Here is a 57671-nt window from a genome sequence, read left to right on the forward strand (position 1 = left end):
CGCGTCGCTCTCGCGCTCGGCTGACAACGTTGCAGCAAGTTCGACACCGCGGACATAGTGCACCGGTGCCGGCCGTTCCAACGGCAAGGCCGACACGTGCTCCGGCGCTTCGTACAGCAAACAGCCCTGCGCCCAGTCACGTAGGACATGGTGCGCCGGCTCAGCGCGCACTGCGCTCAGCGCCCGGAGCGAGCTGCTTTCAATAAGTGCAGTGACAGCGTCGGCCGGCGCGTGCTCGTGTCCATCGGCGCCGACGAGGCGAGCGCATGCTCCGCGAGCGAGAGGAGCACGCGACGCCGCTGCATGCGACCTGTCGAGCTCGCCGAGTCGCCCGACTCCCACCACTGCCATGCCATCTGCGCCTCGCTGAAGGCGGCCGCCGCCTCACTCGCCGTGCCTCGGGCCAGCCTGTCAAGGCGGTACAAGTTCCGCACCACCTTGTGGGCGGATGATCAGGCCGCAGCAAGGCGGCGAGCGCGGGACTACCCGAACGCCGGTTCGGGATTTGGCCTCCGCGGAAGTCTTCGGATCGGTCCGGTTGCGGTCTTCAAACGCGATTCCCTGCTGAGACAGCCACTCTTTCAGCGCCCGGCAGTCCGGGCACGTCGGAGTGCTGTAGATCAGGATATGCGGCGTGCTGGCTTGAGCCATGGTCGTGTCTTTACTTGCCCCGAGCGGCCAGCCAGCTTTTCATCATGGCGATTTCACCTTCCTGCGCGGAGATGACCTCCTCGGCCAGCTTGCGGACTTCCGGGTCCCAGCCATATTGCAGCGCCACCTTGGCCATGTCGATCGCACCCTGATGGTGGGGGATCATGCCCCGCATGAAATCCACATCGGCGTCACCGCTGAAGTCGATCATCATGTCTGCATGCATGCGTTCATTGCCGGCTCGGTAGGCGGCCGCCGAGGCATCGTCCGGGACGCCGGCCGCCGCCTGCTGGCCGTGTTCGCCGAGCCACCTGTTCATCATCGCGATTTCTCCTTCCTGCGCCAGGACGACCTCCTGTGCGACCTTGCGGACCTCCGCGTCCTTGCCGTACTGCAGCGCGACCCTGGCCATGTCGATCGCGCCCCGGTGGTGCGCGACCATGCCGCGCATGAAATCGAGGTCGGCGTTGCCAGTGAGCTGAGCCCCCATGCCGGCGTGCATCTGCTCGTTCACGGCGCGATACGCAATCGTCGACAGACTGTCATTGGCCGAGGCGCTGGAGGACGTCCCGTGCCCGTGATGCTTGCCGCTGGCAGCACCCTGCGCGCCAGTGCCCAAATGCGCCCTATTCTTCTGGACGGTCATCAAGCTGAGTTTATCGTTCTTCATGAAAAGAAGCTCCTTGATTTAGGTTGAGGACTTGACGGTATTGCTTGCGATTCCTGCTTCTCGGAGGCGTGCTGTAAGCGCGCGAGAGTTCAACCTGCAACCTGGGCGGCTGCTGTGCGGTGGCGCCCGACTGCATGGTGCGTTCAGTCCAGCCGCCGCCCAGCGCCTTGTACAGGTGGATGAGGTTGTTCAGCCGCGTCAGGCGTGTGCGCACCAGCGTTTGCTGCGTGCCGTACAGCGTGCGCTGCGCGTCGAGCAGCGTGAGATTGTCGTCCACGCCTTCCTGGAAGCGCTGCTCGGCCAGCTCGTAGGCTTTCTGGCTGGCTGCCACCAAAAGTTCCTCGGATCGGATCTGATCATCGAGCGTGCGCTTGCCTGCCAGCCCATCGGCCACCTCGGCGAACGCCGCCTGAATGGCCTTCTCGTAGTTGGCGATCTCAATGCGCTTTTGCACCTGCGACACGTCCAGGTTGGCAAGCAACGCACCGCCGCGGAAGATGGGCAACGTGATCTGCGGCAGGAAGCTCCAGGCCCGCGAGCCCGGATCGAACAGGCCGTCGAGCGAGGCACTGGCCGTGCCGGCGGAACCCGTGAGGGTGATCGTAGGGAAGAACGCAGCCCGCGCCGCGCCAATGTTGGCGTTGGCGCCGATCAGCATCTGCTCGGCCGCGCGGATGTCCGGCCGGCGCGTGAGCAGCTCCGACGGCAGGCCGCTCGGCAGGTCGGCCGGCACAAGGTCGGCGGGCAGGGACACCGCCTCGTCAAGCTGCCGCGACAGCTCCGGCGTCAGCGGCTTGCCCAGCAGCAGCACGAGTGCATTGCCGTCTTTTGCTGCCTGCCGCGTGTAGGCGGCGTGATTGGCCTCGGCGGTGCGCAGCGCGGTCTCCGCGCGGCGAAGGTCGAGCTGCGTGGAGTTGCCCGCTTCGACCAGCTGGTTGGTCAGGTCGTAGGAGCGCTTCTGCGTGGCGAGGGTGTCGTGCGTCAGGCGCAGCAGTTCCTGGTCGGCGCGCAGCGTGAGGTATGCATTGGCCACCTCGGACACGAGGCTCATCTGCGTTGCGATGCGGGTCTCATCGAGGGCCAGGTAGGACGCCAAGGCCCGGTCACTGAGGCTGCGGACACGGCCCCACAGGTCCAGTTCCCAAGCGGCAGTCACCCCGGCCACGTCGTAGCGCCGGAGCACGGCGCCGTTCCCCGTGGTGCTGAGGTCTGCCGGCAGGCGCTCGCTCACGCCGCTGGCGGAAACACCCAGGTTCGGCAGCATCTCGGCGCGCTGAATGCGGTACAGCGCACGCGCCGCCTCGACGTTAAGCGCGGCTTTGCGCATGTCCCGGTTGTTCTCCAGCGAGATGCCGATCAACTGCTGCAGTAGCGGGTCGCGGAAGAACTCACGCCAGCCGATGTCGGCCGTGATCCCGGCGTCGGGCGTCCCGGGCGCCTGCTGAACATAGGCCCCGCCGGAGGGATAGGCCGTGTCGATCGGAGCCGCGGGCCGGTCGTACTTCGGTGCCATGGAGCAGCCGGCCAGCGCCGCCGCGAGGGCGAGCGGCGCGAGCGTCCTGATGGATCGGGAGAGTGCGAAAGGCGTCTTCATATCGTGTGTCCTCCTGGCCATCATGCGCGCTGATCGGTCATGCCGGCGCTGGCCTGCCGCGCTTCGCGGCGTAGTGCGAGTTTGCGCACCACGACGTAGAACACCGGCGTGAGCACTAGGCCGAATGCCGTTACGCCTAGCATGCCGGCAAACACCGCGCTGCCCATGGCGTGGCGCATCTCGGCGCCTGCGCCGCTGGCCAGCACCAGCGGCACCACGCCGGCGATGAAGGCCAACGAAGTCATCAGGATCGGGCGCAGCCGCAATCGCGCGGCTTCAAGCACGGCGGCCAGCGGAGCGAGACCTTCGCTCTCCTTGGCGCGGGCGAACTCCACGATCAGGATGGCGTTCTTTGCGGCAAGGCCGACCAGCACCACGAAGCCGATCTGCGTGAAAATGTTGTTGTCGCCCCCCGAGAGCCAGACGCCGGCGATCGCCGAGAGCAGCGCCATGGGCGCGATCAGCAGCACCGCGAACGGCAGCGACCAGCTGTTGTACTGGGCCGCCAAGAACAGGAAGGCCAACAGCACCGCCAACGCGAAGATGTAGATCGCGGTGTTGCCGACGCGCTTCTCCTGGAAGGTCAGGTCCGTCCATTCATAGGTCATGCCGTCCGGCAGCGACTCGCTCACGATCTTCTCGATCGCGGCAGTGGCCTGGCCGGAAGAGTATCCCGGTGCCGGCCCGCCGCTGATGTCGGCCGAGGCGAAGCCGTTGTAGTGCATCACTCGGTCGGGACCGGAGCTGCGCTCGATGGTCGCGATCGCGCTGAGGGGAATCATCTCGCCCGCCGCGTTGCGCACCTTGAGCATGCCAATGTCCTCGGCCTGCATGCGGAACTGCGCATCGGCCTGGGCCATGACCCGGTAGGTACGCCCGAAGCGGTTGAAGTCGTTGACGTAGAGCGAGCCGAGGTTGACCTGCAGGGTGTCGAACACCTCGGTCAGCGCCACGCCCTGCGACTTGGCCTTTACGCGGTCGATGTCCACACGCAACTGCGGCGCGTTCGTCTGGAAGCTCGCCAGCATGTTCGCCAACTCGGGCGCCTGCATGGCCTTGGCCATGATCTCGCTTTGGGCCTGCGCAAGCGCCTCGGGACCCAGGCCGGCGCGGTCCTCGATCTGCAGCTTGAAGCCGCCCATCGAACCTAGGCCGGGCACCGGTGGGGGCGGGAAGATGGCGACGAAACCGTCCGGGATCTGGCTGAACTTGCCCATGAGCTTGCCCTGGATAGCAAAGGCCGACAGCGAGGGGTCCTTTCGTTCATCGAAGGGCTTGAGCATGGCGAACATCAGGGCGGTGTTCGGCTGGTTCACCGGGCCATTGACGGATAGGCCGGGAAAGGCCACCACGCTTTCGACGCCAGGCTCGGCCAGCGCGATCCTGGTCATCTCCTTGACGACCGCCTCGGTGCGGTCCAGCGAGGCGCCGGTCGGAAGCTGCGCGATGCCGACGAGGTAGTACTTGTCCTGGGCAGGCACGAAGCCCGCCGGCACCTTGTGGAAGCCCAGCCAGGTCAGCCCGAGGAAGCCGACGTAGAGCAGCACCACGATGGCGCTGCCCCTCACCGCGCGGCGCACGCCCCCGACGTAGGCATTCGAGGCGCTGTCGAAGAAGCGGTTGAAGCGGCGAAAGAAACCGCCAAACACGCCGTCGATGATGCGCGTGACGCGATCAGGCCTGGCCGCGCCATGGTGCGGTTTGAGCAGGATGGCGGCCAGCGCGGGCGAGAGCGTGAGCGAGTTGATCGCCGACAGGATTGTCGAGAACGCGATGGTCAGCGCGAACTGGCGATAGAATTCGCCTTGCAGCCCTGACAGGAACGCCGAAGGGACGAAGACCGCTGCCAGTACCGAGGTGATGGCCAGGATGGGGCCGGTCACCTCGTCCATGGCCTTGCGTGCCGCATCACTGGGGGATTCACCCAGCGCCATGTGACGCTCGACGTTTTCCACCACCACGATCGCATCGTCCACCACGATGCCGATGGATAGCACGAGTCCGAACAGCGACAGTGTGTTCAGCGAGAAGCCGAACATGTGCATTACCACGAAAGTGCCAACCAGCGAGACCGGCACGGCGATGAGGGGGATGATTGACGCGCGCCAGGTCTGCAGGAACAGAACCACCACGATCACCACGAGGACGATGGCCTCGAGCAGCGTCACCGCGACGGATTCGAGTGAGGCTCGCACGAAGACCGTGGGGTCATAAGCGATCCGGTATTCGATGTCTTGAGGAAATTCTTTCTGCAGCGCCTTCATCGTCGCCTGGACGGCAGCCGAAACATCCAGCGCGTTGGCGCCTGGGCTCTGGATGATCTGCATTGCCACCGCCGGCTCGCCGTTGAGCAGGCTGCGCAGGGTGTATGAATCGGCGCCCATGGCGATGCGCGCAACATCGCGCAAGCGAGTGACCTGGCCGTCGGTGCCTGCCTTCACGACGATGTCGCCGAATTGCTCCACGCTCGACAGGCGTCCCAGGGCATTGACTGTGACCTGGAATGCAGCCGAGGTATCCGGCTGTTGGCCCACCGAGCCGGCGGCAACCTGTACGTTCTGCTCACGGATGGCCGCGACCACATCGCTCGCAGCCAAGCCGAGCGCGGCGACTCTGGCGGGATCAAGCCAGACCCGCATCGAATACTCCCCTGCCCCCCAGACCCGGACATCGCCGACGCCCGGTATACGCGCGAGAATGTCCTTCACATGCAACGTGGCATAATTCGAGAGATACAGGGGGTCATATCGGCCTTCCGGTGAGGCCAAATGCACCACCATGAGAATGTCCGGCGACGTTTTCTCGGTGACAACACCGACGCGCTGAACCTCTGGGGGCAGGCGCGGCAATGCACGTGAGACCCGGTTCTGTACCTGGATTTGCGCGATGTCAGCGTCGATGTGCTGCTCGAAAGAGATGGTCAGCACCATCGATCCGTCCGTGGACATCTGGGATTGCATGTACATCATGCCTTCCACGCCATTGATCGCTTGCTCCAGCGGCGATGCCACGGTGTCGGCGATGACCTGTGGGTTGGCGCCGGGATAACTGGCGGTGACCTGCACCGTGGGCGGCGTAACCTGGGGGTATTCGCTCAGCGGAAGTTGGAAGTAGCTGATCGCACCCGCGATCAGCATCAGCATCGACAAGACGATGGCGAAGATCGGCCGGTTGATGAAGAAGCGGGGGAAGTTCATGTGCGGGCCTCCACCGAGCCGGCCGTGCCGTCAGCCTTGGCCCTCCTCGCGCCCTCTGCCTTGGCAGGTGCCACAGGCGCAGCGGAGGCACTCGCTGCAGCCTTCGGCGCGTTGGCGGCGCCGGCGTCCAGTGCTGCGGGCGCCTGCATGGGTACCATGCGTGGGCTGACCGCCATGCCGGGGCGTACGAGCCCCTTGAGGACAACCTTCTCGCCGGCCTGCAAGCCGCGGTTGACGACGCGCAGCCCGTCCACCAAAGGGCCCAGCTCGATGGGACGGTACTGGGCGTGGCTGTTCTCGTCTACCACGAGCACATAGTTGCGCCCTTGGTCCGTTCCCACGGCCTGATCGTCGATGAGGACGGCCTGGCGCGGCGCGCCGGTGGACAGCCTGGCCCGGGCGAACAGGCCGGGTGCCATGCGACCATCCGGGTTCGGCACGACGGCTCGAGCGCGAATCGTGCCGGTGGTTCGGTCGATGGTGTTCCCCACGAAATCGAGCACGCCCTTGTGAGGAAAATCCTTGTCCGTGGTCAGTCCAACCTGCACGGGCAACGGGGCCTTGTTGTCGCCATCCGCGCCCGGTCGCGCGCGGCTCAAGATGTTCAGGTAGGTGGCTTCGTCAATGTCGAAGTACACGTGCAGGGGATCGATGGACACGATCCTGGTCAGCAGCGTGGCCCCACCGGCACCGCTGCCGCTGACCAGGTTCCCCTCCGTCACCAGCACGCGGTCAACACGCCCGCCGATCGGCGCCGTGACGCGGGTGAAGGAAAGGTCCAGCCGAGCCGCAGCCACAGCGGCCTTGGCCGCCTGCACCTGCGCCTGGCGCGCGCTGCGCGCGGATACGGCATCGTCGTAGGATTTGCGTGAGACGGCGCCGGTGGCGATCAGGCGCTCGGCGCGATCAAAGTCGGCCTGCGCCTGGCTGGCGAGCACCTCTGCCTGCCGCAGTTGCGCCGTGGCCGTATCGAGCATCACCTGGAACGGCCTGGAATCGATCTGGAACAGCAATTGGCCCTTGCGCACCAGGCTGCCCTCGGGGACGCTCACGGCATCGACCGCACCGCCGACACGCGAGCGTAGCTCGACGGTTTTCGGCGCCGCCAGGAAGCCGGTGTACTCGGCCGATGGCGCGACCGTGCGCGTGACAACCTCAGCCACTGGCACCTGCGGCGGCGCCGGCGTGCTCGCTGGCGGCGCGGCAGCATCGTCCTCGTCCCTGGCGTCGCGGGCTGCGATCGCTATCCCGCCGATTGCTGCGATGGCGCCCGCCATCACAACAATTCTGATTTTCCTTCGCATGGACCTGCCCTCTTTCTGAATGCAGGGCTTCGGCCCTTCCGAAGCGCTCTGCAGAAATTTGTGTGCAGGCTAGGTGTTACAACGACGGCAAGGTCAAGCCCTTCTGGCTGCCTTATCGGCGGACTGCATGGAGAAGGAGATGGGGTACTCGGCGCCCTCGCCGTGGTCGGCCTCGGCCCCGGCGCTTGAGGCGCAGCGCTTCAAGCGCGAACGGGGATGGCGCCGGTGTCGGGCCGCACGGCGATCCATCGGCCCTTGATGCCCGGCACCGTGGGCCGCTGGTCGCACAGCACTGCTGCCGACGCTGGAGGGCTTTTCTGGAACGTCTGGATTTAACCCTCAAGTGGACGGCGAGCCGGCTTGCAAGGCCTCAATGCTTATGGCCGGGGGCGGAATGATCGTGGCCATGGTCGGCACGGTGGTCATGCCCGCCCCCATGCTTGAGACCTCGGTGGTCGTGGCGTTCCACCGTGGGTTGCAGGCTGCAGGCGTTCTCGTCGGCATCCGCGTTCCAGTCGATGCCGACCGTGGCGTGTTCGATGCTGAACCGCTCTTGCAGCACGGCTTCGACGCGCTTGACCACGCCCCGCGCTTCCTCGTCCGAGTGGGGACGTACATGGAGAGTGGCCATCGTGCGGCCGGACGTGAGCTGCCACACGTGAACATGGCTGACGGCCGCCAGGCCCGGCACGGCTCCCATCAGACCCTGGGCTACCTTCTCGGGCGAAGCATCCGCGGGTGCGCCTTCGAGCAAAATGTGAATCGACTTGGCGAGCAGCTTCCACGCGCTGCGCAGGATCAGTGCAGCCACCAGAACCGACAGGATGGGATCGATGGGCGTCCAGCCGGTCAGGTAGATGACAACCGCGGCGACGATGGCCCCCACCGAGCCCAGCAGGTCGCCCATGACGTGCAGGATGGCGCCGTTCACATTGACATGATCGGTCTCGCCACGGGTCATGATCCACAGCACGAGCACGTTTACCAGCAAGCCGAGCACCGCGACAATCATCATCGGGCCGGCCAGAATGCCGGACGGCGCCTGCAACCGCTCCCACGCTTCATAGCCGATCCAGGCGACGATCGCAAACAGCGTCACGGCGTTGAGGAACCCCGCGATGACCTCGAAGCGCAGGTAGCCGAAGGTACGCTTGCTGTCTGCGGCGCGACGGCCGAACCGGAAGGCGGCATAAGCCAGCGCCAGCGCTGCCGCGTCGGTCAGCATGTGGCCAGCGTCGGCCAGCAGGGCCAGCGAGCCCGACATCACGCCGCCAACGGCCTCCAGGACCATGAAGCCGAAAATCAGGAAGAAGGCCAGCAGGAGCTTGCGCTCGTTGGCGCTCGTCACTGTGGGGGTGTGGTCGTGATCATGGTGATGATCGTGTGAATGGGATCGGAGCATGGCGGCCTCGGACAGTTGGTAATGGACTGCAGGCGTCAATATAACAAATGAATATGTATTCATGTGAATGCAGCTACCTGCACCGACCGAGGCTGATGCGTTGCACGCGAAAAGAGAGCGTGGTTCGGAAAGTGCGCCTGCCCGAGGGCTGGACACCTCCCTCCCCCGCCCGTACTGACGTAGTGATGGGCTCGATGCCGGCTGGGCTCGAGCAAGCGCCCCGCCCTGCAACTTCGTTGCTGGACTACTCGTCGCTGTGGTCTTCTCCGATGTGAGTGGTCATGTCCAGCAGCACTTGGCTCACGTGCTTGTCGGCCACCTCGTAGAAGATCTGCTTGGCCTGGCGCACGCCCTTGACGAGGCGCGCTCCACGCAGCAGCCGCAGATGGTGGCTCACCAGGGACTGCGACAGTTCGAGGGTCTCCGCGATGTCGCCTACCGAGGAGGAGCCCTTCATGCAGCACAGCATGATTCTCAGCCGAGACGGGTCCCCCAGAAGGCGGAAGGTCTCGGCGAGGATGGTCACATCGTTGTGCGACAGGGATGCCAGGTCGGCGGTTGGACCGTGCGGTGCGCTGGCCGGTTTGCGTGAAGTCATTTCTTGAGAATTCCTATCCTCGAACGGCTGTTCATACGCTTCAGGATCAACGAGGCTGCGGCAGCTTAATCGCACGCTCAGCGAACGACCAGGGAAAAGCCGGGCAGCCAAGGCCGCCGGTCCGAAGGGAAGTGGGAGTTTCGGAATCCGGCAGCACCAAAAGACGCTTGACCTTCCCATGATCGTAAACCCTAGCCTCCCGATATGTCGAACACGGCCCAAAAGGAGCTCACCATGAGCATGCCAATCACGAATGATGCTGCTAGCTCAGCAGCGATCAGCCTGCCCATCGAGGGCATGACTTGCGCGAGTTGCGTCGGTCGAGTCGAGGCCGCGCTGGCCAAGGTGCCGGGCGTGGGCAGCGTGTCGGTCAACCTGGCAACAGAGCGGGCGGACCTCCGCCTGGCTAGCCCTGTCGATCGGATGGCGCTGATCCAGGCGATCGAGAAGGTCGGCTACGACGTGCCGGCCGGGACCGTCGAGCTGACGGTCGAGGGCATGACCTGCGCGTCCTGCGTGGGCCGGGTCGAGAAGGCGCTCCAGGCCGTGCCCGGTGTCACTGAGGCCACGGTGAACCTGGCGACCGAGCGCGCCACCGTGCGCGGCGTGGCCGCTGTGGCAGACCTGATCGCTGCCATCAAGAAGGTCGGCTACGAAGCCGGTCCCGTCGACACCGGCGCGCAGACCGACGAGGAAGCCGCCGAGAAGAAGGACGCCGAGCGCGCCGAACTCAAGCGCGACCTGACCTCGGCCGCCGTGCTCGCGCTGCCGGTGTTCGTACTCGAAATGGGCGGGCACATGATCCCCGGCATGCACGAATGGGTTGCAGCCACCATCGGCATCCAGCAGAGCTGGTACTTGCAGTTCGTGCTAACCCTGCTGGTGCTGGCCATCCCAGGGCGGCGCTTTTACGCGAAGGGTCTCCCGGCGTTGTTGCGCCTGGGTCCCGACATGAACTCGCTGGTTGCGGTCGGCACGGCCGCCGCCTTCGGCTATTCGATGGTCGCCACATTCGCGCCGGGCCTGCTGCCGGCCGGCACGGTGAACGTGTACTACGAGGCGGCCGCGGTCATCGTGGCGCTGATCCTGCTGGGACGCTACCTGGAAGCGCACGCCAAGGGCCGCAGCTCCGAGGCCATCAAGCGCCTGGTTGGCCTGCAGCCCAAGGAGGCTCGCGTGCTGCGCGACGGCCGTGTCGTGGACATTCCGATCAAGGACTTGGCCCTGGGCGACATCGTGGAAGTACGCCCTGGAGAGCGCGTTCCGGTCGATGGTGATGTGATAGAGGGCCGGAGCTTCGTGGACGAGTCGATGATCACCGGCGAGCCGATTCCCGTCGAGAAGGCGGAAGGCAACACCGTGGTGGGCGGCACCGTCAATCAGAAGGGCGCGCTGACGCTGCGCACCACCGCTGTGGGCGGCCGCACCATGCTTGCGCAGATCGTCCGCCTGGTGGAGCAAGCCCAGGGCTCCAAGCTGCCGATCCAGGCCGTGGTGGACAAGGTGACGTTGTGGTTCGTGCCGGCCGTCATGCTGGCCGCCGTGCTGACCTTCCTGGTTTGGCTGGTGTTCGGCCCGTCGCCCGCGCTGTCCTTCGCGCTGGTCAATGCCGTGGCGGTGCTGATCATTGCCTGCCCGTGCGCCATGGGCCTGGCCACGCCCACCTCCATCATGGTCGGCACGGGCCGGGGCGCCGAGATGGGCGTGCTGTTCCGCAAGGGTGAAGCGCTGCAACTGCTCAGGGACGCCAAGGTCGTGGCCGTCGACAAGACCGGCACGCTGACCGAAGGCCGCCCGGTCCTGACCGACCTCGAGATTGCCGAGGGCTTTGACCGCAACCAGGTGGTCGCGAAGGTTGCCGCTGTCGAATCGCGCTCGGAGCATCCGATTGCGCGCGCCATCGTCGAATCGGCCGTGGAAGGTGGCATCGCGGTGCCGACCATGACGGACTTCGACTCGGTCACGGGCATGGGGGTGCGTGCCACTGTGGGCGATTCCCGCGTCGAGGTCGGTGCCGATCGCTTTATGCGTGAACTGGGTCTGGACGTTGGCGGCTTCGCTCGCACGGCCGAGCGCCTGGGCAACGAGGGCAAATCACCGCTCTATGCCGCCATCGACGGCCGCCTCGCCGCCATCATCGCGGTGGCCGACCCGATCAAGGCCAGCACTCCGGCTGCCATTGCAGCCCTGCACCAGCTTGGCCTGAAGGTGGCCATGATCACCGGCGACAACGCACGTACCGCGCGGGCCATCGCCAAGCAACTGGGCATCGACGAGGTTGTGGCCGAAGTGCTGCCCGAGGGCAAGGTCGAAGCCGTGCGCCGGCTGAAGGCCAGCCACGGCCAGATCGCTTACGTAGGCGACGGTATCAACGACGCGCCTGCGCTGGCCGAGGCCGACGTTGGCCTAGCGATAGGCACCGGCACCGATGTGGCGGTGGAATCAGCCGACGTGGTTCTGATGTCGGGCAGCCTGCAGGGCGTGTCCAACGCAATCGCGCTGTCCAACGCCACCATCGGCAACATCCGCCAGAACCTTTTCTGGGCCTTCGGCTACAACACTGCGCTGATCCCGGTGGCCGCGGGAGTGCTGTACCCCGCGCACGGGGTCTTGCTTTCGCCGGTCTTCGCGGCCGGCGCGATGGCGCTTTCGAGCGTGTTCGTGCTCGCAAACGCGCTGCGCTTGCGCCGCTTCCAGCCGCCGTTGGCGGGGGATACCGCTCGTTGAGAAGGGAGAACGTCATGAACATCGGTGAAGCATCCAAGGCTTCGAAGGTGTCGGCCAAGATGATCCGCTACTACGAGCAGATCGGTCTGATCCCCACGGCCAATCGAACCGATTCCGGCTACCGCGCCTACGCCAAGGAGGACGTACACCGGCTGCACTTTATCCGGCGCGCACGCGACCTCGGATTTTCCGTCGCCGAGATAACGGACCTGCTTGGGCTGTGGAACGACAAATCGCGCCAAAGTGCCGACGTCAAGCGCCTGGCCCAGCAGCACATCGCCGAGTTGGACCGGCGCATCGCCAGCATGCTGGCGATGGCCGAGACGCTCAAGGCGCTGATCCGATGCTGCGTGGGCGATGAACGGCCCGACTGCCCGATCCTGCTCACGCTGGAGCAGCCTGATACCAGCGATGATCCGCCCGAAGCACGCACCGGTGCCGTGCGCCGCCGCACGCGTGCCAACGGATCGTTGAAAAAAAAGCCGCATACGTACTGAGCCGTCAATAGAGATATGCCAAAAATCACCGTCTTGCCCCATCCTGAACTGGCGCCCGAGGGCGCCGAGCTGAACGTGCCGGCCGGCACCTCGATCTGCGAGGCGCTGCTGGACAACGGCATCGAAATCGAGCATGCCTGCGACATGAGCTGCGCATGCACGACCTGCCACTGCATCGTACGGAAGGGGTTCGACTCCCTCAACGAGGTCGAGGAGTGCGAGGACGATTTGCTTGACCGGGCCTGGGGGCTGGAGCCGCGTTCGCGCCTGAGTTGCCAGGCTATCGTGGCGAACGAGGACCTGACCATCGAGATTCCGAAGTACACGGTCAACCACGCCAGGGAGAACTAATAGGGCATGGCGGGCCGCCAGGCTCGCCGTTCTGCGACTGGGTCGTTCTGGCAGGGGGGAGGACTTCGTTGCGGCGACCCAAGTGTCGATTCCCCGGGCACTCTTCATCGGCACCGTCGCGACGCGTCGGTCCTCGAGGTGGTCTATGTCGATGACAGGGAGCCCAGGTGGGCCTGCGTGGGCGGGAACGGCAATATGCCGCCGGCCTTCGTGTTTGGACCGGCAACCATATGATGGGGCGATGGCCCTGTGGAGGTGAATCGGCTACTTGAAATGCACTGAGCGCCGCGCCAGGTACGGCGCAGCGCTGGTGCTCGCATCGCGGGCAACCTAGTGCAGGCCAACCGCGCTTCGGCGTTACTGGGCTCTCGGCGGGAAGCCAGCCGCGCTCAGGGCCGCGGCGATCTGCTTTTCCGAGACCGCAGTCTGCACCTCAACGCGCCGGGTCGGCGGGTCTGTGACTATCGTGGCGGTCGGGTCGATCGACTGGATTGTCTTGGTAACGGTGCGAGCGCAGCCGCCGCAGGTCATGTTCTCGAGATGAAATTGCATGGAAAACTCCGTCCGGGTGGATGCTTGAAGCTTGGTCCTTGCCAGGGTTGGAAGGTCAAGCGCTACCTGCGTCCCCACCACAGCCATTGGCCAAATGCTAGTCGCGGTCGGACGGTGGCGTTTTCACACGGTCCGGAAAACCCGAACTTGCTGGTAGCGCCGTTGACTGCCTGCGGCCAGTCGGAAACGTCTCATTAAGGGCAACACTTCGGGAACCGTATCCCGGCATGGATCGAACTGGTCGGCAATCCGGCGCGGGCAGGCGCGGACCTTACCCGTGCTCACTGAGTCGCCGGACCTCGTCGCCGACAAGTTCGGACAACTCCGGCAGGCGCCATGGCGGGGCGGCAAACACACTATTGTTAGTGTCGGACGAAACGCAGAGCCGGATCTGCCTTACCGTCTCCTGACTGTATTCGACTCTCACAACCCGAGTGGTGCTGGCCGGACGCCAGTCACCTGCTTGAAGAAAGTACGTTGTACCACTGCCATGCTCGAGCGGATCCACCATCAGTTCGAAACTTGAAGTCAGGAAGTTGTGCAGCTCGGACTTTGTCATGACTATCTAGCATCGAGAAAATGCGCTGCTCCTACCTCCGCATGGTGCAAGCCTCCAGTCTCGCCAGAGCTTCGCTGCCCTCCAAGAGGGCTGGCTCGTACTTCCGGCGGGAACGCCGCGCGCGCGGATGCTGAGGCGCCTCGCCATCGCAAAGCGCGCACCCCCACTTCTTTTCATCCTTGCGCTGGCCATTGACGCAAGGAGGTGAATGCATTTATACAGGAAGCGAAAAGTCGGGACCGGCGTCGGCAGCTGCCTGTAACGGTGGGCGGACCCCCGACTTCCTATTCTGCGGGCGCTCGATCGAGCGCCCTTTTCTCGCACGCGTCAGTTCGTCGCCCAGTCAACCATGGCGGTGGGCGAACACGGCTGGCTACCTGGCCTCCTGAGGCTGACCTTCGCACGGCGCAGCTGCGCACGGCCGTAGTGTCAGGGCGTCACGGCGCGAGGTGGCTTCGGCCGCGCCGCCCCGTTGTCCCTGCTTCGCAGACGAGTTCGGATCTCCGCCGGCGTCAAGACAGCGGCGCGGGCCGGAGGCAGACGCGCGTCCCAGATGACGTCTTTTCCGCCCCGATTATCCGGATGGCGGAGGCCCCAGCCCCGTCGACGGGCTGTCCAGTGGCTGTCGCGCGGACGTGACCCGGTCGCGGGCGCCGGCCATGGACGCTTGCGCCAGGGCCACGACGGAGGCGCCCGATGCATAGGCCTCGTCCGCGGCGCCGCGATGGTCGACAGATCGCCGTCGTGGTCGCTCGCGCGGAAGCGGGCCCAGGCACCCGGCACCAGTCGGACCTAGATCTGCGCCCAAGACCGATTCACCGCGTCGGCGAACAGCTGCGTGGTTGGGCGCACAATAGTCTCGACGGCACACAGGGCAATCACGCTGCTACCGCCTCGCGTGGCCTCGTCCGCCAGCGCCGCATGACCCGAAGCGTGGGGACCCCAGTGCGGGTCGACTTTGGGGCGAAGCAAGGGCCCAGTGTCAAGCGAGTCAGCAGCACGGCATCCGCGCCGCGCGCCAGCTCCTGCACGGCGTCACGCGTCTGGCACGCAATGGCAGGCGTCAGTCCGCCGGACCGCTCGGCGGCGAGCAGCAAATCGGCCCGAATTTGGTGGTGCAACGCTGTCAGCGGCAGAGCCAGTTGCTGCGCGCGTGGAAAACCTCGATGTTGCTGTGGGCAGTATGCAAAGCAGGCGAAGCGCATCCGGTCCCTCCCAGTGTGAGGCCGTAGTGTCCCATGACCGCCCGGCGCGGCCGCCCTGCCCGTTCGTTGCCGGCGCGCCAAGGCCATGGGGTCGTCGCGAGATCATCGTCGGTGCACCCGCACTGCCGCAGTGGCCAACACGCGGACTGCACTGACGATGCGAGCGGGATGAGCCCGCACCGTGGCCGGGCAGGGCCCGTCCCGCTCGCCAAGGGATTTGCGACCTCGATGATCGGGCCCCATGCCGATGGTCGCCACCTCGACCAGACCCCTCACCGAGGGACAGCCGGAGCGTTCCTGCACGACGACGCCGCGTCCCTGCGCTGACCGTTCGGCTGCCCAATATGCACGCGGGAGCACCACGATCCGCCGTAACCCGCGTTTTTCCGTACCTTGATAAGGTTTCTTATCAAGGTATGGAAAAATAGTGTACGGGTAGTAAGCAATCTTAAACCCACATCCTTTAGAATGTGCGTTGCACCCCATCTGACTAATCGCCGAAGACCGGCGAACCGTGCACTACCCCGGACCCTCTTATGAACGACCGTGTCAGGAAGGCTTTGTCGCGCCTCACTCGCCAGCACTTCGAGGCCGCCGCTCTCGCGTGGGACCCCATTGAAGGATACCCGCCCTTCTACGTTGCCCCGCGCCAGTGGTACGTCATCATCAACCGCCGGCACTATCCGCCCCGCGCCATCACAGCTCTGGCGATCGAACTGGCAGGTTTTGGCCGGCTCACGCCTGCGGATTTCGCCCGGTCTAACCGGCTCCTCCATAAGACGCTGCAGGCGCTTAAGTTTCGGGTGGTTGAACTTGGGGTCGGGCAACACGCACGGAAACGGGTAAATCTTGAGATCGGGTTGGCAGTAGGCCAGCGAGCTCGGCCTGACGATATCGACGCCACGCACGTGCGCGCTGCGGCTAAGCAGTGGTCAAGGGATAGGAGCTTCCAGAATTTTGGCGATTCCCTTCGGTACGACGTCCTAGTTGATCCGCGAGCCGACGGCAATATCAAACCTTTCCCTCCGAAGGCCATCGTCGCTATTGCGGCAATGAAGGCTGGCTTTGCGCCGTTGCGAACGAACCAGTTCTCCGGGGCGAAGAACGGCGCGTGGCACGGCCGGCTTCAAGAACTCGGGTTCGAGATCGTGGACAAGCGTCCTGGCAGCACACGGACGGTGAAGGTAACGCACCGGCCGGGTACTGCCTCGGCGGCCGCCGACAGGAAGGATCTTCAGAAGGCCTTGCGGGGCCGGCAACCCGTGATTGTGGAGAACGACCCCGAGGACGACATGCTCGATGCGCTGATCCGGGATCCTTCGCTGCCCGATAGCGTCCGTCGGAAGGTGGCGACTCGGCTCGGTCAGGGCAAGTTCCGAGAACGACTGATGGTCGCCTATGGGGGGCGCTGTGTACTCTCCGGCATCGACGTTCCGGAAGTGCTCCGTGCTGCCCATATCAAGGCGTGGGCGAAGTGTGAGGCGGACCCAACCGCCCGCCATGATCTCCACAACGGTCTGCTGTTACATGTGACCTATGACAGCCTATTCGAGGCCGGGCTGATTGCCTTTGACGACACCGGCAGGATCCTGATTGCCACCCTCTTGACGACCGAGCAACGCTCCAAGCTCGGTCTGAACAGTGCGATGCGATTACCGGGGACCGTTTCCCCCCGTCGACTAGGTTTCTTACGGGCGCATCGAAACGCCCACCACGATAAAGGCCGGCGCTATGAGTGAAAGCTGGGCCGGCTCCGCAATGGATGCCGGGAAGAATCCGCCGACCAGAACAGCGCCCCAGCGCCGGCGCTCAATCACGCGTCGTCAGCTGCACCGCGGCCATTTCGGTTTCCTGCGCGCCATCATTCAGGGGCTGCATGCCCGCCCAATGTGGGAACGCTACCTTGCCGAGGAAGGCGAGATCGAGGCCGAAGGACCTGCCCTAAACACGGAAAGCGAGGATGAGGCCGCTTTCGCTGGCTATCCGAAAGTTCGCCGAGTGACCGCTTGGTTGCGAGGCGAGCTTGCGGCCGCTGCGCTGCGAGCGCATCGTCCCGGCATGGCGCGGCTGGTCCAGGTCGATTTTCGCCAGATCGGACGCGCAGGCGTGGGGCTTCCTTCGTTGGAGGAATTCGCGGCTGCTGAAGGCCTCGACGGTTTTAGCGAGCGGGAGCAGCTGGAGGCGTATAGCGCGCGGTTTGGTGCGACCCTTCGTCGTGAGAGAAAGCGAATGGGATTGATGGCCAAGCAACTTGCGGCTATCGATTGGCTCGAAGCGCTTTACTCACGGCCGGTGCTGGTCGAGGACGCCTGCCGTGCGTGGCTGGCCGACACTATTGCTACCCGGCTTGAAGCCGCCGGCGTGGTCACGATCGGCGACCTCGTTGACCGCATTAACAGCCTCGGCCGCGGATGGACGCGGGCTTTGCGTGGAATCGGCGCCGGTAAGGCGACTGCGATTGAGCGGTTTTTGGACGCGCATGCAGACACGCTGGCCCGCCGAGTAGGCCAGCACGTCGCCGTCCCGCGGCGGCAGCGATATGCCCACGAATTGGCCCGTGTGGTTCCTCAGGCTACGGCCCTTGTCCCGCTGGAGAAGTTGATCGTTCCCGCGGACCTCGATGGCAGGGCGGGCTGCTACCGGCGCCCTCAGCAACAATGCCTGCTGTCGGCGCGCAACGACTATGAAGCCGTTCTGGCCTGGCTGCGAGCGAAGCCCGGGCTGCCGCCTGAGGAGGTGGCGAGCTTGCGCGAGAAGCGTCGTGACGTCACCACGGTGCCCGGTCCTCTGGACTGGCTCCACACTCTTTCTCACACTCAGCGCGCCTACCGAAAAGAGGCCGAGCGCTTCCTGCTTTGGGCAGTCCTCGTGCGGGGCAAGCCGCTGTCCTCGATGAGCCACGAGGACTGCGTAAGCTATCGGGAATTCCTCGCTAGTCCGCCGCCGGAATGGTGCGCCCCCCGCTCCCGAGAGCGTTGGAGCCCGGCCTGGCGCCCCTTCGAAGGCCCTTTGTCCCCACGCGCGCAATCCTATGCGATCGGCGTGTTGAACAACCTGTACCGCTTCCTCGTTGACCAGAATTACCTGATGGGCAATCCGTGGCACGGCGTGCATGTACCTCGGCTCGCGGCGCCCAGGATGGATACCGGGCGCAGTTTCACCGCCCAACAATGGGAATTCCTGTGCGGGAGGCTTGCCGCGCTGCCGCCGACCTCTGCCAACGACCGGTTGCGCCTCGCTTTGCCGTTGCTCTATGCGACAGGGCTGCGCCTGTCGGAGGTGGTTGCGGCCACCACCGACCACTTAGATTGGGAAAGCTTGCCTGACCCGGATGGGAAAGGTCGGGTGGAAGGCTGGTGGCTAGAGGTTTTAGGAAAGGGAAACAAGCTGCGCCGGGTGCCAGTGCCGCCCACGGTCATGAGGCAACTGGATGCTTACCTTGGAACTCGTGGATTTACCTCCGACAGCATCAACGGGCGGCTCCCTCGCGGGGTGGCGCTGCTGGGCCACGCGTTGGACGTGGATACCCGCGTCGCTTGGGTCCGTCGAGTTCCAGCAGATCCGGCCGCACCAATCTCTGTTCACACGCTCGCCGATCAACTGAAAGCCTTCTTTCGTGCCGCCGCGGCGGAAGTGCAAGACGAACGTGACGCTCAGCGGCTAGCGGCCGCGAGCACACACTGGCTACGTCACACCCACATCTCGCATGCGCTGGCTGCTGGCGCCCCGCTTGAAGTCGTGCAGCAGAATGCGGGGCATGCCTCTCTCGATACTACGACGCGCTACGTGACGACGGAGAAGGCTCGGCGAATGGCGGCCATGCATGCCGTATGGTCACGGACCGAGCGGCCCGTGACAGAGTAGCGCGGCCGCTCTGACGCAGGGGCGCCCTCCCCTGTTGGCACAAATGCCGGTCTCCAAGGCCTCTCATGCTGCAGCTAGCCGCGCGGCGCAGCCGAAGCGTTCGACTCTTGAGGCCTCTTTTTCAGTATATAACACCGTGGACCGGCGTACGCCCATCATGGCTTTCAGATTGTTCAAGTGATGGGACCCGGACGCACTCCTTTTCGGCGCCTCCACCGCACCCGTAGCGGCGGGCACAGCCGTCGAGGAAGTCTGGGTGACTACCCCTGCTTGAAGCGCTTCAGCGAAACGGATGAGATCCTGCCCCACGATCCGGCGCTTCCCTTCCTCTCCACTGCGCCCGTGCACGAGGACAGACTGTCCGTCGCTCTCCACCTCATAGATCCGCCCCGAGGGGTCGCGGTATGTCTTCCGGGCGGCCTCTGCCATGGTGAGCTTGATCACGGCTTTCTTACGCTTCGCCTCCAAGGCAGCCTCACGCTGGGTTACGCGGAGTCGAACCAGACCGGCGTAGTCGGTTGGCTTACCGATCAACGACAGCAGATAGGCTTTGGGGCTTGCGGCCTTTACCAAGCTTTCCCACGTGCATTCGACAATCTCAGAGAGCAGATGGCCATGCTGACGGGCCCGGCGCATCAGCCAGAAGACCAGCTTCTTATCGAAATCCAGGGTGCGAAGGCGCTGCAGGTCCTGAGGGAGCTCGCCCTGATGTCCTTTTTGAATAGGGTATGGGTTACGTTCTTCTGTAAACGGGACTCTCGTTTTGAGAGTCGGCAGGGTCACGGAAGGACGCACACCTTCTGCTTCCTCATGGCTCGGCGTTGCACTCCCCTCCGCTTTGCCCGCAGTCATGTCAGTCGGCTCCGTCAGGCCTAGCATGTCAGTGGCTTGCTTCGTCAGGTAGATGTACGCGCCGGCGAAACGGCCATAGCGCTTCCGGACCTGCGCATCGACAGTTATGAGCCCCAGCGACAGCAATTCCTTCTGAACCCGGTACCAGGTTGCAGCCGACATCCCGGTTTCTGCGCAGAGCGTCTCCCGGTGTTTGAAGATTCGCCCATTAGGATCGTCGTTGCTTGCGGTGCGTGCCAAGGCTACGAGGGCTGCCCGTGCGCTGCGACCCAGCCCCTGAATTCGGGTTGCGAGTTCTACTGCCTCGATGGTTTTGCGTTTGAGGCGCTTCCGGGCAGGCGGAACAATCCCGGCGGCATCTGCCGAGTCAGCGTCTAGGCGAGTGTTCTCCTCGCCAGCAACGGAGCGTTGCGCGAAAGTCATGTGACCTTCCCCATCAAAAAATGGTCGAAGTCGCTTGACTCGAAATCGCGATCAGCTACACTCCGTTAAACGAATCCATGTCGAGTGGCGTTCGGAGTGTGAGCTGGTCTAGAGATCAAGCAAGCTCACTGAAGTACTCAAAAGCCCGCGGTTGCAGCCGTGGGCTTTTGTTTTTCTACGTGATATCAGCTCATACGCATGCACCCTGAGCGCATTTGTAATACAAAGTCCTTAAAAATCAACGACTTAGCGTTTCGCATCTTCTGAGGAAGCAGTCTTCGCCAGCCGCTCAAGATGTTCGCGGATGGCTTCTTGTACTGCTTGAGCCTCATCCTCGCTTCGGAACTCGATCCGCATCACCTTCTTGGCAATGCGAACGTCGCACCAGGTCGCTTTCCCTGCCTTGACCTTGAAGCCGGTCGCGACCGCGGCCGCTTTTGCTTTTTGCGGTTCACTACGAGCCATGCGAACAGCCTGCTGCTGGTCAATCTTGCGATCAGCAAGCAACTTCACTGCGTCGATAACCCGCTCGCTCCGACCGTCTCTGGTCGCTGCGGCCAAGTCGTAGCCCGCGTTGGCGCCCAGCAGACCGGGTTGGTCGTCAAGCAACTGCAGAACCTCTGCTGGCAGATGACGAAACGACAGCAATTGCGAGAGGGTCGCCTCGGAAACGCCGGCCTGCTCTGCAATGCTCGCTTGGGTCTTGCCCGGTTGGCGCGCCAACAGCTCGTCGAACTTCCGGAATTTTTCGAAGTCCGTCAGATCCGACTGCATGAGGTTGGCGTAAAAAGCGCCTGCATCGGCTTCTTCCGAGCTCAGATCACCCAGTACACATCGGATCGTCGCCCGCCCCAAGTCACGGAATGCGTCGATTCGGTGATGCCCAGATACGATCTCAAAGCCACCTTCAGCACGAGGGCAGACGCTTACCGGGTGCACTAGCTTGTTGTGGCGGAGGTTCTCCCGCAGTTCTGCGTATTTCTCCGGAGGCATATACCGGCGACGTCCTGGAACCTCGTGCAACTGGTCGAGCGGAATGTCAACCGCTCCGCCGATCCGATGCGCTGCTTCTAGCTGGGCGCGCAACTCCGCGATCTCAGCGGCCTGACGCTCGACCTTGCCTTGCATATGCATGAGCTGACCGGGCGCCGTGCGAGGGGGCAGGGGACCGCGGGCAGCGGCCTTCTCCAGATCTTCAGGGGTTACCTTAATGCTGCCGGCTTTCGCCGCCAGCTTCTCTCTGAGGCTCATGATTCACTTCCTTGCCAAAGGGCGCTCACCTTGTCGTCGACATAGTCGACGAACTCATCGCACGGCTGGCGAATGCGCCGCATAGTCTCGGTATTCGCTTCTCCCGATGTGAGGTCGTAGACAGTCCGGAATTGGATACTGCTATTCCGAGCAAGGTCGGTTTCCGGAATCTCAATCGGAAGGACTCTCGATCCGTACACCCCGCGAATCCAGTCGGCGACGAGCCGGGGAGCATTCTTCTTCTCCATTCGCGTCAGAAGCACGTCCAGGAAGTCAAACTCCTTCTTGGAGGCCCCAACCTGCTCTTCCATACCCGTCACCAGGTCCGAGAACAGCTGCCAGAACTGAACCATCGACGCGAAAGCCAACGTATCGGGGACAACGGGGACGATCACCCCGTCCGCCGCGAAAATCGCGTTGATGGTGAGGTAGCTGAGGGTAGGCGCCGTATCCAGGATGATGTAGTCGTAGTCTTCCTTCAGCGATTCGAGTCCATTGCTCAGGACGCGCTCGAAGGGAATATGGCCTTCCTCGGTGGTGGCCCGGGCTGGCAGCATGAACTCGGCGTTGAATAACTCGGTGGACGATGGAATCAGGTCGAGGTTGTGCCAGTAAGTGGGCTGCGGAAGGCCCCGCATGTCGAAGGACTCTCCGCCGAGATATGCCTCGACCAGGGGCATAATGGTCTGTTCGGCCGATACTTCCGCATGCGGATTAATGCCGTACAGTGTCGTTGCACTACCCTGAGGATCGAGATCGACGTGGCACACCCGTCGGCCCCTACGCAGGCTAAGGCCCTGAGCGAGGAGGGTGGACATAGTCGTCTTGGTAACGCCACCTTTGAAGTTTGCAACGGCGATTACCTTTCCTGGTCCGCGGCGCGGTACGGGTTTTAGTTCGCTCCGTATCCACTGCATGGCCTCCTCGAGCGAAAAGTACCGCACGGCACCGGGACGCGCTTGCTGACCCTGAGGCAAATCCCCCTTCTTGAGGGATCGGTTCATTCGGGTCTTGTCGATTCCGCAGAGCTCTTGGAGACGGCCGGATGGAATCAAGGGCGCTTCCTTTCTTGGGAAGGGCTCCAACATCTCGTCGCGGATCTTCTGTAGCATCACGGCAGACAGACTCGCCAGCTGCTTCAGATCATCGGGCGTCGTTTTGCTCGGATTTGCGAGTTTGATATCCATTCGGTTCGAAGCTCTCAAAACTAGTCGCCGGAACCCCCGGCGATGCGTGCAACCGATTCGGAGAAAAATGACCCTTTCGGTTGCTGCCGTGAAGGGTAGCCGTACACCGAGGTATACGCAAGTTAACTTTGTGTCGTTGGATCGCTGCAAACCACGCGTTTAGGCGAAAGTCTTAAAGTTCTTCTTCAAGAAGCGCGTCGAAGTGCCTCACTCGGCACGCAGCCGACTACGAAATGCCCATCTCCAAGACGAACCGGGACGTAGGGTTCTTCTTCGCAGTCGAAATCCAGAGGGCGTCCCTCGCGCGGGTCATGGCGACGTAAAAGAGCCGGCGCTCCTCGCTTTCCGTGCTGGCCTCATCCGGGACGATCGTCTCCTCGGCCCGGATTACGACAACCGCAGACCACTCTCGCCCCTTCGAGGCGTGCATGGTTGTCAGTACCAAAGCATCGTCCGCCGGCTCGTTGTTCCTCTGCCGGAGGAACTTCAACCTCTCGGAGAAGGGCCCGCTAAGCCGAGTCAGTACCTCGTACGCCGTAGAGACCGCGCGTTTTGCCTTGTCGTCGCTGGCATAGCGGAGCATCCATTCCCGAACCCCGTCGAGCACCAGCGAGAAGTAGTCTCGTTCGCAGAGCGTTTGCCACTCCGTGAACCTCTTCTGGAACTCTCGGTACTTGGAAACGGTAGACTCGGCAACGCCGGCGTCCGTCAAGTCCTTCTTCGGAACCGCGCCCCGGGCGCCTGGCATCCTTGAATGGCGATGAATCAGGTCGAGCTCGGCTGCGCCAATCCCGGCGAACCCAAGCAGTGCATCGACACCTGTCGCCTTGCAGCCTTGGATCAGCTCTAGCAAGTCCCCCATCAGGCCGGCCTCTGGCCTGTCTAGTATCGACCTGCCGGCTGCACGGTGGTACTTGACTCCATGGGAGCGACACACTGCCTCGAGCGGATCCAGAATTCGGTTGGTCCTTGCCAGCACAGCCGCTGTTCCCCCGGCCCGGAGAACCGGCCCAAGAACTTCGATCGCCGCCACAGCTTCCTTGAACTCGTCATCCTGCCGCACGAACTCGATCTTTCCTCCTGGTCCGCGGTGGGACACCAGTTCTTTGAGGATGCGGTCCGGGTTATTCCGAATGACTCGGTCCGCGGCAGCCAAGATCTCCGAGTGCGAACGGTAGTTCTTCCCCAGCACGATCGACGTTGCCTCGAACTCGGCCGTAAAAGCCTGCATGCCGCGATAGCCAAGAGCGCTGCGGAAGCCGTAGATCGACTGGTCGTCGTCTCCCACCACGGTGACGGTAGAACCGGCTTGCCCGTGTAGCGCGGTCCATCGAGATTGCAGCCCGTCGCAATCCTGGTACTCGTCTACTAGGAGGTGAGTGACGGGATACGGATCGATATCGCCCGACTCCATGCCTCGCACAGCGAGGCGAAGCATGTCTTGGAAGTCGATCTTCCCGTTCCGGGCCAACGCACCCTGGTACGCATGGAACAGCTGCGATTCGACGGTCCCTAGCGATGGATCGGTGAGCTGAAGCTTCATCCGCTCAATGGCAGAGATAGCATCTTCTACGTCCATCTCGAATCCGCCATCTTGGAGGATCTGGGCAACGATCGCGAACCGTACCCCATCGTGGACGATATCGCGCTGGTTGCCGGGGCCTTTTCCAAGCTGCTTGAATGCCAGCGAGTGGAAAGTCCCGGCGATGAGTCTCTTCCGGACTCCGGCTCCAGCCAGTGCGAGGATCCGGTCGCGAAGCTCAACGGCAGCATCCTTACTGAACGTCACCGCACCTACAGTGACGCTCGGATCCGAAAGCAGGAACGCCGCCTTCGCAGCAATGGTGGCCGTCTTGCCGGCTCCGGGAACCGCCACGGCTACACAGTGCTGCCGTGCGTTGACAACTTCACGTTGGGACGGGTTGAGACCATCCAATACCTTATCGAGGGACATGAGCTGCGGTGTGAGGAGGAGGGCAAACTAGCGGCTAGGTCGGGATACCGCCAGCAACTGCCAGGTAGAGGCAGTTGCTGGAATGTTCAACGCATCTGGATGGTTTAGGAGTTGGGTCTGAGAGCCACCATATCGGACATTCCGGGCCAAAGTCCCGGAATGTGCGAGTACACGCGCGTACCGCCATGTACGACTTTGCCCGTCTCGCGAGGGGAAGCGGCATTCCGCTTCCCGACTCGGTCAGACATTCCGCACGGTGGTCATCAGTTTCAGGTGCGTCGTATAACTGCGCAGTCCGAGCGGCTGGAACTTGCGGAGGAAGCGGGACACTTCTTCATTGACATCGGTCATGTCCCGGATGCCGTTCCACACCATGAAGTCGAACTGATTCATCGCTTGGTCGAACTTGATGAGGACCTGAAGTGCACGAACGGCGAAGCGAGAATAGGCCTGGACCTCAATGTCAACAGCCGGCCGCGTGACCGAAGGTTCGAAAACGACGTCGTCCTTTGCCCGCATCTCCTGCTCGCGCTGCTGGCGGTAGGCGGAAGCGACGCGGAGCTGCTCATCCACGTAATCCTCAAGCTTCGCCAGCTCGCGCTCCATGAACGACTCGATCGTCGTCAGTTCGCTCCGAGAGAATGTGGCCTGACCGAAGCGCTGAAGATTCAGCGACATACGGTTCATGTACGGCCACCATTGCTCGAAAAGGGGGCGCAAGCGGGTGTGGTTGAGCTTCAGCGCGACGGACACGACTGCAGCGCCGGCGAGCTCCCGGTCGAGAATCTGGCGGCCAAGTTCCCGTCGACGCCGAACAATCGCTTGGCGATCCTCAGGGGACAGCTCGCGAAACAGCTTGCGCGTGCGTTCGACCTCAGCCTTCTTCTTCTCCAGATCCGCGGTCGAGATCAATCCCTCTTTCCGCAGGGCATCCGCAGAGGCATTCATCTCGGTCAGCTCTGCTTCCACATCGTCGGCAATCTCAGCCGTGCCGGTCCCAGGGTCCGGAAGGGCAAGGGGAAGGCCGGTCACAGGCTCATCCGCAACTGCTTCTGCGTGGGTCAGATCGATCGTGGTCATGATTTCTCCAAGAGTGACCGGCATGGCCGGCCTATTGCATTCAAACGGGGGACGGCTACTTGCCGACGTGGAACGACGCAGCGAGGCGCCAGCTGAGCATGCCAATGAGGCAGACGCCAAACGTCCACCACTCGGCAAGCAGGGGAACCGGAAGCAGGAGCGCGGACGCCCCAAGCCCGAAGGTGAGCAGCAGTGCGTGCGCTGCGACGTGGAATGTGACCGGGTTCGCGAACCCAGCGCCGGCGGCTCGAATCATCCGGGATACCGCCCCGTCGTTCACCAGCGCGGCAAACAGAACCATCCCCCCAAGGAGCCAGTAACCCGCGACCGACGCCCGGTACACGGCGCGATAGACGGACAGCCACATCCGCTTCAGCCAGTTCCGACCGAACTCTGACGCGCCGGCGTCAGACAAAAGAGTTGGCGCGTCGGATCCCTTGAAGGACGCTTCCAGCAGGCCAGATCGAACGAACCACCGGTCGAAGCGATCGTTTGCCGTTGCAGTGACCGCCTCCGCCCTAAGAGGACCCAAGGCGCGCGCTACTGACGCCTGCTCCGAATCGGTGACCTCAAAAGCTGCATCGTCGGGAATGATGGGTGTGATCGCGCAGATCATCAGCGGAGCGGCGAGCAGCCAGACCTTCACGTGAGACAGAAATCTGCTGGCCATGGCTCAAAACCAGCTTCGTGCCAAGAGAACAGGCAGCAAGGCGAACGCAACGAGCGCCGACCAGAAAATTGACGGCTTTCCGTGAGCGATATTGAGCAAAGCAAAGCAGGGCGCCGCCCGGCCACTCTTGAACTTGTCGGGCACCGGATCGGCCGGAGTGGCATCAAGCCATGCTTGCATCTCCAGGGCAAGCGATACGTCGACACGCCATAGCCGCGCCGAGAGCAAGGCGGGCGCCGTGCGAGCGCTGGCGAGGGCTTTCATTGCCCTAGTGTGCAAAGTCTCTTGCGACATCGTAGTTCTCGAAGTATCGGGTGAAGCAGGAGCCAGTGAGTACCCGCGCTGCCAGCTGGAATGCGGCGCACCGTTGAGTGACATTGCCCGGGGCAGGTTCATCCACGATTTGGCAGATGTAGCCGGCGGGCTGCCGCTGTTCGAAAGCGGGAATTGACTCTTCGTATGGGCACCAAACGTTGTACTTCTCGCCCTTGAAGGCGGCGTAGCGCTTTGCGTAAAGGTCGTGGGCGCGACCGAAGAGCCCCTTCACGAATGCGACATTTGGGTCGCCTCGTTTGCGAGCGGCCCGCCATCCGGCGAGCGCGTCAGTCAGCATCTCCTTGACGAGCGGTTCTTCACGAACTCTGAAATTGACGCCGATGTAGTCGACCAGGCGCGTGCACACGTCGTCCAGATCGGGCGAGACGATGAACACCGGAGAGAGCTTGGCAGAGAGTTTGTATTCCTTGACGACTTGTCGGAACAGGCTGGTGCGCATCGACCTTTAACCTTGGATGATTGGAATTCTTCCCTGGTAGACGGAGCCACCGGAGATACGCAGGAAGTACTGCAAGTTGGGAAGCTGCATGATCAATTCATGCGGGATCAGCGGTGCCTTTTCGAGCTGCAGGGATCGTGACACGGAACCGCTGAACTCACCGACATGGGCTTCCGTGCCGGTGCTTGTACTGCTTGACACGACGATGTTGCGGATGGCCGTTGTCCCGGCTTTCTCGCAGAACCACTGGGCCGTGTCGATGTCCTCCAATCGTAAGACGAGCTGGTTGTTGAGATTGCCCAAAACCTGCTGCATCTTCGCCACGTTTCCGAGCTTCGCTGTGAAATCCGAGCGCGTCTGGTAGGCCACGAATGCCTTGAAGCCTGCACCCCGGCCTTTATTCAGGATCTGCAGCATTTGCTCATTGATCGCCTCCGCTGCCTCATCAACGATGAGCACAATCTCGGGGGGAGACTTGTAGAAGTTGTAGATGGCCCCTGCAACAGAAGCGATGTCCGCTAGAAGGAGCGACATGACGGCCTGCGCCACCATCGAGTTCGAGAGCGAGTCGGCCCCGACGTAGAGGACCGCTTTCTGCTTGATTACCTTGTCGATGTCCCAGATCTCACGGTCGTCATCGAAGTCATCAGCCTTGGGGGCTAGCATTAAGCCAGTCTCTCCGGTCGCGAGCATCTGAAGCAACGGTAGGGCGGATGCGATGATGCGGCCGTAGTGGTCCCGGTCGTGCTGGAACGTAGCAATAAGCCCATCGATCGCCTCATGCCCGTGTCCCTTATTCGCGAAGCGCTCGACATAGAGCCGTACCATAGCGTCTAAACGCGTGCCGCCTGGCTTCTGACCGGCCTGCTGCAGATAGCCGACAACCTCCTCCTCCCAGTCCGGATTCCCGGCCTCGGGGAAGAATCGCTGCAGCCCACGCTCTAGGAGGACATTGATGCCGTTCTGAGCGTACTGAAGGATAGAGCGCAAGTTCGGCTTGTCGCCTACGTAGAGTTCACCCTTGACGGCCCGATCGATGAACAGGAAGGCGAACTGACGGAAGGGGCCTTCCTCCATCAACTGTGCTATTCGCGTCGGGATCTCGGAGGGCTGCGACCAGTTTTCGAGCGGATTGAGTCGGATCGATTCGGATGGTGCTGCTTGCTTCCAATAGAGAAACTTGCGGCCGGTGCGTCGGCATTCCCGCTTTACACGAGCCACCCAGTCGGCGTCGTTCTTCGGATCGATGATGATCAGGACGTCGTTCGGGTTGTGAATCACTTGAGTGGAGATGACCTCATACGTGCGTGTTTTGCCGGACCCCGTCGTGCCGCTCACGGAGGTGTGCCCCGGCATTGCCTTGTAGTGGAAGGGGATCTGGATCTTCTTCGGTTCCATCCCATGGATCCAGGACTTCCCCTGTGGCGTACGGTCGCGGATGCTCCCGGCGGGCGCAAACACGCGCTCAACCTGCTCGGCGACCGAGCGCGGTAGCCAACGGGGCAGGCCAGGAATTTCGGCCGACGGCATCCGCAATATGTCGTGGGCGATCTGGCAGTGCTTCTGAGTCCACTCAAAGCCAGTACCGAGGTACATGGCATCCTCGGCCTTTCGCATCCGCGCGCTCACCGCAAGCAGCGTCTCGACTGGGATGACAGCGAGCCACTTGGTGGAGATGGCCAGCCGAAACTGCAGGGCGCGCCAGACCTGGCTGGACCGGATAATCAGCATCGTCAGGCAGAACGCGGCATAGTACCCAGCGTTCGGCATTCCGTTCAGCGGAAAGTATGCCGCCGCAAGCAGCCACCCAATCGCGGCACGGAACTCGAAGATTGGCCTGAAGTGATTGATGTAATGTCTCAAAGCGCCTCCCCCGCCGTAGCGGCTCCGGCGCCCATCGAGATTAGGTTGCCAACGCGGTCGACGAGCAGGATGTCTTGACCCACAGTCTTATAGAGCAGCTGGAACTTGCGGAGATTCTCGATCAGTGTGTCGGAAGCAATTCCGTAGTTGCCGAGCATGCGCTTGCTGATGGCCACCTTGTCCTCAATGCGGGAGACGCGTACCTTGCCGACCGCGACGTCCTGTGCCAATGCCCGGAAAAAATCACGCATGAGATTGGACGTGCTCCCGAGCACCTCCTTAAAGGGATCCTCTTCTGCAGGCCGACGGAGCGACTTAGTCCCGTCGAGCTTCAAAGGGCCCGACTGAGCGGGTCTTGCCTCCGCCCCCCGAGGTCGGTCAGCGGGGTCAGCGGCATCATCAGCGAGGAGTGGCCCAACGGTGACGGTACTAACAGGGGGAGGGGAGGGCGCCTCAGTCGAGGGAGTCCCATCGTGCTGACGAGGTGCGGTAGGCTCTCCGGCAGCTGACATCAGCGACGCGCTCGGCGCCGGAGTCAGGTCGGGAGCGAACGCCGCGCGGCGGGCTTTCACTTCGAACTGGGTAGTAGTGTCAAGCGCCTGGCGTACGACCTTGTGCAGAAGCGATTCGAGGCCCGCGGGCTTGGGATCCGGATTTATGGAGCCGAATAGGTCGGTCAGAACCTGTGGCTCAAACAGGGAAAGGCGATCCACGCCCAAAATCTCGCGTGCGAGAAGGGCCGTGCGCATCCGCTCGACGGGGAGCGAGGCCTCGCGGCGGGCAACCGAGTATCCGCCCTCGGCAAGCCACGCGCCGAAAGCGCCGTGGATAGCCGGAATCCACTCTGCGCCGTCGGCATTCCGGAAAAACTGGAAGTGCCGGCACGGCTCATCGAGGCGGGAGCAAGCCGCGGCTAGGAACAGCGCGTACAGGTACTGTGGCTCTAGTTTGCGCCGACGCTCGGACGTTTGGTCTGCGGCGAACTTCTGTGCGCCTGAGAGCCGCATGGCGAAGTAGGTCGCCTCTATCGTTGCGCGAAATGCCCCGCCTGGCTCCGCGTGCTGGTCGGGCCGAAGTGGCATCGAGGAGAACCAGGCCGCGCAACGATTGAGGACCGCGACCCATTTCTTGTCGAAGTCAGTAGGATCGCCTTCGTTGGCGTACTGTCGGATCAACTCGACGCGTTGCGCGTGCGTTGCCACAAGCTCCTCGGGGGAAAGGTACACGTGCATCATTTCAGACCCTTCGTAGCGAGCTTTGTCGCAAGGCGAATAACGCCGCCACCGCTGGCTCCGCCGCCTGAGCCGAAGATCGCCCCGGCGATCTTTGGAATCTCCAGAGCGACGAAGATCATGAAGATCGCGACTCCACACGCGTACGCCGCGCTGGCCGGAGCCGCGGTGCCAACGGTACTCACCGTATCGAGCGACGAGGTTAATGCGCTCGCGACGAGCTTCCCCATGATCGCTGCGACCACGACATACATGGATCCGGAGATCATGAAGTCGAGCCACGAACTGAAGAAGCGGCGGGTGTACTCGAAGAATCCGAGGGAAACCGCGATTGGGCCGATCACGATTCCAATCGCTACCTGGATTTCCCCAAGAGCGATGAAGAAGCTGTACAGGAGAGCTGCGATCGCACAGAAGGCGAAGGCAAAAACCAAGAGGAAGCTAGCGAAGAGGACGCCCGCAATGTCATACCACTTGGCTGCCCCAATGGACTTAGTGAATGAATCGATGAAGCTTCCGGCGATAGACGCGAGCACGAATGCCGGATTGCTTGCGCGGGTCCCACTGATCTTATCCGCCAGGGATTGGAACCACTCATATAGTCCGGGGGCGAAGGCGGTATAACTGACGAACAGGGTAGAGAAGATTCCTAGGACGAGGAACGCCTCGAGCAGTCCTGTCCACGCGGTTGTGGGATCTGACGTCGCGGCAAACTGGATCGCGGCGAGGGTCAATGCGATGACGCCCAGCCCGAACGCAATCTTGCCGGCCTCAATATTGAGGCTCGAGCTAAGGCTCACGGCACCAGCGACAAGACCGGAGCGGAACGACTTAAAACCGTTCAGCACCTTCAGCAAGGCCTCACCGATCGAGCCAGGGGCTGGCGCGATGGCTGTTGCCCCGTTGCCGCCGCCGTCGACAGGGGAGGGAGTGCCGGCTGGCAGGGCGGATTCCGGTGAGCCGGGCGCGCCGGACTGCGCGTAGCACGGGCTCACAAAGAGGGCGAGCGCCGTAGCCACAAGCAGGAGGTACCGCTGCAGGTGTCTCACGAGAGCCATCCTAGTTACTCCGCCCGCCATTCCCGCGTATAAACACGCGACCGCAGCTGCTGAAGCTGGGTCTCTTGGTCCCGGGCAATTGCCTGCATCGCCTCTGTCTTTTCAGTGTCGTAAGCGTTTCCCTGCTTGTCCCTTGCCGCGTCAGCTTGGGCCCTCGCACTCATCAACTGCAGGAGGTCAGAGTTCTGGGTTGCGAGGATGTCAAGCATCTCGTTGGTAGCTTCTGCCGCCGCTTGGGCGGTGCCGGTCAGCTTCATTGTCTTCTGCACCTTCTCCCGTCGCTTGGCCTGATTCTGGACATTCTTGGCGACGTTTGTGCCAAGGTCGAAGAGCATCCGGGCGGTCTTGTCTCCGCTCTGAAGCAGCTGACGCTGGTCCGAGAACCAGTCATCGATGGTCTTGCCGGAAGCTTTGACCATGCTCTGCACCTTGCTGAAGTAGTCGACGGTGTCAGATACCGATCCATAGAGGTCTTTCAGGGTGCTCCCGTATGCCTCGTACTGACGGATGTCGTCGCTGATCGCCCCTAGCTGCTCGGCAAGGTGGCTCGGGTCCATGCCGGTCGCCTGCAGCAGCTGGTTTGCCATCATCTTGTATTGGTAGGCAATGTTGGTGTTCTCGTAGATTTCGGTCTTCAAGGACTGAAGGGCAGACATCGTCGTTTGCGCCAGGTTCGCGACGTCGATGACGGGCATCTTCGCGTGTGCGAGAGGCGGCGCGCACAGCGATATCGCCAATGCGGCTGAGGTGAACCATTTCTTCATTGGAAATCTCCTTAGGCGGACCGCGAGAGGATCTCGCGCACGTAGGCGTCTTGCCAGTTCGGTGCGCCAGACGTGTAGTGACGATCGAGGATTGACTGCGCGACGCCGTCAGAGCGCAGCATCGCAACCATCTCGTCCGAGAAGGTGGCCTGCAGCATGCGAGTCTGACTCCGGGTGATCCAGAGGTAGTCGCGGTTGGGCACCGCGTCGTTGATCATCTGGATCTGGTCATCAGTCAGGCCGAACTTGTCTTTGTAGAGATCTTTGCTGGTATTGGCTTGGCTGTTCGGCAGGTAGATGATGTTGCCGATGTTGTCCTTCAGAATCTCGAAGTCCGGCACCCGCTCAAGCTGTCGCAGCGACTGAGTGGCCATCCACACGGCGCCGTTCAGCTTCCGAATAGTGGTTACCCACGTCTCCAACCGGCGATAGAACCGCGGTTGCTGGAAGAAGAAGCCCGCCTCTTCCACTTCGATGATGGTGTAGCGCAGCCCGTCCATCGACTGGCTGATTCGATAGAACGCATAGTCGGTGAAGAGGGCAGCCGCACGTGGATACTTCTCGAAGAGGTCTCCCATCTCGATCGACAAGTTGTCGCTGACCTCAAACGCATCCTCGGTATGGTCAAAAAAGTGACCGTACTGGCCGCCTTGCAACCAAATCTGTAGCCGCTCACGCAAACTATCGTGCAGCAGTGTCGCCAGATGACCTAGGGTCCATTGCCCGCGTTGGTAGGTGGCGAGAATCTTCACTGCTTCATAGATGTCCTGCGACTGCTGCGGGCTCAGAGTGAAATCGTCGTCCTCAAGCGCCAGCGTCACCCACTCGGTCACATAGGTGTAGTTCGCAGGGCTGGACAGTAGAGACAGGGGGTTGACGTGAGTTGCCGCCTGAAACTTGCCAGTGACGTCTACAAAAGTGCCACCGCTTAGGAGCGTCGGGATGCGCGTCGAGCGATCCTTGTCGAACCGGATCCGGCGCGCGTCGTGGCGGCCGGCCTGAGAGACCAGGAAGTTGAGGAACACCGACTTGCCTGCGCCGATTGGGCCAATGACTAACAAGTGCCCGTTGCCGCCCGGCTGGTGAAGGTCAACCCGCTGCGCAGTGCGATGGCGGGTCGGCAAGCAGGTTAGCGGTGGCACTTCCTTGCCAGCTTTGTCCGAGAGCCACGCGTTTCGAGTGGGACCCGACATGACCGACCGTACGGGAGCAAGGTCCGACACCGCCGGCGTCTCGACAAACTGTAACCGGCGCTGTTTGTCCCAGCGGCCGGGAAGCGTGCTGTTCCACGCGGCCATCAGGTTCGCCTTTTCGCGGATCGCCCCGAAGCCGGCGTTCGTCAACGCGCCGACGACCTCACTTACGGAATCCTCGAGCGCAGCCTCGGAATCGCCATAAACAACAATGGAAATGTTGGCGAAACCGTGTTGCGTGCCTTCAGCCGTGAGGCGTTTGAGTGCCTTGCCGGCCTCTTTCGCTAGTTGCTGGCGGCCCTCGTCGTTCTCCGCCTCTTCCTTGGCGACGTACTGTTTCAGGATGGCCCGGACGTTCAGCGCGGCCATCTTGTAGAAACGCCTGACCTTTTCGATGTAGGCAGCAGCCCGGGCTGTATCGAGGAACCTGTACATGATGCATACGTCGAGCTCCGCGTCGATATGCATGAGGCTGTCCAAAGCGGCTTCCTGAAAGCTCATCCATTCCTTGACGGCGACGATTGCGGCGTAGCGCTTGCCGTGCGCGGACTCGAAGAGAAGCCGTTCGGCGCCCGCCGTTACTTCGGACTCGGTTAGGTGGGTATCAAGAAGCGTAACTGGGTAGCGGATCCGGCGCGGCGGTACGCTCGGGTTCGCTGCCTGATGTAATGCGGCATAGGCATCTTGCATCTCCAGACGACGAGTTCGCAGGCGCGGTACGCCACCAGTAAAAGCATCCAGGATCGCCTCAAAGCGGCGCACATCGGTCGTAACCTTTTCGAGATCGAAGGCGAATGCGCTACGCGCGAACACGGTGTCCTTCGTCGCCTCGAAGATGGCTGCGAAGACCGACTTGCCGCCTACCGTCATGTGATAGCCGGCCTTCTCAAAGAACTTCGCAATTCCACTCTCAGGTGTATAGGCGAGTGCCAACGAGTGGGTGTTGTGGAAATACTTGCCGGTCGTCATGTGAGACCGATTCAAGCGGTCCAACTTTGCATCCGCCGCAGCAGGGAACTCGCCGTCCACGTAGGAACGAGCGCGGCGGTGGCTGATCTTCCACCAGGCGGTAATCCGGTTGTCAAAGCTGCGGCAGGCCTGGTCCAGTTGGTTCCGTGCGGCAGTGATATCGTTGCTGTCCGGGCTGTCGGCATCCACCCCCTTGAACTCATATGTCGCGAGCAGCGACCCGTCCTTGTTGAGGATCAGTTCTGGCGTGATGGACGTGAGCCAGGGAACAATCTCATAGAGGGGGCGGCGCCGAAGCTTCAGCATGGTAGGTCGCTGTCAAAGCCGTAGGGACGGCGGAAAAGGGCGTGCAGCTTGCCGTGCCAAGGAACAGACTCGTAGACGTCCCCGTAGTGGTTGTAGACATTGAGGATCTGGTTCCACCACGGATCACGGCTTGTGAGCCAGTGCAGTAGAGCATGCACGGCCATACCCATCAGCACGAAGGCGCAGGGAATCTTCCAGCCGCTCCGAAATGTCACGTAGACAAGCAGGGCGACGATCGTGCCGTTGGCGATGGCGAGCCCGCGTACCGCGCCGCCGATCTGGCGCGGCCGAGAGAGACCGATGCTGACGTGATGCTCCCGCATGTTAGAAGCCTGTGCACTGAGAAGCGATGCCGAGGACCTTCATGATGGAAGGGGCAGCCGCAGCCAGGCCAATCCCGATACAGACCACAGAGATGAACTTCATGATCGTCGATTCCGAGCTCGCGATGCCGATGGCGCCGATGACGATCAGAATCAAGCCGGCCACGAACAGGTACTTCGTGTTGATAAAGGTTGCGATGCCGCAAATGAACTCCCCCAAGTTGTTGAGAAAAGCAGCTTCTGCTGCCATGGCAGAGGTCGCAAACGTCATCATTCCGATGAGGACGAGTATCGACGGGAGAGACTTGCGCGCCGTGGCGCGTAGAGGGAAACAGTCAAGAGCGTTCACTGCAGGGACTCCTTGGTTAGAAAACACGTTCAATGTCGTAGTCGCCGTTCCGGAAGCCCTTGATCTCGATGATCTCCGAGACGTGGCGCATTTCGCCCGTACGACGCATATGGATCACATAGTTGAAGCACTCTGCGATCAGCTTGCGCATATCCTCCAGCTCCCATCGCGAGCCGACCGGAATGCCGAGCATGGCCAGGCTCTCAAGGCGAGAGAGAGCTGCCTTGGCATTGTTGGCATGAAGCGAAGCCATGCCGCCGTCGTGGCCGGTGTTTAGCGCCTGTAGCAGGTCAAACGCTTCCCCGCCACGGACCTCACCGACGAGAATCCGGTCTGGCCGGAAGCGGAGCGCGAGAGCAACAAGCTGCTGAGTCGTGACGTTTTTGTCGGTGTTGGACAGCAGTCGGACCGCGTTGGGAACGCGCGTCTTCAGTTCCATCGTGTCCTCGATGGTCAGCACGCGCTCGCTCGCCGGAATGTTCTCGACCAGAGCGTTAAGTAGCGTGGTCTTTCCCGAGGAGGTGCCACCGGCAACTAGCACGTTCTTCCGCTGCTGCACCATCGCAATCAGCGCTTCCTTGAGCAGCTCATCCTCGACGGACCCGGCGAAGATGGGCATGTCGTTTGCCGTGCTTCGCGAGTGCTTGGCGGAGAACGCCCCGGCCCTTACATAGTCATTGAGGGAGAGGTTGGTTTCGCGATGCCGTCGAATGCTAAGCGCGTGGCCGTCGATGGCCGTCGGCTGCATGACCGCCGCTATCCGCAGCCCTTTGTGCCCGGCGTTGATGATGCCTTGGGCCGTACCCCGGACTGCCGACTTCTGGACAGACGAAGCGAGGGAGCGCACAGCCCCTTCGAGCTTGGCAGGCTCCAGTTGTACCTCTACGCGGGTCATCTCACCACGACGCTCTACCCAGATGCTGTCGTGTCTATTGACCATGACTTCCGCCACATCCGGCGCATCGATGTACTCACGAATCGGTGCCAGCGACTCAAAGAACATCGCAACAGCGCTTTCCTCGAGCTGACTCAGTTGCAGGACCGGATGGGTTGATGCGGACGTTTCCATGGCCGCTATTGTTGGCGGCCTTGGAACCATGAAGCAGACTGAAAGCTGGGCGATTTTCGTGAGCTTTCATAGGCCGTGGCCTGGGAGGGGCGATGCGGAGCTTGTCGACCGCCGGCAATTCTCCGCTGCCCCACAGACCGGCGAGGCGCGCGATATCCTGATATTGAGTTGGCCAGGAAATCAGGGGTAGGAAACGTGACGTTTCGCCCGAAAGTTGGTCGTTCAGAACTCGAGGGCTTCTGGGGTGGGAGCAGCGGTGGCCGAAGCGGTTCCTCAGTTGTGCAGTCGGAAAGCTGTTGAAAATCGCATAGCTTTTGCCGGTCTCTCCGCTGGTGATCGCTGATTCAATTGCGGCATCTCAAAGGACTGCCGCATGGGCCTCTTCCGCAAGAATTCCAGTAAAGCTAAGCCTCTGGCGGTCGCGCCCGGGATGTATGCCAATGAGAGCACCGAACAGGTGATCTTCGACAGGACTACCCGCCTGGCCATCGAGCGCAACCACTGGAAGATTGCAACCCTCGGCATCGGCTGCATCGCGTTGGCTGCGATCGTCACCCGAGAGCCGGCACCTTCGGTCGTCACCACGGTCGGCGTTTCGGCCGACGCAAGTGGGAAGCCCATTGTTCGGGAGTTGCAGGCGTTCCAGCCAGAGGGCATCCAGCTTCAATGGGCGTTCAAGGACCTGGTCACTCGCTGGTTCACCATCGAGCCGCTGTTGACGGCCCAGGTGGAGGACTCGCGTATGGCGAGCAACCTGCGGTCCGTGAGGGCGCAAATGGTGGGGTCCGCGCGGAAGCAGTTCGAGGATTGGGTGGCCGAGGACGAGCCCTTCCGTCAGGTGGGCGTATCTCCAACGCTGATTCGGGAGGTACGTGTCACCAACATTGCACTGCTTCCGGACAGCACGGTCGCTGTCGAGTTCGTAGCGACGTCCACCGAGGACGGCTACAAGCCGCGCAAGATGCGGTACGCCATGACGTTCCGCTATCAAGTGAAGCCACCGACCAGCGATGCGGTGCTGGGGACTAATCCCTTCGGCATCCACCCCGTGTTCTTCAGCATTCAGAAATCGCCGGCTTGAGAGGCCGAAAGACCCCAATGACACAGCGCAAGTCCTTCCCGCTCAGTTCCCTTGCTGTCGCAGCCCTGATGGCGCTTGCCGTTCTTCTGCCTGATGCACAGGCGAGCGACAAGGCCGCGCGCCGGTTTGGAGTTGGGGATATCAGCGACGCCATGAATCCGGCGAACCCGTTCAACGGCGGCGTCGATCCGATCGCCTTGCCCGGAGACTCGCGCCTGGTTGTATTCAACTACAACCGAGACCAGATCTTCCGAGTGCTCACCGCACCCCTGAAGATGACCACGATTGAGTTTCCAGACGACGAGCGGATCGTGGGCGAGCCTGCATGGGGGGAGAGCGTGCGGTGGGATTACGAGACGGACGGAGTAAACCACCTGTACGTCAAGCCCCAGGCTCCTGGGCTGGTGAACACGCTCTCGGTCAATACGACCAAGCGTAGTTACGAGTTCACGCTGGTTTCATCGCCGCTGGGCGGCATCTTCTACCAGAAGGTTCGGTTCCGCATTTCGACCTCGTTCGCAGAGAAGGCAAAGGCGCGCGCGGCGGGTCAAGAGCCGGCTGCTGAGCAGGAGGGGGGTTATCCCGCACGAAGCGGCGGCGCGGTATCCGTCTCTCCCGAGAACCTGAATTTTGGCTACTCAACATACGGCAATGCGAGCTTCAAGCCCGAGGCCGTCTTTGATGATGGGAAAGCTATCTGGATCCGGATGCCGAAGAGCGCGGAATGGCCTGTCGCGCTGGTCAAAGACGGTAGCGACTATGTCGTGGTGAATTTCATACGCCGAGGCGACTACTTGGTCGTGCAGCGACTCGCAGACACTGTCGCGCTTCGCTCGGGCGACGAGGAGGTGAAGATTGAGCGAGGCCGTCGCCGGTTCCTGGGGCTGTTCTGATGCGGCATAGCACGAAAGCTACGGACGTCTCTGACGTTACCGATGCCCAGGAGCGAACCGTCAAGGGGAAGCTCCCACGGAACATTGTCATGGCTATGGGAGTGATTGGCGCCGTCCTCGTGGGCGGGCTGGGGTACTACTTCCAATCGATCAGTGAGGATCAGATCGACGCTAAGGCAGAGCAGGAGCGCGCAGAAAGCCTGCGCCAGCGCACCAGCGGCGGCGACAACGGCCAGGCGCTGGATCAAGCAATCCGCGAGCAGGCGGACCGAGCTCGGGCAGAGGCAGAAAGACAGCGTCGGGCGGCGATCAAGCCAGACACGGGGAACACGCCCGTTCTGAAGGCGGCGGACATGATGGACCAGCCAAACACCCGGGCCGATTCAAAGAAGAATGAGCATGACGATATCTTCACCTCCTCGATCTACAAGAAGGGAGTGCGCAAGCAACAGATCGATGGGATGAAACAGGTGGCCGGTATGGCCGAGCTTACGGACCCAGCTCAAATGCGCGCGCTTCGGCAGGCCGCGGTGCTCAGGGCGGCCGGGTCAAATCCAGACACTGACGTGCCACAAGCGGCGGAGTCTGCAGACGCCCAGTTCCTCCGCGAGACTGCGGGGACGACAACCCTGCGCACCGGCTTTGGCGGCACGCTGCCGAAGTGCACTCTCAGCAGGGGTTTCGTTATTCCTGCGATCTTCGCGGGAGGCCTGAACTCGGACAAGCCCGGCGAATTCCGGGCAACCGTCTCTCAGGACGTCTACGACACCGTGAAGGGGGATTGCAAGGTTATCCCGGCCGGCACGACGCTCGTTGGAGCATCAAGCGCGAACGTCACCATCGGCCAGGAGCGGATTCTCGGCGCGTTTATTCGTATGCAGCTTCCAAACGGGAAATGGGTATCCCTGATGGGCATGCAGGCGTCCGATCCGAACGGCTACTCCGGCATTAGCGGCGATGTCAACAACCACTTCTGGAAGATCTTCGGCGGTGCGCTCCTGATCGGCGCATTGGAAATTGCCTTCAACGACAGCAATACGGCTACCACGGTCGGACCCTCTGGCTTGACCACCTACGGCAATGCGGCCGGTCAGATCGCGGGGCAAACTGCTTCGACAATCCTGAGCCGAAATCAGGGATTGCGTCCGACGATTACGACGAAGCCGGGACAGAAGATGATGGTGCAGGTCAAGCACGACATGGTGCTGGAGCCCTATCGTGATTAGAGCCGCCGTCGGTATCGTCATGCTGCTGATCGGCTCTACGTCGCATGCCGCCACTATTCGTGCATTCGTGAGTCCGACAGCCGTCATCGTCCACGCGGAAGGAAAGGACCGGCTGCACACGGTTGATGGTACGCCCGTCCTCTACTGCGGCCTGGAGGCGTTCCTTGGCTGGTCGGCCAGACTAATTGGAGCACTGATTGAACCGGGCGCGGAAGAGGGACCCGTCGTCCACGCCGACGGAAAGAAGGTGGCGCTTAGCGGTCTGCTAGCAGGTGAGGGCTGGCTGCGGCCGCGCTCACTGAACGATCAAGCGCAGGAAGCGTTAGCTGAGCGTCGCGGTGGGTGGGCCTGTTCGCCGAAGACGGAGCCCTTCGCTCAGATGGGCCAGCGTATCGACCCGAAAGTTACCGCGGGCATCGCGATGAACGAGTCGGGGTACCGAGGTCGGCCGTGGCCGTGGACCCTCAATGTGGCCGGGCGGGGCATGTACTTCTCGACCCGGGGCGAAGCGCACGCGACTATCCAGAGCCTGCTGGCGCAGGGCCGCAGCGACTTTGACGTAGGGCTGATGCAGGTGAACTGGCGATATCACGGCCACCGGTTCCGGTCGCCATGGGAGGCGCTATCTCCGGCCACCAATATTCGGGTCGCAGAAGACATCCTCGCGGAAAACTTCCGTCGTAGCGGGTCCGCCTCCAAAGCCGTTGCCTGGTATCACAACGCGAACCCCGAGCGAGGGATGCCGTATTTCCATCGCTTTATGAAACATGTAGCCCAATTCCAATGATCAGGTCGCTCATCCTAGGTACGCTGGCACTGGCAGCGAGCGGCCATGCCTCGGCCACAAACACCGATCCACTAGACTTTGATTACCAGGTTGTCGCGCGCGCGTCGGAGCGGCCTGCACTTGTCTTCAATGACGGCTTGTCCACTTACATCCAACCGCGCAGTGGTCAAGCCGTTCATGTGGGGAACGCGGTGCAGGCCGGCCCGTATTGGATCATCGAGGGGGTGCCAGACGTCGTCCAATACACGGTCAACGGCCAACCTGTCGTCGCCCGCTGGAAACGCTCAAACTCGGTGACAGTGGAGCCGGTCAGTCCGACCACTGCACTGCCGACGCCAAGGGCCGCGGCTTTCGGACGGATGGCGCTGATCGGAAGCTACGCAACGCTTCCTTTAGTGCGGGCTGGCCGTTCGTCTCTTCCGCTAGCGCAGATGGTGAAGTCGATTGCGCCGCCTGGATGGACGGGGACCGCCCAGAAAGAGATACCGCTCACCGATGACGTGTTTGTCGAGTTGCGCGAGGGGGAAAACTGGTTGCAGGCGCTGGCGCGTGTGCTCGAGCGACGCGACCTTTACGCCGAGGTCGATTTCAGCAAGCGCAACATCTCTTTGCGCGCTGTTCCGCCGACGAGCTTCTCGCTTGTTGCGAACGCCATCTATGAAGCTGACACAGGCAGCCCGTCAGAGAACAGCCCCGCCCTTGCTACCGGCCACAGCGGCGCTGTACCGGCGAGCGCACCAGATGCGGTGGAGGGGCCCACTCTAGCTTCAGCCTTCGGTGCGGTGGCGATCCGTGACAACAAAGACGGCAGTATCGAGATTCGGTTCGATCAGGAGCCGAAGGACCTGGTCGTGCTTGACCCCTCATCCAGAAAGCTTTGGACGAAGTGGGACGAAGACGCGCGGGTGCTGTCCTTTGCCACCGTGGATCGCTTCACCGCGACCTCCGGCGGCAACGCCGTCGAGGTGCTGCGGGTCCCGGAGATCGAATACCTGTTCCCGGCGAAGAACAGCGCGGGACTACGAATGGTATTTGAGAAGGATGGGGCAACGTACCTCAGCTTCGACAGGTCGTTGGTCAACATATCGGTGGTTGGCGACCAGCTGAAGCGGGATGGTGAACAGAGGGATCGCTACTACAAGTTCGAGGGTATTGCGTCCCGTTTGACCGTCGTTGCTGACGGCCAGGTGGTGCAGGTAGAGCGGAATCCCAGGGTTCGATTCACCGAGCAGCCGTTAAAGGTGTCGCTGTGACAGAGCGGGTGATGGATGCGTCCCGGGTGGCAAAGGCATTCGCCTGGCTCCTGGCATATGCGGTCGCGGGAACTGCCCAAGCGGATTGTTTAGACGACGCGGCGCGCTTCCACGGTGTCGATCCGTTGCTCCTGCGCAGTATCGCGCTGCAGGAGTCTGGCATGAACCCCAAAGCGACCAACAGGAACGCGAACGGCTCCGAGGATATCGGCCTGATGCAGATCAACTCGATTCACCTCCCACGACTAGCCGCTTATGGCATCACGCGCAAGCACCTGTTCGATGGCTGCGTTAGCGCATATGTGGGAGCGTGGATTCTGCGCGAAAACATCCAGCGATATGGGCCAACCTGGAACGCGGTGGGCGCGTACAACGCGGCATCGCCCGAGAAACGGCTGCGCTACGCGAACAAGATTCACACCCGATGGCAGAAGCTGCAGAGCGCGGCAATTCGATAGTTCTTCAGATCACCATATAGCTAGCTATGCGCCAACATATCCGAACTACCCATATCGCCGCCGCCGCGTTGCTGATGGGCGGCCTGTCGCTCACGCCGGCGGCGCTTGCGGCCCCGCGCTCATCTGACGGTTGGCAATCGCTGCAGCCCACCGCTTCTGACAGTAAGAGGGCGGTGCAAGCCTTGTTGGCGAACGTGCCCGTGCCCGCTGCCGGCAACGCCATCTCACCTTCTCGGGGCGTCGCCTCCCCGGAAACTGCGCCAGAAGGAGCTGGCCCCGCCGGACCATACCGTCTCGTCAAAGGAGAGCCGCTGCAGCTGCAGCTCGAGAGATGGGCCGCCAGGGCCGGATGGACAGTGGTGTGGAACGTTCCGGATGGTTGGATTGTGCCGGGTGACAAGGAGTACGGAACCGACTTCGAGGCTGCCGTCCAGCGCGCTATCGAAGAACTCGCTAGCAACGGCGCCGACGTGGTCGGGGACAGTTGGCGAGGAAATCGGACGGTCATCATCAGCCAAAACGGGGTCGTGCAATGAAGATGCAAGCCAAGCGCTACACAGCAGCCGCTGTTGCGGCCAGCACTCTGCTCTCCGGCTGCGGGGCGATGGAGACCCGCAATATCCAGAACGGGATCGCCTCGGAGGCCAGAGGTCATCTGGCCGACACCCCTCGAAGCCGGCCGGTTTTCCGGGTGCATGATGGCGCCTGGCTCATGGGGGAGAGGATTCGGGCAAGCAAGGCCCAGCCGGAGATTTATAGCAAGCAGGTGGTCTTCAGAGGGACTCTGGCTTCGTTGAACGAAGTGGCCAATTGGATCGCCCAAAGCGTTGGCGTTCGAGCGACCGTGGAGGCCTCCGCGCTGGCGGCGACTCCGGCAGGCGGAGTCGCCCAAGTCCCCGCTACGACCGTTCGCGGTGGAGGCCCTATCCCGGCTGGCGGCACGGCGCGGGTGATGGACTTGGCCGCGCCTCTGTCTGGCGGCACCGTTGTTGGCGGCGTAGTAGCGGCGCCGTTGGTCTTACGCTACGAAGGCAACTTCAAGGGCTTCCTGGAGGCGGTCGAAGCCCACTTTGGCGTCTGGTCCCGATATACGGATGGCACGGTCTCGTTCTTCCGGACAGAGACGCGTACCTTCATGCTGCCGAGCCTCGCCGATTCGACAAGCATGAGCGGTTCCATCACAACGATGGACAGTAGCGGCGGGGGCGGCGGCACGGTTGGAGCGGGCGCAAACGGAACCAGCGCGGGGGGCGGCAGTGCCGGTCGCAGCGGGCAATCAATGAGTTCCTCGATGGAGCTGAAGCCGTGGGAGACCATGGAGAAGACTGCTAAGGCGGTCGCGGGTGCTTCAGCTGAGGTGGTCTATGACCGGAACCTTGGGACATTGACTGTTACCGGGGACCCGGTCCAGTGCGACCGCGTCGAGCAGTTCGTCAAGAGCCTGTCGGCGATGTACGGCAAGCAGGTCGCGATCGACGTACAAGTCTACGAAGTCCGCGTAACCCGAGAGGATAACTATGGCCTGAATCTGGCTCTTGCGTACCAGAGCTCCGGCGCGGGCACGGGCGTTTCCTTCTCCTCGCCGGGCACGCCAACGATCTCGGGTAGCTCGTCAGCATCGAGCTTGGGCGTCACGATCATGGGAGGGCCGTTTGCAGGCACTCGAGCCGTAGTGCAAGCCCTCTCTACGCTTGGCAACGTATCGCAGGTGGTATCCCGGTCTGGCGTTACGCAGAACGGTAAGGTACTCGCCCTGCAGACGGCCACCTTGCAAGACTATGTGGCACAGGCGCAAACCACGTTAGCCGCAAACGTGGGATCCGCAAGCTCTATCCAGACCAGCACGGTCACCTACGGCTTCACCAGCAGCTTCCTGCCAAAAGTCGTTGACGGCCGGATCATCATGAACTTTGACATGACGCTGTCGGATCTGCTTCCTCTTGTCCCGTTCAATTCGGGCGGGGACGCCAATCGTACTTCCGTGCAGTTGCGCACCATGCCAACGAACCGGTTTAACCAGTCGGTGAACCTGAAGCCCGGCGAGTCACTGGTCCTCACCGGTCTCCGCAACCAGAAAGCAACGACAAGCAACAACGGCATCGGTGAGCCATGGATGGCAGCACTTGGCGGAGGCATCGGTGCCTCCCGAGGCGACACGGTCATTGCGATCGTCATCTCTGCGCGACTTCTCTGAGGGGAGCAACAATGGAAATCGTTGGACGAAACAGGCAGAGCGCCGGAACGGGACTGATCCGCGTGGCAATCATCCTTACTATGGGCGTGGCAGCCGGCGGGCAAGCGTTTGCACAAGACCCGCGCAACCCTGCCGCTGCAGCCATTGCGGCGGGGCAAAAAATCGACGCTCCTACCCAACGTGCCGTCGGCAAAGCTGTGGAAACCGCGATCCCGGCCGCCGAGGGCAGCGGCTCGAAGGCAGAGATTGCCGCTAACGCTGCTGCGCCGAGCCCGGGGGAGCAAGCCGCGCCGGCCGGGCGGCTGACCGATGCATCGGAGCTTGCCGCGTTGCAGTCGCAACATGCTCTGTGGAAAGTGCGAGCTGAGATCGCGAAGCTCAAGGCCGAAGTGCGCCGCAGTGAAGAGGGCGGCGGGGCGCCTCTTCCATCGCCCTCCGTGGGCTTTCCTGTGTCCTTGCAGGCATCGGGTCCGATGCAGCCGGCCATTGAACGCGCCACGCCCGGCCGAGACGCCCCCAGGTTGCTGGCACTGAGGGCCTTCGACGGCGATTACAACGCGGTGTTGGAAATCGGCGGTCGCGCCGTACCTGTACAGGCGGGCGATGTGCTTGAGGGGGGCTGGAAAGTCGTAACGATCGGCGATGACGGCGTAAAGCTCGCGAACGGCAAGCGCGTCCGGACGCTGAGGCCTTGAGACATGGCGGAGATCCTCTATTTCCCTGGGATGAAGGGCGGGTTCGCGCTAGGACTGATCTGGCAGCACGAGGAAACTCCACCCAGCCTGCGTTCGCTTCGTGTGAGCGCGGCCGAACTCGGCCGCAGCTTCCGGTGGAGCGTTGTGCACCAGAGCCCTGCAGGTGCGATACAGAGCGGGTTCTGTGAGCCGCTTCATGGGATAAGACCCGCTTCTCTCAGGGCGCTTGCCGCAGAGGTTGCGAGTCATCATCGTGCGCCGTGGAACGGGATTTTTCATCTGGAAGGTGATCGCTACTGGTACATCGCGGTCAGGCAAGGGCACGCGATCATCCCCGGCGGGGATCGGATCGGGACAATCAAGGATCTGACATCTCTGAGGGAGCGCCATCGGGCCTTGGGCGAGTGGTTGGAGGTCGACGGTACCTTGCAAGATCTAGCGTCGATCGTCCGCACCACAAAGTCAACCACCGCGCTGCGGGACGTCCAGAGCGGCCCTTGGAAGGCCGCTGCGTACGCGGGCGTGGCGGTTGCCAGCTTGGCGGTCGTTGCGGGCGGCGCATGGTACTGGTATGACCAGCAACAGACGGCCGAGCGCGAAGCGCTAGCAGCCCGCCAACGGGCTTTTGCTGCTGCTCAACTTGCAAGCGAAGCTGCGAGGCGCGAGTCGAGACCTTGGGCCGCCGAAGCCGTCCCATCTGAATTTCTTAACGCCTGCCGGCGGGAATGGAACGGACAGGCACTAGCGCATTCCGGTTGGCCCCTCGCGAGCTGGCGGTGTAGGGCAGTCTCCCAGACCGCGATCGCGATTGACGTGACCTGGCATCGAAGCGGTGGGGTAGCGCTCGACGCTCCCGGTGCCCTGTCCGAGGATGGAAATCGAGCCGCTTCTACACGGGATACCGCCACGTCCTTTGCGCCGTCGGGACCAGACATCCTGGCAGTTTCGGACGCCCGGCGTGCGCTCTGGACATACGCCCAGAGGGTCGGGGTTGCTCTTCAGGTCGCTATGCCACCGCCGCTGCTTCCCAGCGACAACGGTGCTCCTGTCGATCCATGGCTGCTGATGACAGCGGAGATCCCGTTCGGTGCGCCCCCGTGGCTGGGCCCTGGACATGGTCTGGACACCGTGCCGGCATTGCGCCTTACTGAGATCGGCTATGACGCAGCGACAGCGGTCTGGAACGGAAAGGCGAAGATCTACGCTTTGCGGCATGGCTTGCCACAAGCCACGCAAAGAGATGTCAACGTTGGGGGAGGAAAATGATCCGGACATTGTCACGTCCGTGGCGCGGGCCTGGGCCACGCGCGATGAGCGAGTCTTCGGGCGCGACCGGGATTGAGGGATCGGTCGCGATGAGCGCGCTTACCCTGCCGGCGCCGCCCCCCGTTCTTGCACCGCACCTCTTCTATCCGAGCGCGTTGCCGGCGACCTTCGCCGACGTGGCGCGGAAGCTGCAGCATCTGACGCGGGAACAAGCAGCGTCGCTACGTGAGCGAACGGCCGAGACTGGCGGCAACGTGGAGGAGATCGCCCTCGATTTCGGGCTGTCGGATGAAGATATACAAAGCGTCCTGATCGCCCACGGGTGCGATGTCTACGTGGACGCGAGGCATTTTGGTACCCCACGGCTCCTGACCTGGGAGGCGAAGCTGCGTCGGTGCGGGGCCGCCCCTCAAATGCACAAGGTTTCCGCGCAGGACCTCGCAGTATTGCGCCAGCAGCGAGCCGCTGGCCAACTGCAGGATGCCGACCTTGAGACGTTGGGCCTCGCACGACGCCTTATCGCCGACAGCGCCGCACTGGTTGCCTCCGATATCCACATCCTCGTCCGGGAAGACCATACAGAAATTCAGGTCCGGGTAAAGGGCGATCTTCGGACTGTCGCAGCCCAATCCATGCGACGGGAGGAGGGCGAGCGGTTGATCCGAGCGATGTACACCGGACTAGCGACTGTCAAGGACACGTACAACCCTCTGGACGTGCAGGACGCGCAGATCGCTGGCGAGGCGCTTCCTGGCACGGGGCTTTCGAGCGTGCGGATCGTCCGTGGGCCTGCATATCCCGTTGAGAGCGGTGGGAGTTTCCTCGTCGCCCGCCTGCAGTACAGGGAGCACCATCAAGAGGAGGCGCCCAGCATCGCCATCGAGGCTTCGAAGCGATTGGACCTCAGACGGCCTAAGTCGCCCCCGGGCGAGTTCAAGTTGCCGGCGATGGGCTACACCCCACACCAAGTGGAACTGGTGTCCCAGCTCCTACGGCGGCCGATGGGCGTGATCATCGTCACCGGCCCAACTGGCAGCGGGAAGACTACGACGCTATTCGAATGCACGCGACATCAGGCACGTCTGTTTCCGGAGAAGCGGCTCATCACGATTGAGAATCCGACGGAGTATCCAATGGACTGGGCCGTTCAGCTCTCAACTGAGAGCGAGCGGTTCCCCGAGATGCTCCGTATGACTCTCCGGATGGACCCTGATGCTGTTTTGCTCGGTGAGATCCGGGGCGTAGAGGAAGCTATCGCCACCTTGCAAGCTGCGGCGACTGGACATCTCGTTCTGACGACACTTCACGTGACCGACCCGTTCGAGACGTTCTCGCGGCTCGTCATGCTGGATCACGTGCGACTCGCCATGGGCGTGATCTGCAACCACAACCAGATTATTGGACTGATCGCACAGCGAATCGTCCCACTGCTCTGCCAAGAGTGCCGTTTGCCGTTGGCCAGGGCACCCGGTAGGGTGCCGGACTACATGCACCGGGCCCTGCAATCCTGGGGCGACCTCACAGCTGTGCATGTCCGCGGAAGTGGGTGTCATCACTGTCATGGAGAGGGAATCGTAGGCCAACAGGCTGTGGCTGAAGTGGTCGTGGCGACTGAAGCGCTAATGCAGGACTGCATTAAGGACGGGGTACTCGCTGCGCGTCGCAACCACCGCGCTCGGTCCGGCGCCGACAAGCCAATGATCGCTCATGCATTGGACCTGGTCCTTGCCGGGAAGCTGGACCCGGTGGATGCAGAGCGAAGCGTGGACGCTATTCCGATGAAGGAGGAGATTTGAACAGTCTGTCATGGACGATGCGGCGCCGCCTGTATCAACAGGCCTCGTCCCAATTGGAGAATGGACTCACCCTCGCTCAGGTTCTGGAGGACTTTCGGGAACGGCTTACGCGCCGTGGTAAGGAGCGCGCAGCCGAGGCTGCAAACGAGATTGGACGTCAGGTCCGGGACGGCAAAACCCTGGTGGCCGCCATGGGGAGCGCGCTCACTGACCTTGAACGCAGCGTGCTGGACGCCGGCGAGAAGGCAGGGCAGCTTCCGGAGGCGATGCAGCTGGTGCTCGATGTGCGTGAACTGACAACCCGCCTTCGCCAGAAGCTGCAAGCAAGCTTCTTCGCACCCGTCGTCTACTTGCTCACCCTTTACGCGGTCTTGCTCATGATCGGCGGGTATATCGTCCCGCAATTTCTTGATGTCTTGCCTCTCGAGAAGTGGACGGGGTGGGCATATGGCCTCTATCTGATGGGTGAGTTGGCGGTGGGCTGGCCGGCTCCACTGATTTTCGGGGGCATGGGGGCTTATGCGGTATGGAGTTGGTGGGCGTTGCCGCGTTGGACCGGATCTGGTCGGGGGTTCTGTGATCAGCACGTCTTCCCCTTCACGGTTTATCGGGAGATCACGGGCTTCACTTGGCTGATGTCGTTTGTCGCGCTCCTCCGCGCCAACGTCCCCGACGTTGCCGCTTTGGAGGGTCAAATCGAGTCGGCCTCTCCGTGGATGGCATCGCGTCTGCGGCCGGTGCGCCTCGGATTGACTGATGGCCTTGACCTGGCGGAGTCAATGCGGCAGACGGGCTATGGCTTCCCGTCATTGGATCTGATCGATGAGATCAGTGCGTATGCTGGCTTCGACGATTTCACGGACAAGATCAGCGTGGCTGTGAAGCAGAACGCGTCAGTCATTGAGCGGCAGTTGCTCACCAAGGGAATGGTGATGTCAGCCACCTTTACCGGGGCGATGTTCGCGGCATTCATCGTACTTCAGCTCGGCGCGAATTCTCTCTCATCGATCATCACGTCGTCGATGGGGATGATCTAGATCAGGGCGTGGTTTCAAACTAAAGAGGAAAAACGGAATGGACGGAATTCTTGGGCGTGTAGTAGCTATCGTGCTTGGCCTCATCGCGTTGTCTGGCATCGGTTACGCGGCATACAACGGCTTTCAAACCGACAAGGCAAGCACGGTCAGCACGAATATCACGCAGCTCATCACCAACGCCCGCGGGGGCTTCTCACAGGGGAACAACGGCTACACCAACTTCACGACTGCCAATATCCCGGCGATGATCACTGGAGGAATGTTCCCGACGAGCATGGTCCGTGGCAACACTCTCGTTGACAACTGGGGCAACACAGTCACGCTCTCCTCTGCAAGCAATGGCTCCCAGGGTGTGATTACCTTCGGTGGTGGGAACGCGCAGACGGCGAAGCAATGCGTCGCGGTGGCAACTGGTCTCAGGGACTTCGTTTCGCTTACGGTAGGCACGACTTCGTTTACCCAGACGAGTCTCCCTGATCAGGCCACCGCTGGCTCGGCGTGCAGCGCAACGGCCACCTTCACGCTGACTTTCCAGTAATGACAGGACGCGCCGGCGAGCCATAACGGCACGCGGGGCGTTGGACGAGGGTCGCATGGGCTACCTATTCCTTCCAATAGCGACAGTATTGTTCTGTCTCGGCATTCTCGCTCAACTTATGCAGCAGTCGGAGGCGATGCCCGGGGCCGGCGTGGCAGGTCGTATTGACAGCATGGCCAGCATTACTGCGCAGCAAGCGCTGGCATACGGCGCTGCCTGTCTCGCTACTGTCGAAGCGACCCCCGGGCTGGTGGGAGCAAGTATCGCGCCGGTGCTACCGGCGGGTATGGTCTCGCCAGTCGGGGTCGGGTGCATGGCTGTATTGAACCCGGCCGGCGGACGCAACGTGTACGGATACATGCGCGTAGCGCCGGGGGCGAGCGCGGCAGTGCTCAAGAACTCCGGCGGAAGCCTTGCCTGGCTGCGGGTCGAGAGCGTCGGGTCCGCGGTCAACCTGATGACCGGTGCGGCGCAGACGGTGCCCGCCGCTCTTCCCATAGGCTCGCTTGTCCATTGGATTCAGCTGCACACCTAAAGTAGATATGGACGCCATACTCGGATCAACTATCGCGCTGGTCCTCTCCATGATGAGCCTGGCCGGCTTCGTCACATGGGCTAAGGCGGGCGTGATGAACGTTCAGACCGCGGCTGCCGCTAGCCAGATGCTCGTCTTCGACAAGGCCGCATTAAAGTTCGTCGAAGATCGCGCTGCGACGCTAGTGCAGCAGGCGACTGCCACCGTTCCGGTCTCTGTCACTCCAGCGATGCTGATCAACGCTGGCTACTTGCCGGCGGGCTTCTCGTCGATGAATGCATTCGGCCAAACCTGGCTTCTCCAGGTGCTACAGCCGACGCCGAATAGCCTCCAGGCCCTCGTCACTTCCCATGGGGGGCGACCAATCACGGACACACGTCAGCTCGTCCAGATCGCCGCGCAAGCGGGTGCGCAGGGTGGGTTCGTGCCCTACCCGGGTCAGAACGGCGATCCGACGATGGTGCCGTCCAACGCGTACGGCGCGTATGGTGCATGGCGAGTGCCTCTCGCGGGCTATACGAATCCGGGCAGTGGCCGCCTCGCGTCGCTGTTGGCTTTCACTGGATCTCAAGCCAACAACGGCTACTTGTATCGGGTGCAGGTGCCCGGCCATCCAGAGCTGAATCGGATGCAGACCGCGATCGACATGGCGGAGAACGATATCAACAACGGCGGAAGAGTGACGGCCAACGATGTCGTGGCGGAAGCCGACCTGCTGCTGCTGGCCGCTGGTACTCCTGCAGCCAGCTGTTCAGAGGAATTCTCTGTCCGTCGCAACGCCGCGCTGCCGACGTCCTTGGTCATCTGCTCGGGCGGGCGGTATCAGCCGATTGGCACTGCCGTCGTCAACATTGCGGAAGGGGAACCCTGCGGCACCGAGGGCCAGCTTGGGACGAATGTTCTCAATCAGGGCTTCCTCTGCCGGAGTGGCAGATGGCGCAGCTTTACTAACTCCATCGGGAAGCTGACGACGAACCGCAAAATCGATAACGTGACCGACGGTATGACCTTTACCAAGGACGCCTGCCCTGGCGGCACGGCTTGGGCGCTCTACACATCCAAGCAGGAGATGGTGAACATCACCGGGAACGTCATGCCTCCGATTCAGGGTGTCTACTTCTGGATGGTCGACAACGGCTCTTCGTGGCGCGCTCAAGCGAGCGCCGTCTCGCCTACCACTTGGTATAGCGGAAACGACACCGGCGCCATCGGGGGGCAACTCGTGGGTACTGTTACCACAGGCTGCGCGTTCTGATTCCAGAGAGAGTTGAGATCATGAAAAAAAGAACGCGGCACTTGATGAACATTTTTGCGGGAGCGGTAACGATGTTGTCCCTCGACCTATGCGCTGCACAGGTTATCGTCTACCCGGCGCCAGCGATGACCGTGGCAGACTGTCAAGGTGGAAAGGTCTGGACACGCAGGGAGTCGAATGGCTTACCGTTCTGCGACAGTCCCGACACCTCGCCGGTCGACCCAACACCCTCCCCCCCGGCGGCACCGGTCTGTCGCTTTGAGTATCCAACATACATGGTAAGCCTCGGCCCTGCTATGTGCTCGTCGCAGGACACCTGCTTCGGCGCGGGGGTGGCAGTCAATGCGGGGTCGCGCGACCAATCGTTCGCTGCAGAATTTGATGACTATGAGCTCGACTTGGTTGACGGGCTACGGCCAGTCGAGAAGCGGGCAGACGAGATCCTGGCAGCTACACCGTACCGACGAGGAGCCGCAAGGCGATATGGCGGAGGCCAAGGTAATACTCTGCCCAAGCGCTACTACGAGCTCTGCGAATAGCGCTGTGGAGAAAAATGACCCCCAATCGGGGGTCTTCTTCTGCTTGGTGCTGGTGCTCAAAACGCAGTGAAGCTCCAGGTCTTGCTAACGGGGATTCCGTTCCGAGCTCCGCTAAACGTCGCCGTGTACACGCCAGCAGGGAGCGGTTGGATCGGAAGCATGAAAGCCACGCCTCGAACCACGTTCGCATCTTCAATGACCGAGGCCGCCGACGCAGTCTTCGCATTCGGTGCTACGAGGACCCGAACTGGAATCGCGGCTCCGTTGGGACCTGCGAGGGTAAAGCTGTTCACCGTCAGGGCATCAGCATCCGACGTTGCCGGCACTCGGAACATCACCGGACGACCTGCCATCGTGAGATCGGGCGCGGGATTCGGCCGTTCTGCCGCCGGGTTGAAGCTGCCAATAACGGTGTCGTTGTCAAACGGGAAGTAGGTCATGTTACCCGCCGACATTTGCTGGCCGCCCCAGGTGGGAAGCCCATATCCGCTTCCATTTGCGCCTGTGATCACCCCAAAGTTGATGACGCAGAGATTGTCACGAACCGCGATGCCGACCGTTTCCTGGACCCCCGTGATTCCCTGCAGGTGATAAACCGAATTCGCGAAGCCGAGGGCGCACTCCAAGCCGTCCGGCGCACCACCGGCTACTTGCGCGATCCATTGGGCTCGATCAGCGCCAGCCGCAACTCCTTGCTCGTAGGGGTTCACGCCGGTAAAGCCCGGCTTGCCAGCTTCTTCCTCGTGCGCAACGACATTGTTCGCAGCCATATATCCCAGGTGACTGTCGGCGGAACGGTCGAGGGCTTCGTCCTGCTTCAGAACCCCAACCCCCAGCTTGAGGCGCAGGCTGTTCAGCGTCTCGTAAGCGACCAGCCGCTGGTCCCCAGCTGGGTAGGTCGGCGTCGGTGCGGTCGTGCTCGGCGGGACGGAGGTTGGAGGAGCGGGTTGCGGCTCCACCGGTGGGTTAGTGGGTGCGGGGTCGCTACCGCCCTCGTCGCCGCCGCCGCCACCGCAAGCCGCCAGAGCAAAGACCATCGCCGATGCGAGAGCAGTGAAAGACAACTTCTTGTTCTGCATTATCAATTTCCTTTTACTATTTTTCGTGGCCCGGGGATTCGGTCCGTTACATTCAGCTTAACGAACTGAGCGCAAAGTCAAGCCTCGCTGGTGCACCTGCCTTCGGGCCGCAGAGCATACACGATAGGTGAACAGGTATTAGTACGGCAGGACGAGGCAAAGCTTTAGCCCCCCGGCGGTGGGGTCATTTCGACCTGTAGAGGGTCTTGCCGCAGTGATTGCAACTGTGGAACTGCTGCCTTGATAGCAGAGTCCGATGGCGCCAGAGCCTGATGCTGCCGGACCCACAGTGGGCGCAGCGCATACCTCTTGGCGTTGTGCTCTGGGGGAAACGGAGCTGGTACTCCTGGAGCGTGGGCACACTACTCGATGGCAGGAGGGCAAGTAGCACCAGGCCTATATACGATGAGCCCGTGCAGAGCACCGCCCACAGCCAGCCATTACGTCCTCTCTTGGTTGCCAGAAGATAGGCCAGGTAGGCCGGAACAAAGGAGTAGATGCAGATGGTGAAGAGGCTGCTCATGGGTGGGGGTCAGCCATAGAGAGGCGATCGCTTGAGAGTCTGACGTCGTCAATCAGTAGTGGTGCTCGCCTGCTGGACGCAAGCTCCTTTCGGGGCCGGCCCCGTTGCTTGCGGTGCAGGGGCGAGTTGGGCGACGACAATGCACCAGAACAACAAGGACACTGGAACGAGTTGGCGAGCTCAATCTTCGGCGCAGTATTTGAGGCGAGATATGGAGTCCCACAGGACCGGCACGACCGAATTGCGAGGTCTTCATCCGTCGACATCGACCGCGTCAGGTGGAACGCCCGTTCGGCCGGCATGAACGCGTCCCCGAAGAGCCGGCGACAAACATCCATTGCGCAAATGAATGCCTCAGGGATCGTTGCCGCTTCGGCAAGCGCGCTGCGGAATAGCCACAACAGCGCAGTTGACTGGACACGCCTCGAGGCCGACTCCAGATACCACACCGCTGAGGCGGGTTGCTGACCCGAAGGCGACGACTCTCCGTGGATCTGCAGATACAGCTCCCGCATCTTCTCGGGAGTGGTGTCGAAGAGTGCAGCCACGCTTTTCGCACGACAGCGCATTCTAATGAAGCCCTCGCAGTACGCCATTCTAACGAACCGCGACAGATGGAAGTTTCCCCAGGGGCCGGAGTGCGGCAATCGATCTGACCGGATCGGCGAACTGTCCATGATGTAATGGGCTACGGTATCGGCAGTCAGTCTGCCGGCCACCGCCTCGAACCAGAAGATTCGGTTCGGAAGGCGCCACTTGAACAGTGGTATACGGCGCTCGGCTATGGCCAGGTCAATCTTGTGCTGAGGCACCGAGCGAAGATACTCCGCCAGCTCGACGGACATGCCGAGGATGGGTGCCGCCAGCAGCGACATATTCAGGACGTCGTACAGCGCAGTTAGATAGGCTCGATTTGCCTGCTCAAGCTGCATGTGCTGGACCGGCGTGAGCGTCGGCATGCTCTTGGCCAGCGTGCCGACGCTAGTGGTCGGTGTGCGTCCATCGATGTAGCTTTTCCAATCCTCCGGGGACGAGAGCGTGGGAAGGAATGCTAGGAACGGCACCCCGAAGATGAGCGACGAGGTCTCGTGATCATCCCGGAGGCGGGCGATATCTTCGTGCTCGGCATCGAACAGCGGCGCGAGCGTCCTCGTGACAGCCAGCGCGTTGACGATATAGGTCGTCAAACGGAAGTTCGCTGACATGATGCGGTCCAAGACCCATTGGGGAAGCAGAAACTGGTCGGAGAGGCCCTTTGTGTGCTGCTTCATGGCTTCGCTCCCGCTACCTTGTCGACCAACTCGTACAGGTTCTTGGCGGCATCGCGAAGGGTCACGAGGAGAGGACGGAGCGGCTTGGTCCCGGCCGTCGAGAAGGATGTCTGGAACTTCTCCGTGGCCGCCTCAATATCCGCCTTGATTCCGGTGAGCCGGATAGAGAGCTGTCTCTCATCCAGCTTCAGTGTTTTGCTGTCGAGCAGCTCGTTCTGCGCCGCGCTCAGGTCGGCCCTCGTTTTTGACAGGGCGGCGTTGGTATCAGCGAGTTCCTGGTTCGCTTGGTCGATCGCGTCTTTGATCGACTGGTATCCCCTCGGGACGACCTCTACCTCCTTGACTACCTCCCGGACACGCATCTCCGAGACGCGCTTCTCAAGCTCCGTCTTTTCGCGCCCGAACCGTTCCACAGCCAGCTGCAGCGAATGGACGGTGTTGCTCTGGGAGTCGAGCGCGATCTGCGCTGCGGCAAGCGCGTCCCGAAGCTCCGATTCCTTTTTACCTGACGTAGCGCTCAGCTCTCTCAGATATTTGATCTCTAGCTCAAGCTGGATCTTCTCAGAGGTGCCGGCAGCCAGCTGCTCTTTTGCGGTCTCCAGCTGAGCCATCAGGGTGTTGATTTCGTCGTTCGCAGCGCGGTACCGCTCGATGAACGGAACGATCTCGTCTCGGGAAAACTGTTCCTGCCGTTTGCGCGCGTCAACAAGCAGCTGCACTTCAGCGTCGCTGATGTCGGAGCGCTTCAGAATTGTGAGTTCCCCTAGGTTGAGAAACTCCACGGCCTCGCTGCTATTCACGAAGCGCTGATAGACCTGAAGGTACTGGATGACCGTGTGCTTACTGATCTGAAGCGTGTTTGATGCGTAGTCGTTCAGCAGTTTCCCGGCCTGGGTTTTCGCGCGCGCGGGGTTCTCTAGACGCTTGTTCAGCGCGATGTACATCGTTTGATGGATGTCCGCAAGATACGAACCGATCAGCATGTACTCGGTCCGGATTCGTTCCCGCGCCTGTGCAATCTGCTCGGCCGCATGGACGATGCGGCCGATGGCCGCCGTATCGACCTCGGAGGCCAGGAGCAGCCTCGTCATCTGCAGAATGGATAGAGATTGCCCCTTGTCCTGAGGCGCGGGCAGATTACTTTGTCCTTCGTTTTCCATCTTCCTTCCTGAGTGCTTTGCTACCGGCGGACGCTCACGGCGCTGTCCCTTCCAAATTACTAGCCGGTTCGCAAAGTCAAGTTGCTGGCGCTCGAGCATGCAGCTCCGGCCGAATACGACGTCAACGGGAGGTTAGACGGGGTGAGGAACCCCTTGGAGGGCGAAAGCTCACGAAATCATCGTGTCTTTCGATGTCAAGTCCCAGAAAAAGCCTATCTTTGCCCCTCATTTAACGGCAGCAATTCTGTGCAATTTAGGGTAACCACCTATCCGTTGGGGGCGGCTGTATATACAGCGTAGCAAGTGGTCAATATCGTGATATCGAGTTGCCCGCTAAATCGTCAGCTCCGCCACGTGCAAATCATGGAAAAGAGCCTGGCCCACTCGCACGGTGCTAGGGGCTTGGAGGTGCCACTGTTGTTGCGTGGTCGTCGGGAATTCGTGTAGATTTGCGATGCGTCCTCACGCATCGAATCTCGCGCCGCCTCACGGGCACACACGCCCTCGTTTCCCTTCTTTCCAGCGGCGCCTCTCAATTGCTTCCCATCCTGAGCGTCTTTGCGTCATGCAATCTCGAGCATGTCGCAAGCGCGTTCGCGCTCGTCTTTGGATTCCTTGCTCATTCGAGCATCGAATAGTCGCCCGGCATCCGCCAGGCCATCCCTTTGTCTCGTTTCTTGAGAGAAACCATGGAATCCTTCTTCTCCAACCTCATTCGGCGTCCGTTCAAGCTGTTCATGCTTTGCTCGGTGCTCTATGTCGCTTCTCAGTCGTTCATCGTCGGCTTCTTCGTGGCCGTAGTGGCACTTCACCATCTGTACCGCCTGGCCTTCGCCCCGGGGAAGGCTAGCGTTACTGGATCCCAAGCTTCGGTTGCCGCCGCCTCTACTGGCGCGACGCCGGCAGCAACGGCAAGAGCGGATGCCGAGCCCTCCTATGAGCGCTCGGCAGTCGTCACCCCGATTCGCCGCGCCGGGACGTCCGTTCCCTGCTGATCCTTAGCCGCCCCCGAGGGGCGGTGCATACACCTGTCGCGGGTATCCGTTACCCGCCAGCTGGTGGGTCAATGGCCTTCCCGTCGGAGACCATCATGAACACGTTGGCAACAGGATGCCAATTCGACCTCTTTGGTGAAGCGGCCCTCGTCGCAATACCTCCTTATAAGCCCGACCCGTTGCCCGACCCGTCCCATTGGAGCGAGGCCGTGCGCGAGAAGATGGTCGACGCCCTCATCAGCCTTGCCTGTGATAGCCGGCGTGGCGACAACATGCCGGAATCGCTGATCGACTGCGCTGATTTGCTGCGCGCGCGTATCCGCAATAGACACCTCGATCATGAGGAGTTGAGGATGACCCTGGGCTGGATCTTCGGCTATTGGGATGGCGCGCTGCCCTATCGGTACGTCTGCGCTGTGTCGGGCGTGAACCCCGAGACGCTGCAGGACGTCATCTTGAACAATGCCCGCCTTCGCAGTGACCTCGACGAGGTCAGGCGTATGTGTTGCGGCTCCCTACTTTGAGGCAAGCCATGACTTGGTTGAATTTGGTGAAGCGCGTCGCAACGCTCTTCCTCGAACGGCCCAAAGCCGCCGATGTG

General features: G+C 62.0%; 50 protein-coding genes (1 of these 50 running past the window's edge). 23 read left to right on the plus strand and 27 right to left on the minus strand.

What is annotated here, in order from left to right; genetic code table 11:
- Positions 1–411 precede the first annotated feature (411 nt).
- The 7 genes from K6V06_RS16550 to K6V06_RS16580 form a co-directional block, all read right to left on the minus strand.
- Positions 412–651, minus strand: coding sequence for a glutaredoxin family protein (locus K6V06_RS16550; protein WP_222245165.1), 240 nt, complete (start codon positions 649–651; stop codon positions 412–414).
- A gap of 10 nt (positions 652–661) precedes the next feature.
- A complete protein-coding gene (locus K6V06_RS16555; protein WP_255581903.1) occupies positions 662–1321 on the minus strand; it encodes a DUF305 domain-containing protein in 660 nt (219 codons plus the stop codon).
- Positions 1308–2915 (minus strand): efflux transporter outer membrane subunit, encoded by a 1608-nt coding sequence (locus tag K6V06_RS16560; protein WP_222245167.1) that lies wholly within the window; start codon positions 2913–2915, stop codon positions 1308–1310. The genes K6V06_RS16555 and K6V06_RS16560 overlap by 14 nt, the downstream gene beginning before the upstream one ends.
- Before the next feature lie 20 nt (positions 2916–2935).
- Positions 2936–6112, minus strand: coding sequence for an efflux RND transporter permease subunit (locus tag K6V06_RS16565; protein ID WP_222245169.1), 3177 nt, complete (start codon positions 6110–6112; stop codon positions 2936–2938).
- Positions 6109–7416, minus strand: coding sequence for an efflux RND transporter periplasmic adaptor subunit (locus K6V06_RS16570; RefSeq protein WP_222245171.1), 1308 nt, complete (start codon positions 7414–7416; stop codon positions 6109–6111). Before K6V06_RS16570 ends, K6V06_RS16565 begins: the two co-directional genes overlap by 4 nt.
- A gap of 370 nt (positions 7417–7786) precedes the next feature.
- Positions 7787–8818 carry a cation diffusion facilitator family transporter gene (locus K6V06_RS16575; protein WP_222245173.1) on the minus strand — a complete coding sequence of 344 codons (1032 nt, stop codon included), beginning with the start codon at positions 8816–8818 and terminating at the stop codon, positions 7787–7789.
- A 244-nt stretch (positions 8819–9062) separates the two neighbouring features.
- Positions 9063–9416: a metalloregulator ArsR/SmtB family transcription factor gene (locus K6V06_RS16580; RefSeq protein ID WP_222245175.1), complete on the minus strand. Its 354-nt coding sequence runs from the start codon at positions 9414–9416 to the stop codon at positions 9063–9065.
- Positions 9417–9650: 234 nt separating this feature from the next.
- On the opposite strand from K6V06_RS16580, the gene K6V06_RS16585 reads away from it, so the two are divergent.
- From K6V06_RS16585 to fdx, 3 genes are read left to right on the plus strand one after another with little or no spacing between them, the layout of a single operon-like run.
- Positions 9651–12143 (plus strand): heavy metal translocating P-type ATPase, encoded by a 2493-nt coding sequence (locus K6V06_RS16585; protein ID WP_222245177.1) that lies wholly within the window; start codon positions 9651–9653, stop codon positions 12141–12143.
- 14 nt (positions 12144–12157) lie between these two features.
- Positions 12158–12640, plus strand: a complete 483-nt coding sequence (cueR, locus tag K6V06_RS16590) for a Cu(I)-responsive transcriptional regulator (RefSeq protein WP_222245179.1) — start codon at positions 12158–12160, stop codon at positions 12638–12640.
- A 15-nt stretch (positions 12641–12655) separates the two neighbouring features.
- Positions 12656–12991 carry an ISC system 2Fe-2S type ferredoxin gene (fdx, locus tag K6V06_RS16595; protein WP_222245181.1) on the plus strand — a complete coding sequence of 112 codons (336 nt, stop codon included), beginning with the start codon at positions 12656–12658 and terminating at the stop codon, positions 12989–12991.
- A gap of 357 nt (positions 12992–13348) precedes the next feature.
- Here the strand turns inward: fdx and K6V06_RS16600 are convergent, their stop codons facing one another.
- Entirely contained in the window at positions 13349–13543 is a 195-nt protein-coding gene (locus tag K6V06_RS16600) for a heavy-metal-associated domain-containing protein (RefSeq protein WP_222245183.1), read from the minus strand.
- Positions 13544–15843: 2300 nt separating this feature from the next.
- On the opposite strand from K6V06_RS16600, the gene K6V06_RS16605 reads away from it, so the two are divergent.
- Together K6V06_RS16605 and K6V06_RS16610 are read left to right on the plus strand one after the other, a co-directional pair.
- Complete coding sequence (locus K6V06_RS16605; protein WP_222245185.1) at positions 15844–17046, plus strand: HNH endonuclease; 1203 nt, start codon at positions 15844–15846, stop codon at positions 17044–17046.
- A complete protein-coding gene (locus K6V06_RS16610; protein ID WP_255581904.1) occupies positions 17039–19171 on the plus strand; it encodes a phage integrase family protein in 2133 nt (710 codons plus the stop codon). The genes K6V06_RS16605 and K6V06_RS16610 overlap by 8 nt, the downstream gene beginning before the upstream one ends.
- A gap of 63 nt (positions 19172–19234) precedes the next feature.
- Here K6V06_RS16610 and K6V06_RS16615 read toward each other — a convergent pair whose 3' ends face one another.
- The 16 genes from K6V06_RS16615 to K6V06_RS16690 all read right to left on the minus strand — a co-directional run bounded on the left by K6V06_RS16615 (position 19235) and on the right by K6V06_RS16690 (position 36489).
- A complete protein-coding gene (locus K6V06_RS16615; RefSeq protein WP_222245187.1) occupies positions 19235–20446 on the minus strand; it encodes a replication protein RepA in 1212 nt (403 codons plus the stop codon).
- 246 nt (positions 20447–20692) lie between these two features.
- A complete protein-coding gene (locus tag K6V06_RS16620; RefSeq protein ID WP_222245189.1) occupies positions 20693–21697 on the minus strand; it encodes a ParB/RepB/Spo0J family partition protein in 1005 nt (334 codons plus the stop codon).
- The gene (locus tag K6V06_RS16625) at positions 21694–22884 is read right to left on the minus strand and encodes a ParA family protein (RefSeq protein ID WP_222245191.1); all 1191 of its coding nucleotides are present in this window, start codon (positions 22882–22884) and stop codon (positions 21694–21696) included. The genes K6V06_RS16620 and K6V06_RS16625 overlap by 4 nt, the downstream gene beginning before the upstream one ends.
- Positions 22885–23110: 226 nt before the next feature.
- Positions 23111–24838 carry an ATP-dependent helicase gene (locus tag K6V06_RS16630; RefSeq protein WP_222245193.1) on the minus strand — a complete coding sequence of 576 codons (1728 nt, stop codon included), beginning with the start codon at positions 24836–24838 and terminating at the stop codon, positions 23111–23113.
- 240 nt (positions 24839–25078) lie between these two features.
- Positions 25079–25918, minus strand: coding sequence for an ATPase (locus tag K6V06_RS16635; protein ID WP_222245195.1), 840 nt, complete (start codon positions 25916–25918; stop codon positions 25079–25081).
- Positions 25919–25973: 55 nt separating this feature from the next.
- On the minus strand, positions 25974–26564 hold the full coding sequence (locus tag K6V06_RS16640; RefSeq protein WP_370637488.1) for a DUF4400 domain-containing protein: 591 nt from the start codon (positions 26562–26564) through the stop codon (positions 25974–25976).
- A 27-nt stretch (positions 26565–26591) separates the two neighbouring features.
- The gene (locus K6V06_RS16645) at positions 26592–26852 is read right to left on the minus strand and encodes a hypothetical protein (protein WP_255581905.1); all 261 of its coding nucleotides are present in this window, start codon (positions 26850–26852) and stop codon (positions 26592–26594) included.
- 4 nt (positions 26853–26856) lie between these two features.
- The gene (locus tag K6V06_RS16650; RefSeq protein WP_222245201.1) at positions 26857–27363 is read right to left on the minus strand and encodes a hypothetical protein; all 507 of its coding nucleotides are present in this window, start codon (positions 27361–27363) and stop codon (positions 26857–26859) included.
- Positions 27364–27369: 6 nt separating this feature from the next.
- Positions 27370–29226, minus strand: a complete 1857-nt coding sequence (gene traD / locus K6V06_RS16655) for a conjugative transfer system coupling protein TraD (protein ID WP_222245203.1) — start codon at positions 29224–29226, stop codon at positions 27370–27372.
- Positions 29223–30461 carry a TraI domain-containing protein gene (locus tag K6V06_RS16660; protein ID WP_222245205.1) on the minus strand — a complete coding sequence of 413 codons (1239 nt, stop codon included), beginning with the start codon at positions 30459–30461 and terminating at the stop codon, positions 29223–29225. Before K6V06_RS16660 ends, traD begins: the two co-directional genes overlap by 4 nt.
- Positions 30458–31507, minus strand: coding sequence for a type IV secretion system protein (locus K6V06_RS16665; RefSeq protein WP_370637489.1), 1050 nt, complete (start codon positions 31505–31507; stop codon positions 30458–30460). The genes K6V06_RS16660 and K6V06_RS16665 overlap by 4 nt, the downstream gene beginning before the upstream one ends.
- A gap of 14 nt (positions 31508–31521) precedes the next feature.
- Positions 31522–32280 carry a conjugal transfer protein TrbJ gene (locus K6V06_RS16670; protein ID WP_222245208.1) on the minus strand — a complete coding sequence of 253 codons (759 nt, stop codon included), beginning with the start codon at positions 32278–32280 and terminating at the stop codon, positions 31522–31524.
- An 11-nt stretch (positions 32281–32291) separates the two neighbouring features.
- On the minus strand, positions 32292–34748 hold the full coding sequence (locus tag K6V06_RS16675; protein ID WP_222245210.1) for a VirB4 family type IV secretion system protein: 2457 nt from the start codon (positions 34746–34748) through the stop codon (positions 32292–32294).
- On the minus strand, positions 34742–35071 hold the full coding sequence (locus K6V06_RS16680; RefSeq protein WP_222245212.1) for a conjugal transfer protein: 330 nt from the start codon (positions 35069–35071) through the stop codon (positions 34742–34744). Before K6V06_RS16680 ends, K6V06_RS16675 begins: the two co-directional genes overlap by 7 nt.
- A gap of 1 nt (position 35072) precedes the next feature.
- Entirely contained in the window at positions 35073–35420 is a 348-nt protein-coding gene (locus K6V06_RS16685) for a TrbC/VirB2 family protein (protein WP_222245214.1), read from the minus strand.
- Positions 35421–35436: 16 nt separating this feature from the next.
- On the minus strand, positions 35437–36489 hold the full coding sequence (locus K6V06_RS16690; protein ID WP_222245215.1) for a CpaF family protein: 1053 nt from the start codon (positions 36487–36489) through the stop codon (positions 35437–35439).
- A gap of 373 nt (positions 36490–36862) precedes the next feature.
- Between K6V06_RS16690 and K6V06_RS16695 the strand changes: the two genes are divergently transcribed.
- The 15 genes from K6V06_RS16695 to pilV all read left to right on the plus strand — a co-directional run bounded on the left by K6V06_RS16695 (position 36863) and on the right by pilV (position 51503).
- A complete protein-coding gene (locus K6V06_RS16695; protein ID WP_222245216.1) occupies positions 36863–37570 on the plus strand; it encodes a type IV secretion system protein in 708 nt (235 codons plus the stop codon).
- Between the two features lie 17 nt (positions 37571–37587).
- Positions 37588–38463 (plus strand): TrbG/VirB9 family P-type conjugative transfer protein, encoded by an 876-nt coding sequence (locus K6V06_RS16700; RefSeq protein ID WP_222245217.1) that lies wholly within the window; start codon positions 37588–37590, stop codon positions 38461–38463.
- An 89-nt stretch (positions 38464–38552) separates the two neighbouring features.
- Positions 38553–39689: a TrbI/VirB10 family protein gene (locus K6V06_RS16705; RefSeq protein ID WP_370637490.1), complete on the plus strand. Its 1137-nt coding sequence runs from the start codon at positions 38553–38555 to the stop codon at positions 39687–39689.
- Positions 39690–39708: 19 nt separating this feature from the next.
- Complete coding sequence (locus K6V06_RS16710; RefSeq protein ID WP_222245219.1) at positions 39709–40476, plus strand: transglycosylase SLT domain-containing protein; 768 nt, start codon at positions 39709–39711, stop codon at positions 40474–40476.
- Complete coding sequence (locus K6V06_RS16715; protein WP_222245220.1) at positions 40473–41729, plus strand: pilus assembly protein PilL; 1257 nt, start codon at positions 40473–40475, stop codon at positions 41727–41729. The genes K6V06_RS16710 and K6V06_RS16715 overlap by 4 nt, the downstream gene beginning before the upstream one ends.
- Positions 41730–41740: 11 nt before the next feature.
- Complete coding sequence (locus K6V06_RS16720) at positions 41741–42187, plus strand: lytic transglycosylase domain-containing protein (RefSeq protein WP_222245319.1); 447 nt, start codon at positions 41741–41743, stop codon at positions 42185–42187.
- Between the two features lie 26 nt (positions 42188–42213).
- On the plus strand, positions 42214–42723 hold the full coding sequence (locus tag K6V06_RS16725; RefSeq protein ID WP_222245221.1) for a toxin co-regulated pilus biosynthesis Q family protein: 510 nt from the start codon (positions 42214–42216) through the stop codon (positions 42721–42723).
- Complete coding sequence (locus tag K6V06_RS16730; RefSeq protein ID WP_222245223.1) at positions 42720–44381, plus strand: type II secretion system protein GspD; 1662 nt, start codon at positions 42720–42722, stop codon at positions 44379–44381. Before K6V06_RS16725 ends, K6V06_RS16730 begins: the two co-directional genes overlap by 4 nt.
- Before the next feature lie 11 nt (positions 44382–44392).
- Complete coding sequence (gene pilP / locus K6V06_RS16735; RefSeq protein ID WP_255581906.1) at positions 44393–45076, plus strand: type IV pilus biogenesis protein PilP; 684 nt, start codon at positions 44393–44395, stop codon at positions 45074–45076.
- 3 nt (positions 45077–45079) lie between these two features.
- The gene (gene pilO2, locus K6V06_RS16740) at positions 45080–46342 is read left to right on the plus strand and encodes a type 4b pilus protein PilO2 (protein WP_222245225.1); all 1263 of its coding nucleotides are present in this window, start codon (positions 45080–45082) and stop codon (positions 46340–46342) included.
- A gap of 44 nt (positions 46343–46386) precedes the next feature.
- Positions 46387–48138 carry a GspE/PulE family protein gene (locus K6V06_RS16745; RefSeq protein ID WP_255581907.1) on the plus strand — a complete coding sequence of 584 codons (1752 nt, stop codon included), beginning with the start codon at positions 46387–46389 and terminating at the stop codon, positions 48136–48138.
- Complete coding sequence (locus K6V06_RS16750) at positions 48135–49175, plus strand: type II secretion system F family protein (RefSeq protein WP_222245229.1); 1041 nt, start codon at positions 48135–48137, stop codon at positions 49173–49175. The genes K6V06_RS16745 and K6V06_RS16750 overlap by 4 nt, the downstream gene beginning before the upstream one ends.
- A gap of 37 nt (positions 49176–49212) precedes the next feature.
- Entirely contained in the window at positions 49213–49713 is a 501-nt protein-coding gene (locus K6V06_RS16755; RefSeq protein WP_222245231.1) for a type 4 pilus major pilin, read from the plus strand.
- A 55-nt stretch (positions 49714–49768) separates the two neighbouring features.
- Positions 49769–50248, plus strand: a complete 480-nt coding sequence (locus K6V06_RS16760; RefSeq protein ID WP_222245233.1) for a hypothetical protein — start codon at positions 49769–49771, stop codon at positions 50246–50248.
- A 7-nt stretch (positions 50249–50255) separates the two neighbouring features.
- Positions 50256–51503, plus strand: coding sequence for a shufflon system plasmid conjugative transfer pilus tip adhesin PilV (pilV, locus tag K6V06_RS16765; RefSeq protein ID WP_222245235.1), 1248 nt, complete (start codon positions 50256–50258; stop codon positions 51501–51503).
- Between the two features lie 595 nt (positions 51504–52098).
- Here the strand turns inward: pilV and K6V06_RS16770 are convergent.
- From K6V06_RS16770 to K6V06_RS16780, 3 genes are all read right to left on the minus strand, one after another.
- Positions 52099–53121 (minus strand): CAP domain-containing protein, encoded by a 1023-nt coding sequence (locus tag K6V06_RS16770; protein WP_222245237.1) that lies wholly within the window; start codon positions 53119–53121, stop codon positions 52099–52101.
- Positions 53122–53640: 519 nt separating this feature from the next.
- The gene (locus K6V06_RS16775) at positions 53641–54915 is read right to left on the minus strand and encodes a FlhC family transcriptional regulator (RefSeq protein ID WP_222245239.1); all 1275 of its coding nucleotides are present in this window, start codon (positions 54913–54915) and stop codon (positions 53641–53643) included.
- Entirely contained in the window at positions 54912–56075 is a 1164-nt protein-coding gene (locus K6V06_RS16780) for a hypothetical protein (RefSeq protein WP_222245241.1), read from the minus strand. Before K6V06_RS16780 ends, K6V06_RS16775 begins: the two co-directional genes overlap by 4 nt.
- A gap of 689 nt (positions 56076–56764) precedes the next feature.
- On the opposite strand from K6V06_RS16780, the gene K6V06_RS16785 reads away from it, so the two are divergent.
- The 3 genes from K6V06_RS16785 to K6V06_RS16795 form a co-directional block, all read left to right on the plus strand.
- Positions 56765–57070 (plus strand): hypothetical protein, encoded by a 306-nt coding sequence (locus tag K6V06_RS16785; protein ID WP_222245243.1) that lies wholly within the window; start codon positions 56765–56767, stop codon positions 57068–57070.
- A 95-nt stretch (positions 57071–57165) separates the two neighbouring features.
- Positions 57166–57594, plus strand: coding sequence for a hypothetical protein (locus K6V06_RS16790; RefSeq protein WP_222245245.1), 429 nt, complete (start codon positions 57166–57168; stop codon positions 57592–57594).
- A gap of 8 nt (positions 57595–57602) precedes the next feature.
- Positions 57603–57671, plus strand: partial view of a hypothetical protein gene (locus K6V06_RS16795; protein ID WP_255581908.1) — the 5' end (the start) only. The gene runs 726 nt beyond the window's last position; 69 of the gene's 795 nt are visible here — the first part of the coding sequence; it begins with the start codon at positions 57603–57605; its stop codon lies off the right edge, out of view.

It is taken from the genome of Cupriavidus sp. AU9028, assembly GCF_019795295.1.
GTDB lineage: Bacteria > Pseudomonadota > Gammaproteobacteria > Burkholderiales > Burkholderiaceae > Cupriavidus.

Excerpts from the sequence above, each read along its gene's own strand:
- K6V06_RS16555 (WP_255581903.1), bottom strand. The coding sequence starts at position 1,321 with ATGAAGAACGATAAACTCAGCTTGATGACCGTCCAGAAGAATAGGGCG.
- K6V06_RS16715 (WP_222245220.1), top strand. The coding sequence starts at position 40,473 with ATGATCAGGTCGCTCATCCTAGGTACGCTGGCACTGGCAGCGAGCGGC.
- K6V06_RS16770 (WP_222245237.1), bottom strand. The coding sequence starts at position 53,121 with ATGCAGAACAAGAAGTTGTCTTTCACTGCTCTCGCATCGGCGATGGTC.
- K6V06_RS16645 (WP_255581905.1), bottom strand. The coding sequence starts at position 26,852 with ATGAAAGCCCTCGCCAGCGCTCGCACGGCGCCCGCCTTGCTCTCGGCG.
- K6V06_RS16700 (WP_222245217.1), top strand. The coding sequence starts at position 37,588 with ATGACACAGCGCAAGTCCTTCCCGCTCAGTTCCCTTGCTGTCGCAGCC.
- K6V06_RS16580 (WP_222245175.1), bottom strand. The coding sequence starts at position 9,416 with ATGACTTCACGCAAACCGGCCAGCGCACCGCACGGTCCAACCGCCGAC.
- K6V06_RS16760 (WP_222245233.1), top strand. The coding sequence starts at position 49,769 with ATGGGCTACCTATTCCTTCCAATAGCGACAGTATTGTTCTGTCTCGGC.
- K6V06_RS16790 (WP_222245245.1), top strand. The coding sequence starts at position 57,166 with ATGAACACGTTGGCAACAGGATGCCAATTCGACCTCTTTGGTGAAGCG.
- K6V06_RS16610 (WP_255581904.1), top strand. The coding sequence starts at position 17,039 with ATGAGTGAAAGCTGGGCCGGCTCCGCAATGGATGCCGGGAAGAATCCG.
- K6V06_RS16690 (WP_222245215.1), bottom strand. The coding sequence starts at position 36,489 with ATGGAAACGTCCGCATCAACCCATCCGGTCCTGCAACTGAGTCAGCTC.
- K6V06_RS16705 (WP_370637490.1), top strand. The coding sequence starts at position 38,553 with ATGGCTATGGGAGTGATTGGCGCCGTCCTCGTGGGCGGGCTGGGGTAC.
- K6V06_RS16755 (WP_222245231.1), top strand. The coding sequence starts at position 49,213 with ATGGACGGAATTCTTGGGCGTGTAGTAGCTATCGTGCTTGGCCTCATC.
- pilV (WP_222245235.1), top strand. The coding sequence starts at position 50,256 with ATGGACGCCATACTCGGATCAACTATCGCGCTGGTCCTCTCCATGATG.
- K6V06_RS16745 (WP_255581907.1), top strand. The coding sequence starts at position 46,387 with ATGAGCGAGTCTTCGGGCGCGACCGGGATTGAGGGATCGGTCGCGATG.
- K6V06_RS16585 (WP_222245177.1), top strand. The coding sequence starts at position 9,651 with ATGAGCATGCCAATCACGAATGATGCTGCTAGCTCAGCAGCGATCAGC.
- K6V06_RS16635 (WP_222245195.1), bottom strand. The coding sequence starts at position 25,918 with ATGACCACGATCGATCTGACCCACGCAGAAGCAGTTGCGGATGAGCCT.
- K6V06_RS16675 (WP_222245210.1), bottom strand. The coding sequence starts at position 34,748 with ATGCTGAAGCTTCGGCGCCGCCCCCTCTATGAGATTGTTCCCTGGCTC.
- K6V06_RS16570 (WP_222245171.1), bottom strand. The coding sequence starts at position 7,416 with ATGCGAAGGAAAATCAGAATTGTTGTGATGGCGGGCGCCATCGCAGCA.
- K6V06_RS16630 (WP_222245193.1), bottom strand. The coding sequence starts at position 24,838 with ATGTCCCTCGATAAGGTATTGGATGGTCTCAACCCGTCCCAACGTGAA.
- K6V06_RS16600 (WP_222245183.1), bottom strand. The coding sequence starts at position 13,543 with ATGCAATTTCATCTCGAGAACATGACCTGCGGCGGCTGCGCTCGCACC.
- K6V06_RS16710 (WP_222245219.1), top strand. The coding sequence starts at position 39,709 with ATGCTGCTGATCGGCTCTACGTCGCATGCCGCCACTATTCGTGCATTC.
- K6V06_RS16620 (WP_222245189.1), bottom strand. The coding sequence starts at position 21,697 with ATGAGCCTCAGAGAGAAGCTGGCGGCGAAAGCCGGCAGCATTAAGGTA.
- K6V06_RS16615 (WP_222245187.1), bottom strand. The coding sequence starts at position 20,446 with ATGACTTTCGCGCAACGCTCCGTTGCTGGCGAGGAGAACACTCGCCTA.
- K6V06_RS16565 (WP_222245169.1), bottom strand. The coding sequence starts at position 6,112 with ATGAACTTCCCCCGCTTCTTCATCAACCGGCCGATCTTCGCCATCGTC.
- K6V06_RS16605 (WP_222245185.1), top strand. The coding sequence starts at position 15,844 with ATGAACGACCGTGTCAGGAAGGCTTTGTCGCGCCTCACTCGCCAGCAC.
- K6V06_RS16670 (WP_222245208.1), bottom strand. The coding sequence starts at position 32,280 with ATGAAGAAATGGTTCACCTCAGCCGCATTGGCGATATCGCTGTGCGCG.
- K6V06_RS16695 (WP_222245216.1), top strand. The coding sequence starts at position 36,863 with ATGGGCCTCTTCCGCAAGAATTCCAGTAAAGCTAAGCCTCTGGCGGTC.
- K6V06_RS16725 (WP_222245221.1), top strand. The coding sequence starts at position 42,214 with ATGCGCCAACATATCCGAACTACCCATATCGCCGCCGCCGCGTTGCTG.
- K6V06_RS16550 (WP_222245165.1), bottom strand. The coding sequence starts at position 651 with ATGGCTCAAGCCAGCACGCCGCATATCCTGATCTACAGCACTCCGACG.
- K6V06_RS16660 (WP_222245205.1), bottom strand. The coding sequence starts at position 30,461 with ATGATGCACGTGTACCTTTCCCCCGAGGAGCTTGTGGCAACGCACGCG.
- K6V06_RS16780 (WP_222245241.1), bottom strand. The coding sequence starts at position 56,075 with ATGGAAAACGAAGGACAAAGTAATCTGCCCGCGCCTCAGGACAAGGGG.
- pilP (WP_255581906.1), top strand. The coding sequence starts at position 44,393 with ATGGAAATCGTTGGACGAAACAGGCAGAGCGCCGGAACGGGACTGATC.
- K6V06_RS16650 (WP_222245201.1), bottom strand. The coding sequence starts at position 27,363 with ATGCGCACCAGCCTGTTCCGACAAGTCGTCAAGGAATACAAACTCTCT.
- K6V06_RS16775 (WP_222245239.1), bottom strand. The coding sequence starts at position 54,915 with ATGAAGCAGCACACAAAGGGCCTCTCCGACCAGTTTCTGCTTCCCCAA.
- cueR (WP_222245179.1), top strand. The coding sequence starts at position 12,158 with ATGAACATCGGTGAAGCATCCAAGGCTTCGAAGGTGTCGGCCAAGATG.
- K6V06_RS16625 (WP_222245191.1), bottom strand. The coding sequence starts at position 22,884 with ATGGATATCAAACTCGCAAATCCGAGCAAAACGACGCCCGATGATCTG.
- K6V06_RS16560 (WP_222245167.1), bottom strand. The coding sequence starts at position 2,915 with ATGAAGACGCCTTTCGCACTCTCCCGATCCATCAGGACGCTCGCGCCG.
- K6V06_RS16575 (WP_222245173.1), bottom strand. The coding sequence starts at position 8,818 with ATGCTCCGATCCCATTCACACGATCATCACCATGATCACGACCACACC.
- K6V06_RS16730 (WP_222245223.1), top strand. The coding sequence starts at position 42,720 with ATGAAGATGCAAGCCAAGCGCTACACAGCAGCCGCTGTTGCGGCCAGC.
- fdx (WP_222245181.1), top strand. The coding sequence starts at position 12,656 with ATGCCAAAAATCACCGTCTTGCCCCATCCTGAACTGGCGCCCGAGGGC.
- K6V06_RS16680 (WP_222245212.1), bottom strand. The coding sequence starts at position 35,071 with ATGCGGGAGCATCACGTCAGCATCGGTCTCTCTCGGCCGCGCCAGATC.
- K6V06_RS16720 (WP_222245319.1), top strand. The coding sequence starts at position 41,741 with ATGGATGCGTCCCGGGTGGCAAAGGCATTCGCCTGGCTCCTGGCATAT.
- pilO2 (WP_222245225.1), top strand. The coding sequence starts at position 45,080 with ATGGCGGAGATCCTCTATTTCCCTGGGATGAAGGGCGGGTTCGCGCTA.
- K6V06_RS16785 (WP_222245243.1), top strand. The coding sequence starts at position 56,765 with ATGGAATCCTTCTTCTCCAACCTCATTCGGCGTCCGTTCAAGCTGTTC.